Annotated in this window: 49 protein-coding genes, 2 pseudogenes and 1 CRISPR repeat array (1 of these 52 cut by a window edge); of the genes and pseudogenes, 22 read left to right on the top strand and 29 right to left on the bottom strand. The window is 68.4% G+C overall.

All coding sequences use genetic code 11. The features are described 5' to 3' along the window. Nucleotides 1–50: 50 nt before the first annotated feature. Nucleotides 51–1,075: a CRISPR direct-repeat array (repeat unit 36 nt; unit sequence AGTGTAATCGATCCCAGCCCGCGAGCAACCCGCAAC). 987 nt (nt 1,076–2,062) lie between these two features. Further along, nucleotides 2,063–3,835 (bottom strand): sulfate permease, encoded by a 1,773-nt coding sequence (gene sulP, locus FBT69_12215; protein ID MDL1905557.1) that lies wholly within the window; start codon nt 3,833–3,835, stop codon nt 2,063–2,065. A 213-nt stretch (nt 3,836–4,048) separates the two neighbouring features. Between sulP and carB the strand changes: the two genes are divergently transcribed. Continuing rightward, a complete protein-coding gene (gene carB / locus FBT69_12220) occupies nt 4,049–7,612 on the top strand; it encodes a carbamoyl-phosphate synthase large subunit (protein ID MDL1905558.1) in 3,564 nt (1,187 codons plus the stop codon). Nucleotides 7,613–7,627: 15 nt separating this feature from the next. On the opposite strand, the gene FBT69_12225 is transcribed toward carB, so the two are convergent. Together FBT69_12225 and FBT69_12230 are read right to left on the bottom strand one after the other, a co-directional pair. Then, the gene (locus tag FBT69_12225; protein MDL1905559.1) at nt 7,628–8,635 is read right to left on the bottom strand and encodes a prepilin-type N-terminal cleavage/methylation domain-containing protein; all 1,008 of its coding nucleotides are present in this window, start codon (nt 8,633–8,635) and stop codon (nt 7,628–7,630) included. A 65-nt stretch (nt 8,636–8,700) separates the two neighbouring features. Next, complete coding sequence (locus FBT69_12230) at nt 8,701–9,792, bottom strand: hypothetical protein (protein MDL1905560.1); 1,092 nt, start codon at nt 9,790–9,792, stop codon at nt 8,701–8,703. Nucleotides 9,793–9,842: 50 nt separating this feature from the next. Here FBT69_12230 and gndA point away from each other — a divergent pair, with 50 nt between their 5' ends. Both gndA and FBT69_12240 read left to right on the top strand, forming a co-directional pair. Continuing rightward, a complete protein-coding gene (gene gndA, locus FBT69_12235) occupies nt 9,843–11,399 on the top strand; it encodes an NADP-dependent phosphogluconate dehydrogenase (GenBank protein ID MDL1905561.1) in 1,557 nt (518 codons plus the stop codon). Then, nucleotides 11,396–12,061, top strand: a complete 666-nt coding sequence (locus FBT69_12240; protein ID MDL1905562.1) for a GNAT family N-acetyltransferase — start codon at nt 11,396–11,398, stop codon at nt 12,059–12,061. The genes gndA and FBT69_12240 overlap by 4 nt, the downstream gene beginning before the upstream one ends. A 31-nt stretch (nt 12,062–12,092) precedes the next feature. Here FBT69_12240 and FBT69_12245 read toward each other — a convergent pair whose 3' ends face one another. After that, nucleotides 12,093–14,129: a TolC family protein gene (locus tag FBT69_12245; GenBank protein ID MDL1905563.1), complete on the bottom strand. Its 2,037-nt coding sequence runs from the start codon at nt 14,127–14,129 to the stop codon at nt 12,093–12,095. Between FBT69_12245 and FBT69_12250 the strand changes: the two genes are divergently transcribed. The 3 genes from FBT69_12250 (at nt 14,123) to FBT69_12260 (ending at nt 18,768) form a co-directional block, all read left to right on the top strand. Next, nucleotides 14,123–16,873, top strand: a complete 2,751-nt coding sequence (locus FBT69_12250) for a hypothetical protein (protein ID MDL1905564.1) — start codon at nt 14,123–14,125, stop codon at nt 16,871–16,873. The genes FBT69_12245 and FBT69_12250 overlap by 7 nt on opposite strands. A 19-nt stretch (nt 16,874–16,892) precedes the next feature. Continuing rightward, nucleotides 16,893–17,438, top strand: coding sequence for a bifunctional (p)ppGpp synthetase/guanosine-3',5'-bis(diphosphate) 3'-pyrophosphohydrolase (locus tag FBT69_12255; protein MDL1905565.1), 546 nt, complete (start codon nt 16,893–16,895; stop codon nt 17,436–17,438). Between the two features lie 181 nt (nt 17,439–17,619). Then, on the top strand, nt 17,620–18,768 hold the full coding sequence (locus FBT69_12260; GenBank protein MDL1905566.1) for a 23S rRNA (adenine(2503)-C(2))-methyltransferase RlmN: 1,149 nt from the start codon (nt 17,620–17,622) through the stop codon (nt 18,766–18,768). Here FBT69_12260 and FBT69_12265 read toward each other — a convergent pair. Further along, entirely contained in the window at nt 18,752–19,570 is an 819-nt protein-coding gene (locus tag FBT69_12265) for a prepilin-type N-terminal cleavage/methylation domain-containing protein (protein MDL1905567.1), read from the bottom strand. The genes FBT69_12260 and FBT69_12265 overlap by 17 nt on opposite strands. A gap of 153 nt (nt 19,571–19,723) precedes the next feature. Here FBT69_12265 and FBT69_12270 point away from each other — a divergent pair, with 153 nt between their 5' ends. The 3 genes and pseudogenes from FBT69_12270 (at nt 19,724) to FBT69_12280 (ending at nt 23,964) form a co-directional block, all read left to right on the top strand. Then, nucleotides 19,724–22,426, top strand: coding sequence for an alpha/beta fold hydrolase (locus FBT69_12270; protein ID MDL1905568.1), 2,703 nt, complete (start codon nt 19,724–19,726; stop codon nt 22,424–22,426). Between the two features lie 180 nt (nt 22,427–22,606). Continuing rightward, a pseudogene (locus FBT69_12275) lies at nt 22,607–22,774 on the top strand (prepilin-type N-terminal cleavage/methylation domain-containing protein). A 959-nt stretch (nt 22,775–23,733) separates the two neighbouring features. Further along, nucleotides 23,734–23,964, top strand: a complete 231-nt coding sequence (locus FBT69_12280; GenBank protein MDL1905569.1) for a hypothetical protein — start codon at nt 23,734–23,736, stop codon at nt 23,962–23,964. Between the two features lie 161 nt (nt 23,965–24,125). Here FBT69_12280 and ric read toward each other — a convergent pair whose 3' ends face one another. After that, nucleotides 24,126–24,896, bottom strand: a complete 771-nt coding sequence (gene ric / locus FBT69_12285; GenBank protein MDL1905570.1) for an iron-sulfur cluster repair di-iron protein — start codon at nt 24,894–24,896, stop codon at nt 24,126–24,128. A 150-nt stretch (nt 24,897–25,046) separates the two neighbouring features. Between ric and FBT69_12290 the strand changes: the two genes are divergently transcribed. After that, nucleotides 25,047–25,358 (top strand): hypothetical protein, encoded by a 312-nt coding sequence (locus tag FBT69_12290; GenBank protein ID MDL1905571.1) that lies wholly within the window; start codon nt 25,047–25,049, stop codon nt 25,356–25,358. A 10-nt stretch (nt 25,359–25,368) separates the two neighbouring features. Here the strand turns inward: FBT69_12290 and FBT69_12295 are convergent, their stop codons facing one another. Continuing rightward, nucleotides 25,369–26,493, bottom strand: coding sequence for a hypothetical protein (locus FBT69_12295; protein ID MDL1905572.1), 1,125 nt, complete (start codon nt 26,491–26,493; stop codon nt 25,369–25,371). 94 nt (nt 26,494–26,587) lie between these two features. Here FBT69_12295 and FBT69_12300 point away from each other — a divergent pair, with 94 nt between their 5' ends. Then, nucleotides 26,588–27,310: a hypothetical protein gene (locus FBT69_12300; protein MDL1905573.1), complete on the top strand. Its 723-nt coding sequence runs from the start codon at nt 26,588–26,590 to the stop codon at nt 27,308–27,310. 27 nt (nt 27,311–27,337) lie between these two features. Here the strand turns inward: FBT69_12300 and FBT69_12305 are convergent, their stop codons facing one another. The 3 genes from FBT69_12305 to FBT69_12315 are packed head-to-tail and all read right to left on the bottom strand — an operon-like array spanning nt 27,338 to nt 29,074. Then, nucleotides 27,338–28,000 (bottom strand): CoA transferase subunit B, encoded by a 663-nt coding sequence (locus tag FBT69_12305; GenBank protein ID MDL1905574.1) that lies wholly within the window; start codon nt 27,998–28,000, stop codon nt 27,338–27,340. Between the two features lie 9 nt (nt 28,001–28,009). Continuing rightward, nucleotides 28,010–28,756 (bottom strand): haloacid dehalogenase type II, encoded by a 747-nt coding sequence (locus tag FBT69_12310; protein ID MDL1905575.1) that lies wholly within the window; start codon nt 28,754–28,756, stop codon nt 28,010–28,012. Between the two features lie 15 nt (nt 28,757–28,771). Then, nucleotides 28,772–29,074 carry a hypothetical protein gene (locus tag FBT69_12315; GenBank protein MDL1905576.1) on the bottom strand — a complete coding sequence of 101 codons (303 nt, stop codon included), beginning with the start codon at nt 29,072–29,074 and terminating at the stop codon, nt 28,772–28,774. Nucleotides 29,075–29,161: 87 nt separating this feature from the next. Here FBT69_12315 and FBT69_12320 point away from each other — a divergent pair, with 87 nt between their 5' ends. From FBT69_12320 to FBT69_12335, 4 genes are all read left to right on the top strand, one after another. Beyond that, on the top strand, nt 29,162–29,929 hold the full coding sequence (locus FBT69_12320) for a prepilin-type N-terminal cleavage/methylation domain-containing protein (protein ID MDL1905577.1): 768 nt from the start codon (nt 29,162–29,164) through the stop codon (nt 29,927–29,929). Nucleotides 29,930–29,954: 25 nt separating this feature from the next. Beyond that, nucleotides 29,955–30,404, top strand: a complete 450-nt coding sequence (locus tag FBT69_12325; GenBank protein ID MDL1905578.1) for a hypothetical protein — start codon at nt 29,955–29,957, stop codon at nt 30,402–30,404. Nucleotides 30,405–30,718: 314 nt separating this feature from the next. Further along, a complete protein-coding gene (locus tag FBT69_12330; protein MDL1905579.1) occupies nt 30,719–31,345 on the top strand; it encodes a hypothetical protein in 627 nt (208 codons plus the stop codon). A 12-nt stretch (nt 31,346–31,357) separates the two neighbouring features. Beyond that, nucleotides 31,358–31,846, top strand: a complete 489-nt coding sequence (locus FBT69_12335) for a hypothetical protein (GenBank protein MDL1905580.1) — start codon at nt 31,358–31,360, stop codon at nt 31,844–31,846. Nucleotides 31,847–31,877: 31 nt separating this feature from the next. Here FBT69_12335 and FBT69_12340 read toward each other — a convergent pair whose 3' ends face one another. The 6 genes from FBT69_12340 to FBT69_12365 form a co-directional block, all read right to left on the bottom strand. Beyond that, nucleotides 31,878–32,579: a site-2 protease family protein gene (locus FBT69_12340; protein ID MDL1905581.1), complete on the bottom strand. Its 702-nt coding sequence runs from the start codon at nt 32,577–32,579 to the stop codon at nt 31,878–31,880. 42 nt (nt 32,580–32,621) lie between these two features. After that, complete coding sequence (gene rplT / locus FBT69_12345; protein MDL1905582.1) at nt 32,622–32,996, bottom strand: 50S ribosomal protein L20; 375 nt, start codon at nt 32,994–32,996, stop codon at nt 32,622–32,624. Nucleotides 32,997–33,095: 99 nt separating this feature from the next. Beyond that, complete coding sequence (gene rpmI / locus FBT69_12350) at nt 33,096–33,392, bottom strand: 50S ribosomal protein L35 (protein MDL1905583.1); 297 nt, start codon at nt 33,390–33,392, stop codon at nt 33,096–33,098. Nucleotides 33,393–33,528: 136 nt separating this feature from the next. Further along, nucleotides 33,529–34,716, bottom strand: coding sequence for a hypothetical protein (locus tag FBT69_12355; GenBank protein MDL1905584.1), 1,188 nt, complete (start codon nt 34,714–34,716; stop codon nt 33,529–33,531). Continuing rightward, nucleotides 34,716–35,324 carry an RNA polymerase sigma factor gene (locus tag FBT69_12360; protein ID MDL1905585.1) on the bottom strand — a complete coding sequence of 203 codons (609 nt, stop codon included), beginning with the start codon at nt 35,322–35,324 and terminating at the stop codon, nt 34,716–34,718. Before FBT69_12360 ends, FBT69_12355 begins: the two co-directional genes overlap by 1 nt. A 141-nt stretch (nt 35,325–35,465) precedes the next feature. Continuing rightward, complete coding sequence (locus FBT69_12365; protein MDL1905586.1) at nt 35,466–35,774, bottom strand: DUF4286 family protein; 309 nt, start codon at nt 35,772–35,774, stop codon at nt 35,466–35,468. Between FBT69_12365 and FBT69_12370 the strand changes: the two genes are divergently transcribed. From FBT69_12370 to FBT69_12380, 3 genes and pseudogenes are all read left to right on the top strand, one after another. Continuing rightward, complete coding sequence (locus FBT69_12370; GenBank protein ID MDL1905587.1) at nt 35,764–36,480, top strand: sigma-70 family RNA polymerase sigma factor; 717 nt, start codon at nt 35,764–35,766, stop codon at nt 36,478–36,480. The genes FBT69_12365 and FBT69_12370 overlap by 11 nt on opposite strands. Then, nucleotides 36,477–36,896 (top strand): hypothetical protein, encoded by a 420-nt coding sequence (locus tag FBT69_12375; GenBank protein ID MDL1905588.1) that lies wholly within the window; start codon nt 36,477–36,479, stop codon nt 36,894–36,896. Before FBT69_12370 ends, FBT69_12375 begins: the two co-directional genes overlap by 4 nt. A gap of 166 nt (nt 36,897–37,062) precedes the next feature. Next, nucleotides 37,063–37,368: pseudogene (locus FBT69_12380) on the top strand (hypothetical protein). Between the two features lie 354 nt (nt 37,369–37,722). On the opposite strand, the gene metG reads toward FBT69_12380, so the two are convergent. Genes metG through FBT69_12425 form a run of 9 tightly spaced genes read right to left on the bottom strand, consistent with a single transcriptional unit; the run spans nt 37,723 to nt 48,396 of the window. Further along, nucleotides 37,723–38,211: a methionine--tRNA ligase subunit beta gene (gene metG / locus FBT69_12385; GenBank protein ID MDL1905589.1), complete on the bottom strand. Its 489-nt coding sequence runs from the start codon at nt 38,209–38,211 to the stop codon at nt 37,723–37,725. Beyond that, a complete protein-coding gene (locus FBT69_12390; protein ID MDL1905590.1) occupies nt 38,187–39,077 on the bottom strand; it encodes a hypothetical protein in 891 nt (296 codons plus the stop codon). The genes metG and FBT69_12390 overlap by 25 nt, the downstream gene beginning before the upstream one ends. Continuing rightward, the gene (locus tag FBT69_12395; protein ID MDL1905591.1) at nt 39,074–41,950 is read right to left on the bottom strand and encodes a hypothetical protein; all 2,877 of its coding nucleotides are present in this window, start codon (nt 41,948–41,950) and stop codon (nt 39,074–39,076) included. Before FBT69_12395 ends, FBT69_12390 begins: the two co-directional genes overlap by 4 nt. Further along, complete coding sequence (locus tag FBT69_12400; GenBank protein MDL1905592.1) at nt 41,947–44,649, bottom strand: hypothetical protein; 2,703 nt, start codon at nt 44,647–44,649, stop codon at nt 41,947–41,949. The genes FBT69_12395 and FBT69_12400 overlap by 4 nt, the downstream gene beginning before the upstream one ends. Then, nucleotides 44,633–45,049: a biopolymer transporter ExbD gene (locus FBT69_12405; GenBank protein ID MDL1905593.1), complete on the bottom strand. Its 417-nt coding sequence runs from the start codon at nt 45,047–45,049 to the stop codon at nt 44,633–44,635. Before FBT69_12405 ends, FBT69_12400 begins: the two co-directional genes overlap by 17 nt. After that, nucleotides 45,046–45,480, bottom strand: coding sequence for a hypothetical protein (locus FBT69_12410; GenBank protein MDL1905594.1), 435 nt, complete (start codon nt 45,478–45,480; stop codon nt 45,046–45,048). The genes FBT69_12405 and FBT69_12410 overlap by 4 nt, the downstream gene beginning before the upstream one ends. Then, nucleotides 45,477–46,247, bottom strand: coding sequence for a MotA/TolQ/ExbB proton channel family protein (locus tag FBT69_12415; GenBank protein ID MDL1905595.1), 771 nt, complete (start codon nt 46,245–46,247; stop codon nt 45,477–45,479). Before FBT69_12415 ends, FBT69_12410 begins: the two co-directional genes overlap by 4 nt. Next, nucleotides 46,244–47,392 carry a hypothetical protein gene (locus tag FBT69_12420; GenBank protein MDL1905596.1) on the bottom strand — a complete coding sequence of 383 codons (1,149 nt, stop codon included), beginning with the start codon at nt 47,390–47,392 and terminating at the stop codon, nt 46,244–46,246. Before FBT69_12420 ends, FBT69_12415 begins: the two co-directional genes overlap by 4 nt. Further along, nucleotides 47,389–48,396, bottom strand: coding sequence for a hypothetical protein (locus FBT69_12425; protein MDL1905597.1), 1,008 nt, complete (start codon nt 48,394–48,396; stop codon nt 47,389–47,391). The genes FBT69_12420 and FBT69_12425 overlap by 4 nt, the downstream gene beginning before the upstream one ends. 203 nt (nt 48,397–48,599) lie before the next feature. On the opposite strand from FBT69_12425, the gene FBT69_12430 reads away from it, so the two are divergent. After that, on the top strand, nt 48,600–49,364 hold the full coding sequence (locus FBT69_12430; protein MDL1905598.1) for a UMP kinase: 765 nt from the start codon (nt 48,600–48,602) through the stop codon (nt 49,362–49,364). Nucleotides 49,365–49,400: 36 nt separating this feature from the next. Continuing rightward, the gene (locus FBT69_12435; GenBank protein ID MDL1905599.1) at nt 49,401–49,970 is read left to right on the top strand and encodes a ribosome recycling factor; all 570 of its coding nucleotides are present in this window, start codon (nt 49,401–49,403) and stop codon (nt 49,968–49,970) included. A gap of 15 nt (nt 49,971–49,985) precedes the next feature. Here the strand turns inward: FBT69_12435 and FBT69_12440 are convergent, their stop codons facing one another. The 3 genes from FBT69_12440 to FBT69_12450 all read right to left on the bottom strand — a co-directional run bounded on the left by FBT69_12440 (nt 49,986) and on the right by FBT69_12450 (nt 53,243). Next, on the bottom strand, nt 49,986–51,761 hold the full coding sequence (locus FBT69_12440) for a hypothetical protein (GenBank protein ID MDL1905600.1): 1,776 nt from the start codon (nt 51,759–51,761) through the stop codon (nt 49,986–49,988). Between the two features lie 85 nt (nt 51,762–51,846). Beyond that, nucleotides 51,847–52,254, bottom strand: a complete 408-nt coding sequence (locus tag FBT69_12445; protein ID MDL1905601.1) for a metallopeptidase family protein — start codon at nt 52,252–52,254, stop codon at nt 51,847–51,849. Next, the gene (locus FBT69_12450) at nt 52,251–53,243 is read right to left on the bottom strand and encodes a hypothetical protein (GenBank protein ID MDL1905602.1); all 993 of its coding nucleotides are present in this window, start codon (nt 53,241–53,243) and stop codon (nt 52,251–52,253) included. The genes FBT69_12445 and FBT69_12450 overlap by 4 nt, the downstream gene beginning before the upstream one ends. 164 nt (nt 53,244–53,407) lie before the next feature. Here FBT69_12450 and FBT69_12455 point away from each other — a divergent pair, with 164 nt between their 5' ends. Both FBT69_12455 and FBT69_12460 read left to right on the top strand, forming a co-directional pair. Then, the gene (locus FBT69_12455; GenBank protein ID MDL1905603.1) at nt 53,408–54,334 is read left to right on the top strand and encodes an AAA family ATPase; all 927 of its coding nucleotides are present in this window, start codon (nt 53,408–53,410) and stop codon (nt 54,332–54,334) included. Between the two features lie 15 nt (nt 54,335–54,349). After that, the gene (locus tag FBT69_12460) at nt 54,350–54,568 is read left to right on the top strand and encodes a CDGSH iron-sulfur domain-containing protein (protein MDL1905604.1); all 219 of its coding nucleotides are present in this window, start codon (nt 54,350–54,352) and stop codon (nt 54,566–54,568) included. Between the two features lie 7 nt (nt 54,569–54,575). Here FBT69_12460 and FBT69_12465 read toward each other — a convergent pair whose 3' ends face one another. Next, nucleotides 54,576–57,154, bottom strand: the 3' portion of a protein-coding gene (locus tag FBT69_12465; GenBank protein ID MDL1905605.1) for an FAD-binding protein. The gene runs 442 nt beyond the window's last position; only the last 2,579 of its 3,021 coding nucleotides appear in the window; the start codon falls outside the window, past its right edge; its stop codon occupies nt 54,576–54,578.

Genomic DNA, 57,154 nt, shown 5'->3' on the forward strand with positions numbered 1-57,154 from the left:
GCCCGCGAGCAACCCGCAACTTGGACCTGCCGTTCCCAACGGGGCCAGGGAGTGTAATCGATCCCAGCCCGCGAGCAACCCGCAACTCGCCGTCGGGAACGCTGCACGGGGGGTCCAGTGTAATCGATCCCAGCCCGCGAGCAACCCGCAACTCGGCGCCACGGTCATGCGGGACTCCCCCAAGTGTAATCGATCCCAGCCCGCGAGCAACCCGCAACCGGAGGCCGGCACAACCTCGTAGGCGAACGAGTGTAATCGATCCCAGCCCGCGAGCAACCCGCAACTACCTCCATCGGTCGCTTCCGACGTTCAGCAGTGTAATCGATCCCAGCCCGCGAGCAACCCGCAACTTCACCGCGCTTCGTCCGCGAGGCGGTCGAAGTGTAATCGATCCCAGCCCGCGAGCAACCCGCAACTGCATCCGCTCCACTCGTGTTCGCCCTCAAAGTGTAATCGATCCCAGCCCGCGAGCAACCCGCAACTTGACGGCGCGGATGAACTGATCGCGCCTGAGTGTAATCGATCCCAGCCCGCGAGCAACCCGCAACTGACATGCAGTGCACGCGCGATCTGGAGGAGTGTAATCGATCCCAGCCCGCGAGCAACCCGCAACTGACCAGTGAGCTCCATCTGTCGTCGCAGCAGTGTAATCGATCCCAGCCCGCGAGCAACCCGCAACTCAGGCGCTCTTCTAGCCTAGCGAGTTTGAAGTGTAATCGATCCCAGCCCGCGAGCAACCCGCAACAGCGAGGAATGCGGCGAGCACCACCATCGCAGTGTAATCGATCCCAGCCCGCGAGCAACCCGCAACATGATGGTGTCGTCCATGTTTGGCGGCAGAAGTGTAATCGATCCCAGCCCGCGAGCAACCCGCAACGATCGCAACCCGAGGCCGCAGTGGTGGCGCAGTGTAATCGATCCCAGCCCGCGAGCAACCCGCAACAGAAGCCGCCGGCCTGGTTGCGATAAAACAAGTGTAATCGATCCCAGCCCGCGAGCAACCCGCAACTGCCGACGCTGCTTCAGATGCGGGTGCTCAAGTGTAATCGATCCCAGCCCGCGAGCAACCCGCAACGCGTGTCAACGGCGTGACGTCCATCATCGAGCAGGCGCGAGCCGGCCAATCGGGAACTCGCGCTGGTGACGATGTGGAAGAGAAAGGGCGGCCCCCGGGGACGAACCGGTGCCCCGCCCGAAGGCGGTCCCCAGTTCTTACGTCCGGAACGACCCCCGGGTGGCCGGGAGATTCTTTCGCCCGCACCCGGCTCCTTCAAGCCGGTCAGCCGCATGACGCGCCGCGAGGCGGAACCCTTCCGCACGATGCGGGGAGGTCTCGTGGTCGCACTTCGCCGACACGCCCGCCCCGCCGCGGAAGGGGGGTCACGCTGACGGCGGGCGGCGCGCGCTTCGTGCTCGAACGTGCGCTTCGTGCCCTGTTTGCGTCCGCGCGTTCCTTGCGCTCCGGGTCCGATCATCCTGCCCGCACCTCCACACCCTTCGGCAACCCGGTCGTCCCGTGCCCTCCGGCCGCCCCGGCCACGTCCGACGCGGTTCTCAGGGGCAAAAAGCCCCATTTCGGGCTTTGGAAGGCGTCGCGGCAACTCCTGACCTTCGAACATGAACTCCTGATCTTCGAACCTGAACTCCTCAGGTTCGAACCTGAGCTCCTGATCTTCGAACCTGAACTCCTCAGGTTCGAACCTGAGCTCCTGATCTTCGAACCTGAACTCCTCAGGTTCGAACCTGAACTCCTGATCTTCGAACATGAACTCCTCGGAAGGCGTGCCGAACTCCTCATCACGGCCCCCGGACGCCTCGGATGGCGCCCCGGGAACCCCGCCTTCGCCCGGTAACTCCGCGCCGCGCGACGCGCAACTCCCGCCGAGCGTCCGGGAACAGGCGGGGGATGCAGAGGGCAAAGAGCGGGTGGCAACGCGCAAAGGGCAGAGCGCGAAGAGGGAGGGCGTCCGGTCCTCCGGACCCTCTTCCGTTCCCCTCCGCGCCCTCCGCGTTCAGTTCCACCAGCGTTCGTCGCGCCCTCTGCGTTCAACCCGTCTCACGCTCAGGCGGGCGGCGCGGCCTCCGCGCCCGTCAGTTCCCGCGCCCGACCGAGCGCGCCGTCGATGTGGCTGAACATGTTCTCCAGCCCGAACACCCGGTCCAGCCCCGCACGCACGATCGCGTTCAGCGGCTGCGCGTGCACGCCCGAGAGCACCAGCGTCGTCCCCTGCCGGCGGCACTTGTGGTGGAACTCCTCCAGCGCGTGCAGGCCCGTCGCGTCGATCGCGGGAACCTTGCGCATCCGGAGGATGAAGACCCTCGGCGGCCGCTCCAGCCCCTGCAGCGTGTCCTTCAGACGGTCCGCCACGCCGAAGAAGAACGGGCCGTTGATCTCGTAGACCTCCACCCCGGGCGGCACGACCCGCTTGTCGATCGAGTCGGGGTCGTCAACGGGCTTGTCGCCGTTGGCGTCGGAAAGCTCGCGCGTGATCGCCGCCACGTTCGAGACGTCCGCCATCCGCTTCATGAAGAGCATCGCCGCCAGCACCATCCCCACGCCGACCGCGATCGTCAGGTCCGTGAAGACCGTCAGCCCGAACGTCGTCAGCAGCACCACCACGTCGCTGCGCGGGGCCGTGAGCAGCGAACGGAAGCGGTCGATCTCGCTCATGTTCCACGCCACCACCAGCAGCACCGCCGAGAGCGTCGGCAGCGGCACCAGCTTCGCCAGCGGCGCGGCCGCCAGCATCACCCCCAGCAGCGTCAGCGCGTGCACCATCCCCGCCAGCGGCGTCCGGCCCCCGGACTTGATGTTCGTGACCGTGCGCGCGATCGCCCCCGTCGCCGGAAGCCCCCAGAAGCACGCCGACGCGACGTTCGCCGCGCCCGTCGCCACCAGCTCGCAGTCGGACTTGTGCCGGTAGCCCGTCATCCCGTCCGCCACCACCGCCGAGAGCAGGCTCTCGATCCCCGCGAGGATCGCGATCGTCGTCGCGGCGGGGATCAGCTCGCGGATCAGCTCCGGGCTGAACGCCGGCAGGTGCGGCCGCGGCAGCGTGCCCGGGATGCCCCCGAACCGCGAGCCGACCGTCTGCACCGCGCCGCCCGACGAGGCGTCGAGCTTCAGCAGCCAGACCGCCAGCGAGGCCAGCACGACGGCCACGATCGGGCCGGGGATGCGCGGGAGCCAGCGGCGGAACGCGAGGATCACCGCGAGCGACGCCACGCCGACGATCAGCGTCGGCCAGTTCAGCGTGTCGAGACTGGCGGCGAGCGTCTGCACCTTGGGCACGAAGTCGGCCGGGAGCGAAACGGGCAGGCCATCGATGTCGTGCGGCGTCAGACCCAGGAAGTCCTTCACCTGCGAGGTGGCGATGATGACCGCGATCCCCGCCGTGAAGCCGGTGACCACGGGATACGGGATGAACTTGATCATCGCCCCGAAGCGCGCGAAGCCCATGACCGCCGTGATGACCCCCGCCATGAGCGTCGCGGTGGCGAGGCCCGCGTAGCCGTGCTGGTCGGCGATGCCGTAGACGATCACGATGAACGCGCCCGTCGGCCCGCCGATCTGCACGCGGCTGCCGCCGAGCGCGGAGATCAGGAACCCGGCGACGACGGCGGTAAAGAGGCCCATCGCGGGCGGCGTGAGCCACGGATGAATCGCGGCCAGTTCCGCCGCGACGTGCTCGGGGATCGACGCGATCCCGAACGCCATCGCCAGCGGCAGCGCGACGATGCCGACGGTCAGCCCGGCCGCGAGATCGCCCGCGAGCAGGCGCGCCGTATAGCCCTCGCGGAGACAGACGATCGACTTGGGAAGGAACCGCGGCACGCGATGCCCCGGCCGACGGAGGACGATCCCCACGCCGGCGGACGAGCCGAACTGTACCCGGCAGGCTCGGTTCGGCAAGCCCGCCGCCGCTTTGCCAGCGGGCGACGGATCGCTTACGCTTCCTCGCAGAGGCAGCCCGAACCCCAGCGCGAAGCGCGAACGGAGCAGCCCGGCGGCCGGGCCGGGGTCGCGGCGCAGCCACGGCGGAGAGCGATGCCCAAACGCACGGACATCCACACGATCCTGGTCATCGGGTCCGGGCCGATCGTCATCGGGCAGGGGTGCGAGTTCGACTACTCGGGGGCGCAGGCCTGCAAGGCCCTGCGCGACGAGGGCTACCGCATCGTCCTCGTCAACTCGAACCCCGCGACCATCATGACCGACCCGGCCTTCAGCGACCGGACCTACGTCGAGCCGGTCACGCCCGAGACCGTCCGCAAGATCGTCGAGAAGGAACGGAGCCTGGGCACGCCGATCGACGCGATCCTGCCCACGCTCGGCGGCCAGACCGCGCTCAACTGCGCCTGCGCCCTCTGGGACGGCGGCACGCTGGGAGAGTTCGGCATCGAGATGATCGGGGCGAGCCGAGAGGTCATCCACCGCGCCGAGGACCGCGAGGCGTTCAAGCGAGTCTGCGAGTCGATCGGCCTGGCGACGCCGCCGTCGCGGGCGGTGAACTCGCTGGACGAGGCCCTGGCCGCGCTGGACCGGCTCGGCCTGCCCGCCATCGTGCGCCCCGCGTTCACGCTCGGCGGGTGGGGAGGCGGCATCGCCTACAACCGCGAGGAGTTCGAGACGCTGGTGCGGCGCGGGCTGTCGGCCAGCATGATCGGGCAGGTCCAGGTGGACCGCTCGCTGATCGGCTGGAAGGAGTACGAGCTCGAGGTCGTGCGCGACCGGCGCGACAACTGCATCATCGTCTGCTCGATCGAGAACATCGACCCCATGGGCGTGCACACGGGCGACTCGATCACCGTGGCCCCCGCCCTCACGCTCACCGACAAGGAATACCAGGCGATGCGCGACGCCGCCATCGCCGTGATGCGGGCGGTCGGCGTCGAGACGGGCGGCTCCAACGTCCAGTTCGCCGTCAACCCCAAGCCCGAGGACGGCCGGTTCCACATGGTCGTCGTCGAGATGAACCCGCGCGTCAGCCGCTCCTCCGCCCTCGCCAGCAAGGCGACCGGCTTCCCCATCGCCAAGATCGCGGCCAAGCTCGCCGTCGGCTACACCCTCGACGAACTCCGCAACGACGTGACGGGCACGACCAGCGCGTGCTTCGAGCCGGCCATCGACTACGTCGTCACCAAGATCCCGCGATGGACCTTCGAGAAGTTCCCCGAAGCGGACGAGACGCTGACGACGCAGATGAAGTCCGTCGGCGAGGTCATGGCCATCGGTCGGACCTTCAAGGAGAGTTTCCAGAAGGCGATCCGCTCGCTCGACGTCAAGCGCTTCGGCTTCGGGCTGGACCGCAACGACAAGTGGCTGACCGCGATGCGGGCGGTCGAGGAGCAGCAGCTCGTGCTGGACTTCTCGCCGGGCGCCAAGCCGGGCACCGGCTCCGCCAGCGCGACAGGCCTGCGCACCGCCGACGGCCAGCCCATCGAGTGGCCCATCCCGATCGACAAGCTGGTGCGCAAGCTGACCGTCCCCTGCCAGGGACGGCCGTACTTCATCCGCTACGCCCTCAAGATGGGCTGGAGCGTGAACCGCGTCGCCGAGTTGACGAAGATCGATCCGTTCTTCATCGACCAGATGGCGCAGCTCGTCGAGTTCGAGGACGAGCTGTGCTCGTTCGCCGCGCTCGAGGACGTGCCGCGCGAAACGCTGCTCGAAGCGAAGCGGCTCGGGTACTCCGACGCGCAACTGGCGAACCTCTACCTCCGCCGCATCAGCAGCGAGACGATCCTGAAAGTTCGGGCACGCCGGCAGGAACTCGGCGTCCGGCCCGCCTTCCGCCTCGTGGACACCTGCGCCGCCGAGTTCGAGGCCGTCACGCCGTACTACTACAGCACCTACGAGGAAGGGGTTGACGACGGGGTGATGGATCACGGGACCGAGGCATCGGGGCCGGGAGCGACGGACGCCGACGAGGTGCGGGTCTCGACGAAACCGAAGGTCGTCATCCTCGGCGGCGGGCCGAACCGCATCGGCCAGGGCATCGAGTTCGATTACTGCTGCGTGCACGCCGCCTTCGCCGCACGCGACCTCGGCTTCGAGTCGGTGATGATCAACTGCAACCCGGAGACCGTCTCCACCGATTACGACACGAGCGACCTGCTCTTCTTCGAGCCGCTCACGCTGGAGGACGTGCTCAACGTCGTGGAGCGGCTGAACACCGGGGGCGGCGTGCGGGGCGTCGTCGTCCAGTTCGGCGGGCAGACGCCCCTGAACCTCGCCCACGGCCTCGTCACCGCCGGCGTGCCCATCCTCGGCACGAGCCTCGACTCGATCGACCTCGCCGAGGACCGCGACCGCTTCGACAAACTCCTCGGATCGCTGCACCTCCAGCGGCCGGCGTCCGGCGTCGCACGGTCGCTCGAGCAGGCCGTGGAGATCGCAGGGCGGATCGGCTACCCCGTTCTGGTGCGCCCGAGTTACGTCCTCGGCGGGCGCGGCATGGAAATCTGCCCCGACGAGAAAGCCCTGCGGCACTACGTCACCAACGCCCTCGACCTCAGCGGGCTTGACGACGCGCCGATCCTGATCGACAAGTTCCTCGACGGCGCGGTCGAGGTTGACGTGGACGTCGTCGCCGATTTCGCCCCCGCGGGCGCGCAGGGCGACCAGCAGGCCGGTCGCCAGGCGATTGTCTGCGGCGTCATGGAGCACATCGAGCACGCGGGTGTCCACTCGGGCGATTCGTCCTGCACCGTCCCCCCGTGGTCGCTGCCCAGGCGGCTCACGGAGCGCATCCGCCAGATCAGCCGCGACCTCGCCCGCTCGCTCCGGGTCTGCGGCCTGATGAACGTGCAGGTGGCCGTGAAGGACGACGAAGTCTTCATTCTTGAGGTCAACCCTCGCGCCAGCCGCACCGTGCCCTACGTCGGCAAGGCGAAGCACGCCCCGTGGACGTCCATCGCGGCCAAGGCGATGATGGGCGTCCCCCTCGCCGAGCAGGGCGCGCGCGAACTGCCGGACACGGGGACGTTCGCCGTCAAGGCCCCCGTCTTCCCGTTCCAGAAGTTCCCCGGCGTGGACTTCGTGCTCGGACCCGAGATGCGATCGACGGGCGAGGTGATGGGCATCGACATCTCGATGCCCGTGGCGTATCTCAAGGCCCTTCACGCGGCCGGGGTCAACCTGCCTCGCGAGGGGGGGGTGTTCATTTCGGTCCGCGAGGAGGACCGCACGCGAATCGTGGACGTGGCGCGCTCGCTGCTGGCGATGGGCTTCAAGGTGTTCACGACGCCCGGCACCGGCGAGGCCTTGCGGCGCCACGGCATGAAGCCGACCGTACTCCAGAAGATCGCCGCGGGCGCGAGGCCGAACGTGCTCGACCTGATGGCGGACGGCCAGATCCGCCTGGTGATCAACACGCCGACGCGCACGGGCTGGGGAACGGACGAGGGCAAGATTCGCGCCAACGCCGTTCGGCTGAGCCTTCCCATGATCACGACAGCAACCGCCGCGGCTGCTGCGGTCCGGGCGATCGAGGCAAGGCGAGCCGGCGAGTGGGACGTGGCCGCGCTGCAGGACTATGCCGCTGCCGCGTCCGACCGTCTTCCTCCCCTCCCGATCGTCACGGCGAACGTCGCGCCCGCGACGACGTGACCCGCTCTGACTCGCTCAGTTCTTCTGGCCGGTGTTCACTTCCTCGCCGCCGTAGTCGACGCCCCCGATGCCTCCCCGCGTCCAGCGATAGTGCCCGATGACCCAGTCGCCCAGCGGACCGTTCCCCTTGGCGGGCGGCTCGAAGCCGAGAATCTTGGGGTTGTAGTAGTACGTCGTCGGGTGCTTGGACTTCGGCGCCATGGGGTTGCCGCCCCGGTTGGTGTCGGCGGTCGCCAGCGCCCGCACGGAAGAGTCGAAGAACAGGAGGTTCGCCTTCGCGTCGGGGTAGGCGTGGTAGAGGTCACGCTTGCCGTTGTGGCGATCGTGGAACTCGATCACGTGCACCTTCGCGGCCGGGAACGCAACTTCATGCAGGTACCGGCGGCCGAGTTCCGCGTTTCCGACGTAGAACAGGTTGTGGTCCATGCCGTACTGGCTCACGGTCTCCTTGCCCTTCGCGTTGGAGTCCCACGACCACGACGCGGGCACCCACTGGTACGACGAGCTGTACGGCCACATTTTACGGAACGCTTCGGAGCCGGGCGGGAATGAGGACTCGTTGAACGGATCGTTCTGCCAGGCGATCAACCCCTTATCCTCGGGGCAGGCCGCGATGCGTTCGGGCATCTGCGACGACATGTAGTCCATGATGACAAGGTGCGTGAAGCGCCGGTGCGGGAGACGGTCGGTCAGTTTCGGGATGTCCTCCCGGTGCGCCCGCCGCCGGAGGATGTCCACAGCCTGGTTCATCGCGGCCTGCACGTCGTTGCCGGCGGTGCGCAGGTCGGCCCATTCGCTCGGGCATTCCGTCCGCGTCCACGAGTATGTGCCGATGCGGTTCTGGAAGTCCACGCTGTATGTCGCGCACCCTACGCCGAACTGCTTCATGTTCGAGCCGCACAGGGCCCCGCGCGCCGCCCTCCGTGCCTGACCCAGCGCGGGGAGCAGGATGCCGATCAGCAGCGCGATGATCGCGATCACCACGAGCAGCTCGATGAGCGTAAAGCCGGTTCGCCTGTTCATTGCGGCTCCCTTCTTTTCAGGCACGGTCATTGTGGCAGGTCTTCCCCCGGATCGCAAGCCCCGGGTCACCATTCGTCGGGTGTATCGCCTGCCGCAGCGTCAAGAATGGCCCTGTAGCCCCCGAGGAAGGCCTCACCGGCTGCGCCCCTGAGCAGCAACGCGACGACCACCGCCGAACCCGCTGCTGTGCCCGGATTCAGCATTCCGAGCATCCAAAGACCCGACCCGAACGCCACCATCGTGAGCGAGGCGCCGCGCCCCTGCGATTCCATGTACCGGCGCGCGGATCCCAAGCCCGATCCGGCTCGCCCCAGCGTGAGCCATCCCAAGCCGGCTCCCATCGCCGCCAGGTCGTCGCTCACGAGCAGCACAGCGAGAACAAACGCAACCGGTTGCCACCCCGACGTGAGCGAGGCCGGGTCGAGCAGTGAAGCCAGCCGGGCCGCGCATCCTGCCATCAGCGCCAGGAGCAGGCCTCGGAGAATCCCCCGACCGCGTGCGGAAAGCGGAGCCAGGCGCGACGCGATCGTGCCCGCTGTATACGCCCCCGCCAGCACGAGCAGCACCCAGACCCGATCCGGCGGGGCGAGCGCGGCGATCAGCCCGAACGGAAGGAGAAGCGAGCATCCGAGAAAGAGCCGCGCATCGGTCGAGCGGCCGATCGGTCGGATGCGGCGCAGCGTTACGTGGGTGAACGCGCTCCCCGATCCAAAGGCCGCGCCGAACGCGAGTCCGGTCAACCGGTCGAGGTCGAAGAGCCAGCCCAGAAGAATCGCAACGGGCAGCGCGGTCATGGCGAGCGAAAGGAATGCCGCGCCAAGGGCGGTCAGCAGATCGTGTGGGCCGGCTTGCTGCCCCGCGGAGGATGGACGGCGGCCCGCCCAGCCCGCGGCGAAGATCGCAATCGATAGAATCGCCACAATGCCCGGAGTCGCCGGTTCTGCTTGACTGAAGACGCGCCCCCACAGATCCGGCGCGAGACGACCCGCGATCCCCGGCCCGAGCAGAACACCGGCGATCGAGCCGGTCGCGATCGAACGCAGGGCGCCACTCCGCCCCGCGCCTGCGAGCCGAAGAAGCAACGCAAGAAAGGCCGGGACGCCGATAAGCAGCCCGAGTCGAGCCGCGAACATCAGCAGGGCATGGCCGTCCTGCATAGCGTCGCACTGTAGCGGTTGGCGGGGGCGGCCCCGCCGGGAAGGGTGGCATGGCCGCGGGTGAGCGCAGAAGTTCTGACAACGCGGACATCGGCGTGGTCGGTCTGGCCGTGATGGGGCGGAACCTCGCCCTGAACATGGCCGACCACGGATTCCGCGTCGCCCTGCACAACCGCTCCCCTGAGCCGGTCCGGCAACTCCTGGCGGACTCACCCCCAGGCTCGTTCGGCCGGGGGTGGCGCGGACGCGGGCCGGGTTGCTTCCTTCCCGCGTTCGACATGACCGAGTTCGTCGCATCCCTCCGCAAGCCCCGCGTCGTGCTGCTGATGGTCAAGGCGGGTTCCGCGACCGATGCCGTGATCGAACAGATCGCCCCGTTGCTCGAAAACGGCGACGTGCTGGTCGACGGCGGGAACGCGCACTGGGACGACACGGCGCGACGCGGAACAGCGCTGAGAGACCGCGGCATCCGCTTCGTCGGCTCCGGCGTGTCGGGGGGGGAGGTCGGTGCGCGATTCGGCCCGAGCCTCATGGCCGGTTGCGACACCGACGCCTGGCACGCCCTCGAACCGATCTGGACCGCGATCGCGGCGAAGGTGGACGCACGCACCGGCAGGCCGATCGAGGGGGGTTCACCGGGCAGGCCGGCCGACGCCCCGAACGCCGAGGCCTGCGCGGCCAGGGTCGGCCCCGGCGCGTCAGGGCACTTCGTCAAGATGGTCCACAACGGCATCGAGTACGCCGACATGCAGTTGATCGCCGAGGCGTACGACCTTCTCCGTCGTGCGGCTGGACTCGAACCGCGCGAGATCGCGGCGGTCTTCGCAGAGTGGAACCGGGGCGTGCTGGACTCCTATCTCGTCGAGATCACGGCGGAGGTTCTCGCGCACAAGGATCGTTCCACGGGTCGCCCCTTCGTTGACGTTGTGCTCGACGCCGCCGGCCAGAAGGGCACCGGCCAGTGGACGAGCCAAGCCGCCCTGGACCTCGGCGTGCACGCGCCGACGATCGCCGAAGCCGTCTTCGCCCGCACCATCAGCGCGGATACAGAAGCTCGGCGTGCTGCACGGGAGCGACTGCGCGGGCCGTCCGCTCCGAGGCAGCCCGATCGGAGCGGGTTCATCGACGCGGTGGGCGATGCGCTCTACTGCTCGAAACTGTGCGCCTACGCGCAGGGCTTCACGGTTCTCGCGGCGGCGTCCGCGCGGTGGGACTGGGGCCTGGACTTCGCAACCATCGCACGCATCTGGCGGGGCGGGTGCATCATCCGCGCCCGACTGCTGCACGAGCTGGCGGCCGCGTTCGCCGAGGAACCGCGGCTGTCGAACGTCCTGCTCGCACGCCCATTCGCCGCAGCAACGGCGGAACGGCAGTCGGCGTGGCGCGAGGTCGTGGCGGCGGCCGCGATCTCGGGCGTGCCGACCCCGGCGTTCTCGAGCGCGCTCGCATGGTACGACTCGCTCCGAGCCGACCGCCTTCCCGCCGCGCTCGTCCAGGCGCAGCGCGACTTCTTCGGCGCACACGGCTACGAACGCATCGACCGCCCGCGCGGCGAATCGTACCACCTTGACTGGCCGCACCCCGACAGGCCGGAGGTGCGGACATGAGACGGCGGCGCAGCGCGCAGCGGACGATCTCGGCACGCGACGCCATCGCGGACCTCGCGCCGTTGCGGCCGGTCATCGTCGAAAGCCGATCGCTCCTCCGAACATCGCGGCTCACGCTGCGCCCGCTGCGCGAGAGTGACCGCGACGAATATCTGCGCGTCATCCGGGCGAGCCGGGACCATCTCGACCGCTTCAGCCCCCTGCACCGACCCGGTGAATCGGACGACGACCTCTTCCTCCGGCAACTCGAGCTGACCGAGGCCGGCGACCGCACCGGCACCGGCTGGCGACGTGTCGGCGTGCTCGACGACGGCCGCATCGCCGGCGTGTTCAATCTCAACGCCATCCGCCGCGGGCTTTGCCTCGAAGCGGACGCCAACTGGTGGATCGCCGCGGACTGCATCCGCCGCGGCCTGGCGGTCGAGGGGGTGCGCGCCATGCTGGACTACGCCTTCCTCGACCTGCCGAAGGGACTCGGCCTGCACCGCGTCTTCGCGGGCATCCAGCCCGAGAATGAGGCGAGCCTTCGCATGGCGGCGCGGCTCGGCTTCGTGCGCGTCGAGGGAGGGGTGTCGAGTTACCTCCACGCAGGGGGACGGTGGGAGCGCCACGACGTCTATGTCGCTGACGCGCTGGGGCAGGTGCGCGAGTCCTCTGAATAGGAACGTCGCCCTTTCGTGCCCATACGTCTGGTTACGGCGTCTCGGGCTGCTCCGCCGGCGCTTCGATCTCGTCCGGCGGCACGATGACCGGCAGTTTCTCGTCGTCCTCGCCCAGAAGCCGGGCGTAGTCGAGCGGGATGTGCTCGACGCGGACGTCCATACCAGGCAGCGGCTCAAGCGAGCCGTCCAGTCGGACGCGGAGCTGCCCGGACGCGAGCAGGTAGTTCAGCACGGCGATGCGCAGGTCCGTCAACGCCTGGTCGCGGTCGTTCTGCGAGTTGAGCAGGTCGGTCAAGGCGTCGAGTTGCGTGCGCGTATCCACGAGGTCGGCCCTGATGCGCTGCTCCTCGAGCCGGCGCTCGTTGATCTGCACCTGCCGCTCCGCGAGTTCGAGTCGGAAGCGGGCAAGATCGATCTCGCGGACGCGGCGGCGAACGTCCACGACAACGTCGTCGCTGAACCGCTCGTACGCGCGCTGCTGCCGGTCGCGATTCAGGAGGGCCTGCCTCAGCTGGAGCCGCTCGATCTGGCGGTCGAGCGGCAGCGAGAGCGTCATGCTCGCCTCGTAGCGGGTCTCGTCAGGGTCGAACGCGACGCCTCCCTCCCGCGCGTCGGGATCGGTGGGAATGCCCACCTGCGCGCCGACTCCCAGGTCCGGCAGAAGGTTGTTGCGGGCCACGTCCACGTTCCGTTGCGAGTCGAGCAGCCTGTCGCGCCGGTTCTGGAGATCGAGCCGATACGCCAGCGCGGCCCGTGTCGCCTCATCCAGGTCAACAACCGGCGCGGTCAGGCCGAAACTGACGCCCGAGAGGCGAACGGAGGTCTCGACCGGGATGCCGAGACGCACCTTGTAGCGGTCCAGTTGCAGCGTGAACTGCTCTCGCAGGCTCGCCAGCGTCGAGACCGCCTGCAGCACGCGGTTGGTCGCGTTGTTCAGGTCGAACTGGCTGATCCGCCCGGCCTCGAACTTCGCACGCTGCTGCTCCTCGAACAGACGAAGGCTCTGCAACTGCGAGACCTGGTTGTTGATGCGAGCCGCGGCCTGAAGCAGGCGGAAGTAGTCGTCCGCGATGCTCACGAAGTAACTCCGGCGAAAGTGTTCGAAGTCACGGGCCGCGTAGACAAGATCACGCTCCGACTGGATCAGGCTCTCCTGCGCAACCGTACCCGCCCCCCTGAGCAGCGGCATGTTCGCGTCGAAGACCAGTTCCGAAGACTGCCGATACTGGCCCGAGACGCTCGACCGCAGGTCCTCGGTCGCACGCCACACCCAGCGGGCCTCCGCCTGCCCCCCGTAGGGCAGCCTCTGGTTAGCCCGCAGCGTGTTCACCACGCGGAGCGCGTTGTCGAAGCGCCCCTCGTCGCCCTCGCCCGAGAGCGAAACGCTCGAATCGTTGAACAGGCGCGGGCCCCACCGGTGCCGTTCGATCAGCAGCCGGATCGCCGCGACCAGGTAGTCCTCCTCCGCGTCGCGGTACTCACGGCCTTCGAGCTGCGCCACCTCGAACGCACGGTCAAGCGTCAGCGGGATGTACTCGCCCGCTCCACCCCCCGCGGCCTGCTCGTGAAACCGCCGCAGGCGCTCGTTCACCCTACGCAGTTCCTCGTCGGCCGATTCCGCCTGCTCGCCCGGAACGTACGACAGCGCACCGGTCGCCGGGTGCCCGGACCCCCGGCGATGAAGCCGCCATCGCCCGCGAGCGATCCTGAACGACCTTGGCGAGTTGACGATCGATCTTCGCCATCCCCCCCCCACAGCCGGCGGCAAGAAGCAGGAGGGACATGCAGCCGAGACCCGCCCACACATGGGAGCGGCGGCAGACGATCGGGCTATGGAAGGTGCCGTGCTTAGACATCGCGGCCGCTCAGATCGGACGGGGGGGGCGAAGGTGTGAAAAAGAGCACTGTGTCCTCCTGACAATAGCCAAACATTGTGGCCGATCGTTCGGCACGCACCTATTCTGATCCTCTCCCGCACGGACTCGTGGGGCGGCCGCGGCAGCCAACCGGAACCGGGGCCAGAGCGTAGCCCCCGGCCGCCGCCCCTTCGACGGAGAGCCAATGCCATCGGTCACCTTTGACGGCAGGAGCCTCCTGCTCGACGGACGACGACTCTGGATCGTCGGCGGCTCCATCCACTACGCCCGCCTCCCAAGGGAAGTCTGGGCTGATCGCATCCGCGCCGCACGTTTCGCGGGACTCAACACGGTCGAAGCCCCGGTCGTCTGGGCCAGGCACGAGCCGCGTCCGGGCCAGTTCGATTTCGCGGGCGAGAACGACCTCCGATCCTTCGTGAAGATGGTCGGCGAAGCGGGGATGCACTGCATCCTCCGGCCGGGTCCGTATGTCGGGTCCGGCTTCGACCTCGGCGGGCTTCCCCCGTGGCTCACTTCCCTTCCGGGACTGCGCCTTCGCACCCAGAACGGTCCGTTCCTCGAGGCGTGCTCTCGCTTCATCACCGCGCTCGCCAAGCAGGTCGCGGACCTGCAGGTCACCAGCAGCGGGCGCGGCGGCCCCCTGCTGATGATCCAGAACGAGCACGCGTGGACCTGCGGGCATGATGACCTCGCGCACGCCTACCTCGGCGAGTTGCTCAGGTATTACCGGGAAGCCGGCTTCAGCGTTCCCGTCATCAACGCCAACAACCTCTGGCAGTCCGTCGAGGGCGAGATCGAGTGCTGGTCCGGAAGCGACGAGATGCTCTCCGCGGTACGGCAACTCGGCATCGTCCGGCCTCGCAACCCACGAATCGTGATCGACCTGCGGATCGGACACGCCGCTTCCTGGGGTCAGCCCGCGCCAGACCCGCTCACGACTCCAGCCATCATGCGTTCGGCGGCACAAGTGTTGGCCGCGGGAGGGCAGTTCGTCGTCAACCCCTTCGCCGGCGGGACGAACTTCGGGTTCTCGGGAGGCAGGCTGCACACGGCTCACGAGGCCTTCGTCACAGCGTCCCACGATCAGGGCGCGCCACTCTCCGAAACCGGTGATCTGACCGAGTCAGGGCGTGCCCTGCGCAGACTCTGCACGTTCGCGTCCCAGTTCTCACGCATCTTGGCGAACCTCGACCCTGATCAGCGGCCCGTCCTGATGGACCCGGCCGCCATTCCCGGACATGGCATGGGGATGAGTCTGGCCCATGTCCAAGGAACGCACGGCGGCGTCGCGTTCGTATTTGACGACCCGCCCGCACGTTCACGGGCACTTCGGTATGCGCACATCGTGCTGCCGGACGGTTCACCCGTCGCGGTCCCGCTCTCCGCCCAGGGCGTGGCGTGGTGCCTGCTCGGCACGCGAATCGGGGCACGTTCGGAGATCGACTACTGCGCGCTCAATGCCCTCGCGACGTTCGGCCGGGTGCTGGTCTGCTTCGGCCCGGAAGGGTCGCGCGGCGTCGTCTCGGTCAACGGCTCTCCTCTGGAAGTGGAAGCACCACGGGGCAAGTCCGTCGATCCCTTGGTGGTCGAGCATGAAGGCGTCGTGCTGGTCGTGCTGAGCGAGGAGCAGGTGGATCGAACGCTCGTGCTGGATGACGCCATCATCTTCGGTGCGGCGAGAGCCGACGCCGCGGGTCAGCCCGTGCCGGCCGCAGGCGCGCGCCACATGACGCGCATCGACGGCGAAGGCCGCGCGGAACGGATCAAGATCGCCTCCGCCCCGGCAATGGCACGCAACTCCGCGCCGTCCTTCGGCGTTTGGGAGGCCGCCCCCGCCGACGACTTCGCCGCCGGCACCAGCCAGCGATACGCCGTCATCGCTGGGCCTGACGACCTGACTCGCCTCGGCGCGCCCTACGGCTACGGCTGGTACCGTCTCACCTTCCGTTCGTCGAAGGCAAAGCGTGTGAAGATGACCTTCCCTCACGCCGCTGATCGCCTCCACCTCTTCCTCGACGGCGAATCGCAGGGGATCATCGGCACCGGACCGGGCGCGGACCTCGACCCCGTTCTCCAGCTCCGCAAGGCCGAGCACACGCTCGTCGCGCTCGCCGACAACCTCGGCAGGCTTTCCGGCGGCGTGCACCTCGGCGAGCCGAAGGGCCTCTACGGGCACGTCTGGGAGACGACCAACTTCCGATCGGGCCGCATGAAACTCAGCGAGGAATCGCCGATCGAGCTGATGTCGTTCCGCACTCCCCTGTGGGAAGTGCGCCAGGGCGACGTCACCCACCCGATGCGCGCGACGTGGACGCTCCCCCACCGCCGAAAGACGCCGATCATCGTGACCATCGGCTCCTTCGTCGGGCGCGGCCTCGTCCTGCTCAACAACAAGCCCATTCATTACCTCGACCGCCCCGGCCCCGATCGCCTCGTCCTCGACTCCGAGATGCTCAGCCGCGGCAACAACACGCTCCAGATCGCCCTCGCGGCGGACTCCGTCGGCCCCGAAGGCGCAGAGGCGATGCTGAACTCGCTCGCCCCGTCGGTGCAGATCGTCGAAGGCACCAGGTGCATCTCGGAGAAAGCAGAATGGGCGTTCGCCGCGTGGGAACCACCGCCCTCGCACGCTTACTCCGATCAGCACAAGGCCGGCGGCCGGCGCGGACCCGTCTGGTGGCGCACCTCGTTCAAGGCGACGGACGACCGACCGCTCCTCCTCGACCTCACCGGCATGACAAAGGGGCAAATCTTCCTCAACGGACGCAATGTCTCGCGGTACTGGGTCGCCACGGCGACGGGCAAGGGCGTTCCGCCGCAGACGCGCTACCTCCTCCCCGGCCCCTGGCTCAAGCCCGGTGCGGAGAACGTGCTGCTCCTCTTCGACGAGCACGGCGGCAACCCCTCGCGCACGAGCCTGATCCACGCCGGGTAGCCTTTCTCGGAGCACGCCGATGCCGATCGATCCCACGCGCTGGCAACAGGCAGCCTCGTTCGCCGCACGTGCCCACCGCCACGCCCTGCGCAAGGACGGACGAACGCCCTACTACGCGCACCCCACGAGAGTCGCCCTCATCGTCGCTGTCGTCTTCGGGTGCGAAAACCAGGTCGCGCTGTGCGCTGCACTGCTGCACGACACGATCGAGGACACGGACACGGACTACGACGACCTGCTCGAGGCCTTCGGGCCGGAAGTCGCCGACGCCGTTGCTGCGCTCACCAAGAGCATGATCCTCCGCGAGGACTTGCGCGAGCCGGAGTACGACGCACGCCTCGCTGCCGGCCCTTGGCAGGCTCGGCTGGTGAAACTCGCTGACCAGTACGACAATCTGTGCGAGCTCGACAACCGCCCGGACGCCCCGCCCGGGAGTGCCAAGCGCGCCCAGGCCATCGAGCGCGCCCGAAGGGCGATCACGCTCGCGCAGGCCGACGCCGCCCGAGAGTGCGTCGCCCGTGGCATCGAGGCGCTCAGCGCTCTCATGGCAAAACTCAGGCCGTGACACGCGATCCCGGCCGCCCGCACGAGTGCGAACTCACCACCCATGCCTCAGTGCCCCGTGACTTGGCGTCCTTTCTGCTGTTCAAGCCACGCTGCCCTGCGGCAGCCTCCGCACTCTTCGACGCAGAGCCGATCCCGTTCGACGCTCTCTTCGAACCCCCATCGCCGCCATACACTCCCCTGTGCCCGACGTGACACCCAGCCCGCTCGCCCTCCCCTCGGTCGCTTTCGCCGACGCCTGCGCTCGGGCCGGGCTTTCCTCTCGCGTTCGTGCCCTCGACGACTACCGCGCGTTCCACCGTGCCGGCGTGATCGCTGACTGGATGAACGACGCCGCGCTCGCCGGCCCGATCGTGCGTGAACAGCGCGAGGCGGTTGCAGAAGGCACGACGATCAAGTTCCTTCAGCGGCTGGAGCGAGGCACGGTCGCCGATCGCTTCCCCGAACACGTTGCCCTGCACGTCGAGAGTGTCGTCATCCCGATGATCGGTCGCGGCGGGGCGCGGACACACACGCTCTGCGTCTCCAGCCAGGTCGGGTGCGCCATGGGCTGCACGTTCTGCGAGACGGCCCAGATGGGCCTCGTTCGCTCGCTCACGCCCAGCGAAATCGTCGGCCAGTGGTGGGCGGCGCGGCACGTTCTCGGGGCGCCGATCCGCAACGTCGTGTTCATGGGCATGGGCGAGCCGCTCGACAATCTCGACGCGGTGCTCGACGCCGTCGCCATCCTGACCGATCACGACGGCCCGGGTATCGCCACGTCGCGCATCACCATCTCCACGGTCGGGCGGATCGACGGCCTGCGACGACTTGCGACGGTGATGGACCGACCTGGGTGGCGGCGGCTCGGCCTGGCCGTCAGCATCAATGCCCCGAACGACGCCACACGCTCCGCCATCATGCCCGTCAACCGCGCAATGCCTTTGGCGGACCTGCGGGAGGCCATCCTTGCCGTGCCCGGCCTCGGACGCGCCCGCAAGATCTGCTTCGAATACGTCATCATCCCAGGCGTGAATGACGAGCCTCACCACGCCGACGAACTCGCGGAGTACCTCCGCCCCTTCACGGCCTGCGGGTCAAGCGACGGCCTGACCCGGGGCATGGTGAACGTCATTCCCTACAACCCGCGACGCAACTCCCCCTGGCCCGCTCCGATAGAGGAGAGCATCGAGCGGTTCGTGGGCCGGCTCGTCGCACGCGGCCTCTTCGTGCGCCGGCGACGCACCAAGGGTCGCACCCTCATGGGCGCGTGCGGCCAACTTGGCACCGACGAGATCAGACGCAGGCGGTTCGTGGGGCCGGGCGCGGGGGGCGTCATCGCGGGTTGTTGATCCAGCCGTAGGGCCGGTTCCACTGCGTCCCGTAGATGCGGTACCAGTGGTCAGGCCCGCGAGTGGACGCGAAGACGTCGTTGGCCTCGAAGTCGCGATTCCCCTGGTAGCGAGGTTCGTCGCCGTCGTTGGGACCGACGAAGAGTTCGGTCGAGCCGTCAACAAACCACATGTATCCACCCTTGAAGTGGCGGATCGTGACCTGGTCCTGATTCCCCCACAGGCCGTCGCGGATGGCGTCGTTGTACCACCATGTGCTCTCTTCCACGAACACGAACACCGACCGGAAGTACGTCAGTTGCGGCAGAAGCGCGGGCGGCAGCTTCGCGGGCGAGTTGTAGTTCGGCGGGATGTACGCGCTGCGAACCTCGGACCCCAGCCGATACCCGCTCGTGAACGTCTGCATGGAGTAGTCGAAGTCGAGCTCCGACGTGCCCCCGTACCAGTTCGAGTTCTTCTTGTAAGTATCCCGGTTGTTGCGGCCCTTGCGCTTGTTCGTCGGACACGCCAGGATTTCTTCCGCCTTGTTCACGTACTCGTACAGGTGTCCAGGCGCATCGTTCAGGCCGTCGCCGTTGGAGTCCGTTCGCGCCCAGTCCCACGAGAACCAGATCTCGTCCTTGTTGTCCTGGGCGTACATCGTGCTCGCCTTGCCGATCTGGTCCACATTCGACATGCACAGCGTGGACTGCGCCACCGCCCGCGCCTTGCCCAGCGCCGGCAGCAGAATCCCGATCAGCAGCGCGATGATCGCGATCACCACCAGCAACTCGATGAGCGTGAACGCCCTGGTCCGCACCATGCCCGTCGCCCCTTTCGCGACCACCCACGGGGAGAACTCCCCCTGACAGCATACAAGACCCGTCCACCGAATCCAAACGATCCTCACAAGAACCGGTCGGGGTTCACGCTCGTGGCGTAGACTCCCGGGCCGAGGCTCCGAGAACGGCCTCAGATGCCACCCCGCGCCACCAAGCCGCCATCCCGTCTCCGGAGAACCGCACGGGTTACCGTCGCGGTCTACCTCGCGCTTCTCACGGCCTCGCACGCCGTCCAGAGCCTCGTCGGCTCGTGGTACGTGCCTCCCCCCGCAGAGGTCGGCGCACGCATCGTCGAGATCCATGCCACGGACGAGGACGGCCCGGTCCCCGACCGCACCACGTCCATTGCCTACCTCGAGTGGGGCAGCGACCTTGCCGCACCGCATGCCCCCGTCGTCCTCCTCCATGGTTCACCCGGCCAGGCCCTCGACTTCGTCCGACTCGGCCCACTCCTCGCCCGCGACCGCCGCGTCATCGCCATCGACCTGCCAGGTTTCGGAAACTCGACCGCGCTCGCTCCGTCGTACTCCAACCGTGCCCACGCCCATGCCGTTCTCGAGGTCCTCGCCGCGCTCGACATCGAGCGCGCCCACCTGGTCGGTTGGTCGAACGGCGGCGGCGTCGCTCTCCACGCCGCGGACATCGCCCCAGACCGCATCGCCTCGATCGCTCTCGTCGCCGCAACCGGCGTGCAGGAGACCGAGGGCACCGGCAGCTACTTCTTCGAGCGTGTCAAGTATGCCGCCGGGTTCGTCGCCGTGGTCATCGTGCCGGAACTCGTCCCGCACTTCGGCGCCCTTGCCGAGCGCGGCATGCGTCACGCCTTCATCCGCTCGTTCTGGGACACCGACCAGCGCCTCGTCGAGCCGGTCATGGAGCGGTTGACCGTGCCCGCGCTCGTCCTCCACGGGCACGACGACTTTCTCGTGCCCGCGTGGGGCGCGGTCGAGCATCACGAGCGCATGCCCACGAGCCGCCTCGTGCTCATTGACGCCTCGCACTTCCTCCCCTTCCTCCAGGCGGAAGAGACGGCCACGCACCTGCTCTCGTTCCTCGCCCGCCACGACATTCCCGGTGTGCCCCCTCTAACGTACGCCGCCGATCTCGCCCCGGACCCGCGAGTCGGCGTGGTCGGGAAAGCCGCTGAGCTTCTCGACGCGATCCGCGTGTTGCCGTGGTGGGCGGTCGGCGGCACGTTCGTTCTGCTCGCCCGCCTGCGACCGGAACACGCCGCCGTGCTCGCGGGCCTGCTGGTGGCCACGCTCCGGCTGGACTTCGGCCTGGCCGCCTTCGCACTCGCTGCGGGACTCTCGCTCCGTGCCCTCTCGAATGCACTTCCCGCGCTGCGCTGCGGCTTCCTCGACCCCGCCGATATGGACTGGGCACGCCGGTTCGCCGGCGCGACGGCCGCACGTCGCGACGACCCGCTCCCTCAGCGCACGCTCTGGCACACCTTCACCGCCGTCCTGGTTTCCTGCTTCCAGCCCTGGCAGCGAGACGAAGCATCGCACGCCCTCGGTTCGCTCCGTGCCCTCGGCCCGGCCGCGATGCTCGGCCTCGGCGCCGGCTCGCTTCTCTGGGCGACTCTGGTTCTCGTCGCCGCGACTGTCGCTGCCCAGGCCGTGCTCGAACCCCTCGAAGACTCGCTCGGTCTCGCGGGCGTAGCGCTCGCGTGTGTGGGCACGGTCCTCACCGTCCGCGCCGCGACCCACGCCGTGACATGGTCGGGCCGGGGGCGACTCCTCGCAGCCCTCGACCGCCTGCCGCGCCACGAGTACTGGCCCCCCTTTGTCTTCTACCTTCCACTCCTGCCATGGATCGCCTGGCTCTCCATCCGCCATCGCGGCCTGATGATCTGGACCTGCTGCAACCCCGCCATCCCCTACGGCGGCGGAATCGTCGGCGAGAGCAAGACCGAGATTCTCCGTGCGCTCTCCGCCGCCGGACCAGCCGTCATGCCCTCCGCCCTCATCGAACCCGCCTCCGTCAGCGAGCGACTCCACGCCCTGCGGCGCACGATGCTCCATCCACACGACGTCGGACCCTACCCCGTCGTCCTCAAGCCCGACACCGGGCAACGCGGCTACGGCGTCCGCCTGATCCGCTCCGATGACGATGCTCGACGCTACTTCGAAGCCATGCCCCGGGCCGTCGTCGTGCAGGCCTACCACCCTGGCCCGCACGAGTGCGGCATCACCTGGGTCCGCGACCCGCACGCCCCACCCGGCCGCATCGGCCGTATCTATGCCGTCACGCGCAAGGAGTTCCCCTTTGTCGTGGGCGACGGCCGGCGCACGATCGAAGAACTCCTCTATCGCGACCGTCGCTACCGCCGGCAGGCTGCTGTCTTCCTCGCCCGCTTTGCAGGCTCACGCGCCTGGGTACCATCGGACGGCGAGCGAGTCCGGCTCGCCCAGTCCGGCAACCACGCTCAGGGCACCCTCTTCCGCGACGGCGCGGACCTCATCACCCCCGCACTCGAAGCCCGCATCGACTCGATCATCGCAGCCTATGCCTCTGCGGTCGGCACGCCGACAGACCCCGGCATCGACTATGCACGCCTCGACGCCCGGTACGAGTCCGACGACCTGCTCCGCGAGGGGCACGGCATCGGCATCGTCGAACTCAACGGCACCACCGGCGAGCCGACCAACCTCTACGACCCGGGCCGGGCCGTCGTCTGGGCGTATTCGGTGCTGTTCGGGCAGTGGTCGCACCTGTACCGCCTCGGGGCATTGCGGCGGACGCAGGGTGTCAGACCGATCGGGCCTCGATCGCTCCTGGCAGCGTGGCGTGGATTCGCCCGGGGCAGACCCCCCTTCGGTGTGGCGGACTAGCCGGCAAGGCCCGGTTGTGTTCCCACTGGCTTGCTGAACCCGATCTGAGTATGATGCGAACAAGGGGTACGGAGGGCCGGTTCTGGCCTTCCGGCAAAGTGGACGATCCGATCACGAAGGCCGCACAGCCGCAGCCGGTCGCCCGAAGCTCCGGACAGGCAGAACCAGAGGAGACGCCCCATGGCACACAGAGCACGCCGCGGATTCACGCTGATCGAACTGCTGGTGGTGATCGCGATCATCGCCCTTCTGATTGGACTCCTGCTACCCGCCCTCGGAGAGGCACGCCGCGCTGCACGAAACGTCATCAGCCAGTCGAACCTGAGCCAGCTGGTCAAGATCGGCCTGCTCTACACAGGCGAACACCGAAACTCATTACTCAACCCCTTCTGCGCTCCCGGCGAACGTGGACCGCTGGCGACGATCAACGACGGCAACAATGCATGGAACGGCGTCATGAAGCCTGTCTCCGAATACCTCTTCAAGTTCAACGACACCACTGGTGGAGGCATGTGGAACAGCGAGATGTACGCATTCCACTGGTATTCGCTTACCGCCAGCTGGCTCAGCGAGGGGGACTACGCCTCGGACGTCCAGTTCTCGCCATCCGACCCCAAACCAAAGCAACGATTCCTCGATGAGATTCTCGGCGGCGGAAGTCATGAACAGTGGATATGGGACACCTCGTACTGCTACTCGCCGACAATGTGGTTCTCCGCTGCTCGATACAAGAACCGTCCTCGCCCGAGTGCATCGGGCACCGCAGCAGCCGCGATGGTCCGCAGAAACACGATTGATGACGTGACCTTCCCCGAACTCAAAGTCATGATGTGGGAGCGATTCGACACCTCGCAGAAACGTCGCAACCAGATCGCCTACTCCACGCCAGACGCTTCGAGCGGCACCCCCGCCGGAAGCATGAGCTTCTTCCCCAACTGGAACAACCCGGGAGCAGACCCCAACATCGGTCTTGTTGACGGCAGCGTCATCAAGTACGATCTCGACCAGGTCTATCTCGCTCTGCGAGACCAAAACCAGCCGCGAACCAAGGACTCCCTCACTCCGACAGACGTCTGGAACCCGCTCGCCGGCATCCTCAACAAGTACGCCATGGCCAAAGACAATCTGGAAAACGGTTCATCCACCGATCCCGGCGTCTACCCCGCCTTCTTCTGGGCCACCAAGGACGGCGTCCAGGGTCGCGACATCATCCGCTGACTCGAATCGGAACTCACTCGCATCGCACGGGCGCGTCGGCGGAACCGACGCGCCCTTTCTTCTCGCCTCGAACTCGACGGGGTACACGCATGGACGAGAAACGCAAGAAAATGATTCTCGGTGTGGCCGCGGGCGTCATCGGCCTGCTGGCGATCATTCTCATCGCGAGATCGATCCTCGGCGGCGGCACTGCCCCCGAGAGCGCGGAGTATGAACGTATCAAGCGAGAGGGGGGTAACACACCCCCACCGACGCCGACTCCGGCAGCCGACGATGGCACCGAAGCCGGTTCAGGCAGGCGACCCACTCAGCCGGAGTGAAACCACATCGGCGCGGCCGCGCCGAGTTTCATGCCACCGAGTTCGGCTTTGCGAGCTCGTCGCCGCGGGCGCGAACGGCGGCGTGTGGAGCACCGACTTCGACTCAGAGCAGCCGAAGTCGGTGGTATGGCACTACGCGCGCGGTTTCGCCAGCAGCCTCGTTATCGCTGCAATCCCCCACACGATGCGCACGCGGTGGGCGTCGGATCGTGCGGAGAAGATGATGGCGCCACGCCTTCGTCTCGGCGGATGCGTTCACGGACACGCGGGAAGAGGATGTTGTTCTCCTTGTGAACGTGCCGGTGCATGTCGGATTCCAGCGCACGCAGCCCTTCGAGCAGCGCCCGGTACGTGCCGCACGCGTCCATCGGCACGGCGAACCCGCCGGTCAACTCTCGCATCCGTTCGAGGGCACGGCCGGCGTCGTCGTGCTCCTGCTCCATCACGGCGATCGGCGCGCCAATGCCCCTGATGGTCTGCCCTGACTCGACCGCGCGGATCGCGGGAAAGAGAATCTGCTCCTCCTTGTGCATGTGTGCGGTCAGTTCAGCAGCGAAGCCACGAAACACCTTCGCGACTTCGTGCATCTCCGGTCGGCGTTCGCCGTGGGCCTTGACGACGCGATCGAGCCGCGCCGCGAGGGCGGGCAACTCGCGCCGAACGAACTGGTGGTGAGTGGCCTCGATGTGGTCGCACAGGTCGCCGAGGCTCGCGGTGCGCCAGTCCCGCTCATCGCCGGTCTGCACCGACGCGGTGGCTTCCAGACCCGACACCACCTCCCGCAGGTCGAGGCACTTGTGTTCGACGGCCTCCGCAAGCGTCTTGCGGCCTCCGCAGCAGTAGTCGATGCCAAAGCCCTCGAGAGTCGTGGCAACGGCCGGGTATCGGGCGACGATCTCGCCCACCGTCATGGTCGGGGTGATGGCGGTCATGGGGCCTCCTTGCTGAAAGAGCGATATCGTATAATCGGATAAACAACTCGTCAATACGCGGGTTCGCGGTTTCTGCCAAAATCATCGCGTATTCGCGTTTAGTTCGGTGTTGATCGTGCGGAATCGTTGAAGCGCGCCGATGATGCCCTCATGCCGAAGGGGCGTACGAGGCGGACACCGTGGCTGGCGATCGGCGTGCTGCTGCTGGTTGCCGCGGTGGGAGTGGGTGCGGTCGAAACCACGCGGAACCTGAACCGGCTGGAACGAACGGTCGGCGGCACGGTGGTGTACGTGGGGTACACGAAGTTTGTGCGGGCCGTGGAGCGGTCACCGTGGACGCTCACGCTCGCGCTCGCGGGCGGAGTGGCGGTTGCGGTCGGGCTTGCAGGTCGCGCCTGCGGTGTGGGCGGGCGCCCGCGCCGGCATCGCCGCGCACGGCCCACACGCTCGCGCCGACGATGAGCAGAGCCTGTCACGCCTCCCCCATCGGATCGAGGCTCCAGAACCTCGCCCAGTTGCCCCAGGCGAAGCCGTGAATCGCCTCGTCGGTCCAGCCTCGGGAAACGAGGGCGTCGGCGATGCGGTGCAGGTCCGCAGGCGAGTCGATGCCCAGCGGCAGGTCGTTGGCTGTCAGTCCGCCGTCCATGTCCGACCCGAGCGCGACGCCGCGTGTGTGCCCCATGACCGCACAAACGTGCTCGACGTGGGCGATCAGGTCGTTGATCGTCGGGCGGTCCTCGGGGTTCGAGCGGTCGATGCCCACCTTGATGAAGTTGCGGACCAGGTTGACGCCGACGATCCCGCCTCGACGGCCGATCTCGCGGACCGTCTCGTCGGCCAGATGCCGCTGCCAGTCCTTGTTCTCATGCCCACCGAGCAGGGCACGGCAGTTGGAGTGCGAGGCGATGACCGGGCGATCGGTGTGCGCCAAGAGTTCGTCGGTAGCCCGCTGTGAGAGGTGCGTGAGGTCGTGGACGACGCCGAGTGTGTCCATCGCGCGGGCGAGTTCGCGGCCGAGGTCGGTCAGGCCTCCGTCCGTGCCGTTGCCGCCGGCGTACCGCGAACCGCGCCACCACGCCATGCCGATGGCGATGACGCCGCGCTCGGCCCACCACAGAAGTTCGTCCGGCGTGGTGATGGGGTCGGCGCATTCCATGAGGATGCCGAGGAAGAGCCGCGAATCGCGAGGCTTGAATCCCGGGTCTTGAGACGGGTGACTCGCGGATACGGGTTTGGATGTTGCGGATTGCGTGGTCGTGGATGCGCGGGGTGGAAGGAACGAGGCGACGCCGGCATCGCGCCAGGCGTGGTAGACGGCCAGTTGGCGGAGGCCCGCGCGGTGCGCCGCGGCCGCGTCGCCGACGGGGTAGGAGTACGAGCCGGCCTGCTCGCCGCCTGTCGGCGCATCGACGATCGCCTCGGTGAAGATCGTCCCGAGGCACGCCCGAACGCGGCCTTCGTGCAGCGAGGGAAGCGTGACCGCCGCCGGAGCCAGCGGACCACCGCAGGATTCGAGGGGCGCGTGCAAGTCTCGCCCCAGTTCCACCAAGTAGGCAAGGTCGAGGTGGCCGTCGAACCAGATAGGGGCGTCGGGCATGACGGCTGGACGGTAGGACACACCGCAAGCGAGGGAGCACACCACGCACGGAACGGATACCGTTCCCGAAACGCGGCTTCAGGGAGGGCATGACATGCCGAGCATTTCAAGGGTTCACCGGCGCGGGGTGATCAAGGTGGGGTGCGCGGCCCTGCTGGTGATCGTTGTGCTGGCGATGGCGGCCGGGTTCTGGTTCGCGCTCAGCTGGCGTGGCTGGGCAGCGGAAGGCTCTCGCAAGGCGTTTGCCGCGCTGATCGAGAAGACAGGCCTGCCCGACGAGCAGAAGCAGGGCATGATCGCGCACATCGACTCGCTGACCGCAGAGTTCGAGGCGGGCACCGTTTCAGCCCGCGACCTGGTCTCGGTCGTCGAGGAGGTCTCAAGAAGCCCGATCATCCCGGCAGCGATTGTGGCGGCCATGTACGAAGGCTACGTCCAGCCCTCGACGCTTTCGGAAGAGGAAAAGCAGGAGGCCCGGATCACGCTTCGGCGCTTCGCCCGCGGCGTCTATGAGAAGTCCATCCCTGAGAGCGCAATCGGGCCGACGATCGAACCCATCAGCGCGCCGCGCGATCAATCGAACGTCTCGATCGGCACGGGACGCGCAGACTATCACCTCAAGGAACCCAAGAAGGTCACCCCCGACGAGCTCCGTGCCTTCATCGCCAACGCCCGAGCGAAGGCGGACGAAGCGGGCGTGTCCGGGGACGTCACGGAAGTCGATTTCGCCGCCGAACTCGGCAAGGCGATCGACACCGCGCTGGGACGGAGCCGACCTCCGCTCGAGAGCGACCACGAACCGGCCGGTGAGGACTGAACGCCGCTACACCCGGACTGTTGCAGCTCAGACCGCGATCGATACGGGATCGCCACCGGCGACGATCTCAGCCGCGGTCTTGGCGATCACCTCGTCCTTCGTGACTCCCTTGGCGAGTTCCGTCAGGACGAACCGGCGCCGGTCGTAGTCCATCCGCAGGACACACAGGTCGGAAATGACCATGTCCACGCAGCGGCGACCCGTCAAGGGGAGCGTGCACGCGGGCAGGATCTTGCTCTCACCCTTCTTGTTGCAGTGCTCCATCATCACGATGACGCGGCGGACGCCTGCGACCAGGTCCATCGCGCCGCCCATGCCTTTGACCATCTTGCCGGGGATCATCCAGTTGGCGATGTCGCCCTCCTGGCTGACCTCCATGGCGCCCAGGATGCACATGTCCACGTGCCCTCCGCGGATCATGGCGAACGAATCCGACGAGGAGAACGAGCTCGCCCCGGTGCGGGCCGTGATGGTCTGTTTGCCGGCGTTGATGAGGTCCGCATCCACCTCGGCCTCGGTCGGGAACGGGCCGATCCCGAGCAGGCCGTTCTCGGATTGGAGCCATACGTCCACCCCCGGCGGTATGTGGTTCGCCACGAGCGTCGGCATGCCGATGCCAAGGTTCACGATGTAGCCGTCCCGCAGTTCACGGGCGGCGCGGGCGGCGATCTGGTCGCGAGTCAGGGGCATGGGGGAAGTCTACAGCAGAATCGTGGGTAGTGGACCTGGGGGAGAACGCGGCGCGAGACTTCCGCCGTGCAGGATGGACACGAGGGTGGCGAGGTCTGGGACTTCGATATCGGCCTGCGCGTGGCTCGGCATCGTCGCGCCGTGCCGGCCTGCCTGGCGGTTCACCCAGACAGTCACAAAGCCCAGGGAGCGGGCCGGCGCGATGTCATGGTATCGGCTCTGGGCGACGTGCAGCACACGCTCGCATGGCAGGCCGAGGACTTCGAGTCCGCGACGGAAGTGGGCATGTCCCGGCTTGTACGACCGCACGTCCTCCGCGGTGATGAGGGCATCGAGTTCGACGCCCAGTTTCGGGGCGGACAGGGCGAACAGGTCGCGGTCGATGTTCGACAGCACGGCCAGCCGGTAGCGTCGTTTGAGGTCGCGCAGCGCCTGGAGCGTGTCCGCGAAGGCAGGCCAGTCGCGGATGGACTCCGCGAGCAAGCCGTCTTCGCCGGTAGCAAGCGTGATGCCGATTCGATCGGCGATCCGTCGGCACACCTCCGCGAGCACTTCGCGATATCGACGGTACCGGCCCCGCTGCGCCTCGGACTCCAACTCGGCGTACAGGCTGAGCAGGGCGTCGTCGCCGGGAGAGCGGACGCCGTGCCGGTTGAGCAGGGCGTTCAGTGCGGCGAGCAGTCCGCGCTCCCAATCGACGAGCGTGCCGTAGCAGTCGAACGTAAGTGCGTCGAATCGGCTCGGGTCGAGCGTCACGGGCGTCGGCTCCGGTCAGGCGGGAGGGCGCGAGTTCCAGCGGTCGATGCGCGACACGGATCGGCCGTGCCGCGCCCGGATTCGTGCCGTGATGAGCATGAACGAGCCGGCCAGGAGGAGCGGGGCGCCGGCGACCCCGATCAGGACACCCCGAAACATGGCGGGGACGACCGCCTCCTCGCGCCCCTCGGGTTGGCCGAGAGGGTCGGTCGTCATGTCTGCGTACAGCGAGCCGAGTTCTCGGAGGGCAGTCCCGATCCCGACGAGGACAATCCCTCCCCCCACAAGGATCAGCAGCCAAGCGAGTGTTTTCTTCACGAGCGATGCTAGTGGACCTGGCAAGACGGGCAAACCCGATCCGGAGTGGAGGGGGGCTTGCGTCCGAGGGGGGACGTCGGGTAGAGTGTGTCGGACGGTTACGGAGGGGCGTGCTTCCCTGGTTTGGACGATGGGAGCCGCGGTTTGAGGACGAAGAGTGGCGGAACATGCTCGCCTGTGGCCGTTCGCGCCTCGCGGTCGCGCGGGTTTTCGCTTGTCGAGTTGATGGTGGTGATCGGGATCGCGGCGATCCTCGCGGGGCTGATGATGCCCGCGCTGGCGGGGTCGATCTCGCAGAGCCGTCTGACGCGCGATATGGCGCTGCTCCGCTCGCACGCCGCGACGGTGGCGATGTACTGCACGGACTACGACGGGGTGTTTCCGCTGGCCAACACCGACCCCTGGTTCGCGGCCCAGTCGTGGGGTGAGGCCGTTCTCAAGGCCGGTCACTTCGAGTCGGAGAGCGAGATCGACCCGGACGTGCATCGGCGCGGCAAGTACCCGTCGATCGCGCTCTCGATGTGCATGGTCTACGACGCAGCGCTGATGCGCCCCGGGCACACAGTCCCGGTCGAGCAGCAGAGAACTTCGCCCGTGCGGGCGGAGCAGGTGCTGTTCCCGTCGTCCAAGGGGCTGCTGTTCAAGGTGCACAACGGCAGCCCGATCCCCGAAGAGGGAGGCACGCAGTTCTGTTGCATGGACCTGTGGGTGTTCCCCGCGGCTTTCGCGGATGGGTCCGCGAGCGCGGGAACGTACCTGGATTTTCACAACGGGCTTCCTCCGTACGTGGAGAACGAGATCGGGATGCCCGTGTACTCGACGTGGTTTGGAGTGAGAGGGATGGACCGTTGGTGACACCTGTGTCAGAGAGGAGATCGAGATGAGAGGGTCACATCGAGCGATAGGAATAGCAAGCCTGCTGTTGGCGGGGGTCGGAATGATGGCGCAGATGGCGCCGGTCTGCTGCCGGTACACCTACGACTGGCCCCTGGATGGACAGGGACCGAACGGCGCGTGTACCGGCGACTTTGCCACCGTGTGCGAGGCGGGGTCCGGCAACGCACCATCGAGCGATCCGGTGGCAAAGGTCCGCCGGCCGGGTTCCCGCTACGCGCTGTGCTGCACGTACACGCTCGGCGGCAGCGGCGTGTTCATCATCGCGCCCTGCGACGAGCCGCCTCACCCTGATGCCGAGATGATCGGGCAGCTTGCGGACGGCAACTGCTGCTGGGCGTACGATCCGGGCGGGATGAACGTTGATTGCTGGCCACTGCAACTCACGGTCATGAGGTGCGAAAACTCGTGCAAAGACAACCAGGCTCCTCAGTGATGAGTAGAGAATCTTGGCTGAACGTGGCTGCGGGAGCCCTCGCCGCCGCTCTGGTGAACTCCGCGTGCGGCCAGGAGGAACCCGGCAAGGTTTCTCCTTTGTTACTCCGCGAGTTCGCGGCGGTTGTCGAGCAAGCCCTGCCGAATCGCGGAAGCGTGATCGCTGTGTACGAGCCAACCTCCCAAACAGTCTACGGCCGGACTACGGTCGGCTTTGACGCCCAATCTCGCGCGTGGTTCTTTGCGTCCTGGAAATCCGTAATCGGACGGGATCCGAGTGGCAAGTCGTATAGAAGTCAGGGGGAATCGCCACAGTTGGTCGATTGGGCTTCAGGGGAGAGCCTCGGCGGACTCGGTATCGCCGACTACATTCCGATCGGGTACCTCGACTTTCTGCGAGCAAACCCTCAGGCCATCACCTCGCTTGAGCGGACGTCCAGCGGCGCCTGGCTGGTGTGGTACTCGCAGCCCGGGCTCGAGAGCCTCGCGCCGAGCGGCGTCGAGATCGACCCGACAGGCACGCCTGTACGACGCTGGCGAGAAGACCCGAAGGATCGGCGCGAATCCGAGTTCCTGTACTCGCCCGAGAGTCCGCCGGGGTTCCCGCTGGCGATGTCGTGGGGGTCGGAGACGCAGAGTGTGCCCCGCCCCGTCCTCACGCACGTCGAGTTCCACGCCAACGGGAATCCAGCATTGTTCGAGCGGTCCGCCGTTGAGAGCACAGCGATCGACAACCGCGTGATCGTTGAGACGAAACGACAGGCAATCGCGGCCGGCTTCACCCGCAACGAGGACGGGACGTGGAACCCGCCCGATCAGACCAAGGTCAAGCCCTACTCGGGCGACGACCTGCGCGCGTACCGCTGGCCGCTGGTGCTGGCGGGAGTGACGCTCGTGGTTCTCGCGGGTTTCGAGATCGTCCGTCGCCGCAAGGGCGTGTGAGGGGCCGACGCCGTGACCGATTTTTCTCGCGTGCGCAAGACGGTGGCCGCTCTGCTGGTGGCAGCCGGGGCGGTCATCTTTCTCGTCTCGGGCTTCCGGCACTTCGCCGAACTGCGGCATTTCTCCGACCTGCTGCTCAAGCACGACCTGATCCCCGAGTCGCTGGCCGGAGCGGCGGCGTGGGGCGTGTCGGGCGCGGAGATCGTCGTCGGAGTCGTCGCGGCATGGTGCCTCGTGACCGATCGCGGCAGGCGGATCGCTCTCGGTGCGCTCGCCGTCGCGGTGCTCATGGGGGCCATGTCGCTCTACGCTACCTCGCTCGTGTTCTGGCCGCCCCCCGTGCCCGTGCCCTGCGGGTGCGGGATCGGGGCAGCCCTGCCAGTCGAAGACTGGACGCCGATCGCCATGCGCAACGGCCTGCTGACGGCGGTGATGGCCGCGGCGGCCTTCGTGGCCAACCTCCGGCCTCGCGACCCGATCGCCAAGCCCCGCTCGGCGTGACCCCTCAGGCCGATCATTCAACGCATCGCCGTCAGTTCATCTCGAAATACCGCGGCGCGATCAGGCGCAGCACGCCTTCGCTCAGAAAGTCCGTGGCACCCCAGCCGATGGCCCAGAGCACACCACCGCCGTAGAAGAAAACCATCGCGAAGAGAATCAGCCCGACGACAGTTGCATTGTCGCGTGAGATAAGCCGCTCGTAGGGGGCATACACGCTTGCGAGCATCCGCGATCCGTCGAGCGGCGGAATGGGCAGCAGGTTGAGCACGACAAGCGCCGCGTTCAACGCGCAGCCGAGCGAAAGAAACGACTGTACATTGCCGTACAGCGTGATCGATCTGATCGAGACGTGGTCGCTCGCCCACCCGCCCGCGAGAGCGATCCATAGCCCGAGCGCGAGGCCGCACACCAGCGACAGGCCGACGTTCATCGCCGGTCCCGCGGCGGAGACGATCAGGTCGTCGTATCGCCCGCGGAAGCGGCTCGGGTTCACGGGCATCGCGCCCCAGGCGATCCCGAACAGGAAGAACGCGATCAGGCCCGGCGTCCCGATGTGGACGGTCGGGTTCCACGTCATGTGTCCGAGTTCGATGGGTGTGCGATCGCCGCAACGGATCGCCGCCCACCCGTGCCCAAGTTCGTGCAGCGTGATCGAGAAGATGAGCCAGAAAACCCACGAGACAAGGTAGACGGGGCTGTGCTGCCAAGCGTCGGCGAGCCACCATCCGTCCATGCCACATCCTTCCCGAGCGAGGGCCGGCCCGCCGTCTTCGGTTCAGGCGTTGGCCGGCTGCGCCCGCGTGGCCTTCTCGGCGGTCTGGACGAGTCCGTCGAAGGCCTTCGGTTCGTCGATCGCGAGTTGGCTGAGCATCTTGCGGTTGAGCGTGATGCCCGCGAGACGCAGGCCGTTCATGAACCGGCTGTAGCGCGTACCTCGCATCCGGCAGGCCGCGGTGATGCGCGTGATCCAGAGCGAGCGCAGGTCGCGCTTGCGGGCGCGTCGGTCGCGGTAGGCGTACACGCCCGCACGACGGACAGCGTCGCGCGCCAGGTAGAAGTGGTTCTTGCGCGTGCCGTAGTACCCCCGCGCCTGGCGGAAGATGCGCTTGCGTGCGCGGTTGCGGGCTGCGCCCTTGGTTGCGCGTGGCATCGGTCGTCTCCTTCGCGTCCGACGGGGCAGCCGACGGCGGCTGGCTTCGGCCCGGCGGGCATCGTCTCCGGGGCGTTCATCGCCCCGCGGTTCGCTTCATCATTCCCTCGAGGCGGCTGCGGCCTCGGCCTGCGCGGCCGCTCGCTGCTCGGGCGAGGGAGAACGCCGGATCGCGCTGCGGGGCTGGTTGCGCCCGCGCAGTCGGCGGAAGAGCAGTTTCTCAAGCCGCTTGGCGTCGGGTCCGGCCATGTAGCGGTCCTTGCGGAGCTGGCGGAGCCGCTTGCCGCTCTTGCCCGACGAGAGGTGCTTGTGGTAGGCGGAGCGGTGGCGGGCTTTGCCCGTCTTCGAAATCCTGATCCGCTTCAGCAGGCCCTTGTGGCTCTTGTTCTTCGGCATGGGACCGCGCTCCAACCCTTGCCCGGCTCTCCGGGGGCGGGAAGGCTAGGCCGAGCGCTCTGGAACAGCAAGTTTCGCGGCGGGCCGAGCGCAGCAGGCCCCGAGTATGAGAGACGAGGCACCACCGGCCCCGTCATCAGGGTCCGACGAACGCATCATCAGGACCGTCCGGCAGTTCCCGGCCGGTCAGTCGGCCGCCGGACAACTGGTGCAGCACCCGTTCCAGCGACCTCGGGAACCAGATGTTGTCGCCGTTGGGAAGGACTGGGCTGGCGTGCCATTCGACCCCCCCATCGTTGAACAGGAGGTGCTGGCCCCTCCCGCCGTGGTTCGGCGTCGAGGCCACCGGGTTCGGTCGCTCACCCCTGACAGCCCGCTGCACGACCGGAGAGCGATCCGCCATCACAAGGACGCGGGTCGAATCGCCCCAGCGCGGCGCCTGCGGCACGGAGATGACGCGGTAGGAGTACGACACCTCGTCGAGGGTCCGCCAGTCGCGGTCTTCCGGACTGGCAGGCACGGTTGCTGCGTTCGGATTGCCGGGGCAGGCCAGGCTTGCGAGCGAGATGTACTTTTCGCGGGCGAGTGTGTAGAGATTGGCGGAGTTGGAGCGGTCGGGGCCTTTGCCGACGTTCCACCACGTGCCCCCGCCGTAGGAGGCCGTGACCATGGGCAGGGCGTTCTGATTCAGGCTGGCGTAGCCGCTCATGGCGTTGGCAGCGCCGTGAAGGTTGGCAGCGCAGGCGATGCGCCGGGCCTGATCGCGAACAGAGGAGAGAATGGGCCAGACGACCGAAGCACCGATCAGCAGCACTGCGGCGACAGAAACCAGGTCGGCGAAACGGACCCGCCGCCCCGCTGCCCTTTCAAAGACGAGGCTTTCGGAGTCACGATCAATCGACGCCTGCACGAGCGCAAGTGTGCGATCGACGAGGGAGTCGCGGTCGCCTGGGTCGCACTCGCACACGGCCCCCGCAAGCGCACCGTGGCGTTCGGCCCGCGCTCGCAGTGCCTCGGGCACGCTTGCGGCGTGGCCGCCGGACTCCAGCCAGGCGTCGAGAGCAGCCGCGTCTTCGGCGCACAGGCTCGGTTCGAGGCCGAGTGCACCGGCGAACGCCAGATCGACGAGCCTGCCGGATCGTCCGATCGGCGCATTGTTCAACAAGCCGAGGAGCGAGGCGATTCGTTGGGCGCGCGCCCGGTGCGGTTCGGTGACAGAACCCGGGTCAAATCCCGCTGCGACCAGCGCGTCGAGCGCAGCGGCATCGGCCGCGCTCAATGCCGGTGCGTGTTCGCCCATGGCCGATGGGGTTCGTGTGTCCATCACCGATCGTCCCCGTTCTGCGAGGCCTTCCACTTCCGGGCGAACGCCGCGACCGCCGCGTGCAGGCGGGACTTCACCGTCCCGAGCGGGATGCCGAGATCCTCGGCGATCTGGGCGTAGCTGAGCCGCTGGAAGTAGGCCAAGAGCAGAATCTCCCGCAGCGGCAGGGGCAGTTCGTCCAACGCACGCTGCACCAGCCTGTCGCGTTCGCTCGCGTCTGCGGCGGCGTCCGGAGCGGGCACGTCGATCTCCATCAGATCGACGAACTGAACCCCCCCGTGCTCGTCGCCGCCCCCCGCCCTTCCGACGGGGGCCGACAGTTCCATCTCCTGCCGGCGTCCCTTCCTACGCAGGTGGTCACGGGCCTTGTTCGCCGCGATCGTGAATAACCAGGGACGGAAACGACGCTCGACGTCGAAGGAGTCGGCGGAGAGGTGAATCTGGAGAAAGGTCTCCTGGAAAACGTCGTCCGCCGCGGCCCGATCGCCGGTCAGGCGGACCAGAAAACGCAGCAGGTCGTCGTGGTGGCGTTCGATCAGGGTCCGAAAGGCGTCCGACTCGCCCGAGCGATACGCCTCCAGCAGTTGCTCATCGCTCCTCGGGTCCAATCCGGATTCGCTCCCGGTGGTTCACCCTCTTCCCCTGCCCACCCGGCCGTCTCCGAACCGCGAGGCCGCATCGGATGACCACGGGGAGTCTACGACAGGATGGCTGTGCCTGATCGCCCGCCCCAGACCCCACAGCACCCCCTACACGGCCTCCCCCACCGTCCGAACGAATCGGACCCCGGTTTCCGGGCCGAACCGCTTGGCTCCGTCAGCCCGCAGCGCGGGGGCGTGGTAAGCGAGATAATCATCGAAGGCCTCCCGCGTCGGGAAGACATACCGGGTCTCGACCCGAATCGGATCGGGTGGGTCCGTGACCCGAACAATCATCGCGCTGTGTGCCCCGGCCGCGACAACGGCGTCGATATGCCCGTCCCTGAGCCAATCGACGTAGCGTTCGGCGGTCGGCCGGTCCGGGAGTGTCGCGGTAACGGTGTACACAATGGCGGACATCCCCCCAGCCTACCCCTCCAGTCGGCCAGCCGCCGGGAACCGGGCAATCCTCACCGGACTGGGGCGTTCTGCGGACGGCATGCCTCCCGCCATGGAGCGAACGGACCCGGCGCCGGGTATCGCCCCTGACGACGGGCGGCTGGCCGAGGTTCTGGACGCGGCATCGCGCGGCGATGCGGACGCCTGGCGCGAGATCGTGGACCTGTACGCCAGGCGGGTCTTCGCCCTGGTCCACAGCCGGTGTCGGCGTCCCGACCTGGCCGAGGAGGTCACGCAGTCCGTGTTTGTTACAGTCGCCAGCAAACTCTCACGGGGGGGGTACACGGAGCGGGGCCGCTTCGAATCGTGGCTCTTCCGAGTGGCCGTGAACCGGGCGCGAGACGAGATGCGCCGGATCGCACGTCAGGCGACGCCGGCCGATCCGGCGACGGTCGCGGCGGCCGTGGATCGAGCCGCGGAGAACCGGGGCCGCACGAGCGAGGAGACCTCGCTCACCGCGCTGCGGGAGGCGATGTCGAGCCTGTCCGACGCCGACCGGGAAGTGGTCGAGCTGCGGCACCACGGCGGGCTGAGTTTCCGCCAGATCGCGGACCTGCTGGGCGAACCGATGGGCACGCTCCTGGCCCGCCACCACCGCGCGCTGCGCAAACTGCGGTCGATGATCGAAGATGCCGAACGTACAGGTGATGCGGAGACGACGCGATGAACGCACAGCTCAACGACGAGTTCGACCGGATCAACACAGCGCTCGACCGGCTCGCCGCGTCGGATCGCGAGGCCGCTCCCACCTCGCTCGAATCGAACGTGTACCGCGCTTCGCACGCCTTCCTGCGCTCAGGCGGCACATCGCGCCCGCGGATCGGGTGGGGGCTGGGACTTCGGCTCGCCGCGGCGGCAGTGCTGCTGGCGGGGACGATCGGCATCATCTCGACGCTGAACCGGGGCGGACCTTCCCCGGCGCCGACGGCGAACGTGACGGCTGCGGCGCTCGAGACGTGGCTCGCCTTGGATGACCTCTTCGACGACGGCTTCGGCACACGCCTCGGCGTCGTTTCGACGGACGCCGACCGGCTCTCGCAACCGGACACGGACGACTGGGACGACCTGGAGGATTCGCTGTGACTCGATACCACGCCATGGCGATGATTGCCGCGATAGCGGGGCTTTCGCTCCCCTCGGCCGCACAGCCCGAGCGCCCGCCGCGCGAAGACCGCCCCGCGCTGCGCCAGCCTGACCGCGAGGGAATGCGCGAGCGCATCCAGCGGCGACTGGACGAGACCCGGCAGTTGGAGCAGCGACTGATCGCCGCGCTCGACGCGCTGGACCGTGGCGAGGTGCCGCCGCCGATCGCCGAGCCGGGCGTGCCGATGCGGGGGGAGTGGCCGCGTGGACGCCCGTTCGAGCAGGAGCCGCTGGCGGGCGACATCCCCCCCCCGGCAACCGACGAAGAGGTCATGGCGTTTCTCGATTCGGCCGTGCCGCCGATCGCACGGCGGCTGCGCGAGGTGCACGATTCCGAGCCTTGGCTCGTCGAGCGGACGGTGCGCCGCCTGGCCGGTCGCGTGGCGGAGATCCGCGTGGCCCGCGAGCACGACCCAGCGTTGGCGGACCTCATGGTCGCGGAGACCCGGAGCGGCCTGCTCGTGGCCGATGCGCTGCGTGACGTTCACCGGGCCGTGCTGGGCGGGGGCGACGAGGCCGCGCTCCGGGCCGCGTCCGCGTCGTTGCGGGGCGCGCTCGAGGCCCAGTTCGATGCCCGCATCAAGCGGCGCGAGCACGAGATTGTTTCCTTGAGCCGGCGCATCGAAGAACTGCGAGCGGAGCTCACCCGGCAGCACGCCGAGCGCGAAGCGTTCATCGACCGCGCCGTCGAGCAGGCTGTCGAGCGTGCGAAGCGCTCGCCTGAGCGGCCGAACGAGCCTCGCGGCGGGCGCCGCTGAACCAAACGTCAGGAAACGACCGAACCGGGCGCAACCTCCGCCGACGGCGACAGCACCACGACACGGCGTGAATCACCCTCGCCCGGCTCGCTGGCCGCCAGCAGCATCCCGCGCGATTCCTCGCCGCGGATGGTCCGGGGCGCGAGGTTCGCGACGATCACGATGCACCGGCCGACAAGTTCCTCCGGCTTGTAGTGCTCGCGAACTCCGGCGCAGATCTGCCGCGTCGTCCCGGAGCCGTCATCGACCCGGAGTTTGAGGAGGCGATCCGCGTTCGGGTGCGGCTCGGCCTCGATGACGCGCGCGACGCGCAAGTCAAGACGCGCGAAATCTTCGAAGGTGATGGTCGGCTTCGCCGGCGAGGCCTGCGTCAAGCCGGTTGAAGGCGCGGTCGAGTCGGACATCGGGTATCTCCGTTTGCGATCGGGGATCGTGCAACCCAGGCTGAAACGAGTGTAGCCCGGGGAAAGCGCTACTCCGCGTCCGGCTTCACCCATCCCCCGCCGCGCCACAGGCACCGCTCGGGATCGACGCCGAGCGAAGCCGCGAAGGTCTCGGGATCGAGGTCACGCAACGGCGCACCGCCATCCACGGCCAACTGCGCGGCCCACGAGCGGTGAACTCCCTCCAAGAGGCGGGATTCAAGCCGCAACTGGTCGATGAACTCCGCGGCGGACATCTGCGGGCCCGGGTCGCCGCGGCAGGTCGCGCACAACCGGTAACTCGGCGGGTCCGTTCCCGGTACGAAGACAGCCCGCTCGTTGCGGCACTCCGGGCATGGCCATGCCGCGGCATAGCGCTCCGTGTTCCAGAGCACGCTGCCCGCACCGCCGAGGCCGACAAGCCGTCCGTAGCGTTCGAGGGCCTCACGCACGCCGGACTTTCGCAGGAGTTCCCGTGCGCGGATGCCCTGCCCGGCGCGGGCCTCGCCCATCGCCTCCGCGGCCGCGAGCGCGATCTCCGAGCGCAGCACCTCGTCGCGCCCGCGCATCCACTCCGGCATGGCGTAACGCCGGTCGAGCCTGCTCGCCATCGCCGCAAGCCACCGCTGCTCGGAATCCACACGCGCGATCGCCGCCAAGCCCATGCACGCGCTGGCTCCGACTCCGGCCGACCAGTTGCGGCGACGGTCGTGCTCGAAGGCGAGGGCGTAGAGCGTGCGAGCCAGTTCGACCTGCGCCGGGTCGTCCGCTTCGTAAGCAACCTCCTCCGCGAGCAGCAGATAGCCGCGCGGGTCGGAGGGCGACAGCGCGGCGAGGCGCTCTTCGAGCCGCGGGATCGGCAGCGTGGCGAGAGGCAACGCCTGCTCCGGCTGCGCCAGGGCGACCGTGACGGCCAGCGTTGCTGCGAGGAGGATGCTCACGGCCGTTCCTCTCCGAAGCGGATCGCCCACAGGCGGCCGATCGCCAGTTCGGTCGCGGCGATCTGGTGCAGGATGTGCGTGGAGGCACGGCGCGAGTTCCCCAGCTCGGCGAGCACGCCCGCGGCCTCGGCGGCTCGCTCGGGTCTCTCCACCGCGATCACCGCAGAGAGCAGTTCCGCGATCGCCAGCTGCTCGACGGCGAATCGCTGCACAGGCCCGCCGGCAACGGCCAGCCTCGCCGTGCGGCGACGCTCGATCTCCTCCGCCCGCACGACGCCCGATCGCCCTGCCGAGAGTTCAGCGGCGAGTCGTTGCCACTGCGCGCGCACGCGGGCAGCGCTCTCGTCGGCCGAAGTGGGCGTGCCGTCGGACGATGATGACGCGAGCGCGGACGGTACCATGCCCGCGTACGTTTCGGCGAGCAGCGGGGCAAGGCGATCGACCCGCCCGACCTCCCCCTCGGCCGCGAGCAGCTCCATCAACCGCTCGACCAGCATACGCCGCGTCTTGAGCTTCCATTCCGGATCGCGGATGGAAACGACTGTCGTGCCTGTCATCTCCGCGACCAGTTCTGCGTTCTGGATCGTGCGCGGCATGGTCGGCGCCTGCTCGAGCAGACCCTTGACGGCCGATGCGTTCAGCCGCAGCGTGAGCAGGGCGTCGCGCGCAGCCAGGCGGACCTGTGCCGGCGAGCCGCGCACCGCCTCCTGCGCCACCACCTCGCCGCTGATCGGGTCCAGGAGTGAGCCCCCGGCAAGTTCACGGAGGAGGGCAACCCGAGCGTCAGCGTCGCGCTGGGCTGAGATGTAACGGACAGCCCATGCGCCGTCGTACCTCCCCGGCGAGACGACCGCCTGATCGCCGACGCTGCCGCGCGCCGTTTCCATCGCGTCCTTGACGGGAGCGTCAAGCCGGTCGATGAGGACAGCGGCAGCGTCCAGGCCGCCGGCCCACCGCAGCGCGGCGGCCGCGTTCAATCGGGCCGCGACCACCGCGCGGGCGAGGTGCTCGAACGGCGCGCGATCACGCTCCGCATCGCGCACGATGCGGCGCAGTTCGCGGAGCCAGGCGTCCGCGAGATCGTCGCGCTGAGCAGCGGTCGGCAACCCCCAAGCGGTCTCGTACCTGCGCAGCAGTTCCCGGCGCTGGGCATCGATCGAACGCGCCGGCAGCGACATCAGCGGATCGACGCCCTCGGCATTCGACCGCGTCGCGAGCGCGGTCGTGATGACGTGCAGGTCGGCGTTCGAGACGCGCGGGTTGCCGAACGCCTGCGCAAGCCACGCGCGAGAACGATCGCCGCGCCGCCAGGTGAGCGCGAGCGTCAGTTCGACCATCGCGTCGGCGATCGCGGCGTCTTCGTCCGGTTCCGGCCCCGCGAGAACCAACGCATCCAGACCTGCGAGCAGCAACTCGGTCCGTCGCGCGGGCTGCTCGGCCGCGGCGGCCTCGACGGCCCGCGTCCAGCGCTTCCATCGCTCCAGTTCCGCTTCTCGCCCCGGACGCTCGCCCAGCACGAACCGCCGCGGCATCAACCCCAGCGCGGCGACCGCACCAGCCTCGAACGTGCGCCCGGATGCCGGTGCAGCGCCCCCGATCGACTGAATGAGCGAGTCTTCGATGACGCGCAATGCGGTCGCGCCCAGCGCGCCCTCGCCGCGCAGTCGCACCAGCACGCCGGCCGACCACACCGCAGGCCACACACCATCGGCGGTCGGCGCGGACCCGTCACGCATGACCAACGACCCCGACGCGATCGCTTCTGCCGCCGCGGACGCGACGGGGGGCGTGCCCGACGCGGCGTGCATGAACTCCACGACCGAGTTGGTCGCCGCTCGCTGCCGATCGGGCGTGAGCAGGCACCAGTTGGCAGCGACGTCCTGCACCGACGAGCGAAAGACCGCCAGCGCCTCCGTGAGGTCGAGCGTCAGCCCGTCGGCGGCGACCTCCAGTCCGCGCAAAGCGGCGTTCAGCTCCGTCGCCGACGGAACGCCGGCGGTGCGTGGCGCGGCCTCCTTTGCGCCGCCGGGTCTGAGTGGGAACGGCTCGACCCGTGCCGGTTCTGCTGCCGTTCGCGTCGAGGGGGGGGGTGCTGGTGCAGGCTCGGCCGGGGTTCGGGGCGCGGTCAGGATGATGGCTGCGATCGAGCCGATCACCGCGAGCGCAACAAAGCCCCCGACGACCACGAACGCGCCGCGGCGCAGAATGCGCTTCGCGGGATCGTCCTCTTCGGGTCGGACCATCTCGGGTGGGCGTGGATCGGCAGGGCGTGGCGGCTCATCGGCGAGCGGCCTGGGCAGGCCGGAAAACCGCACGGGAACCCGAGCGGTCTCGCCGGGATCCGATGGCAGGGACGCGGGACGCGGCGCGCTTCGAGCATCCGATGAACTGCGGCTGCTGAGGCGTCGCAACGCTCCGATCAGTTCGTCCGGCGATGCCTCGCGGGCACGTGCCAGCAACATGAGCCGGCGCAACGATCGCCGGTTCCAGCCGCCGTAGCGGGCGAGCGTGAGCAGCGCGTCGTGCTCCAACAGAACACCGCGCCCGGCTTCCGAGGCAGGCGCGGCGAGGGCGGCCTGCTGCGCCGCAGCCTCACCCCCCCAGCGCCGTGCCAGATGGACACGAACGGCAGGGTCGAGCAACTGCGCCGCGGCAGCGTGCAGCGCCAGCCGCACCTCGTCCGCCTCCGGCGTCTCGCTCTGGCGGTGCGCGGCCAGCGCCGCAAGACGCCTTTCGAGCGCAGCGATGACGACCGCATCGTCCGCTGCGCCCGGTCGCAACCCGAGCAGCGCGAACGGCCCCCCCCTGGCCGCGTCCTCGCCGAGAAAGCGGGCGATCAGCGAAACGCCGGAAGCATGGGGCACCGCGCTCACGGCGTCCCCCCCCCGTTCGGCACGGTGGGTGGCGTCGCCTGCATCGCGGCGTCGAGTTCGCGCAGCCTTGCTCCCCACGGCTCCGGGCCGAACTGCGGAAAGAGCGCCTTGTGCTGATCGAGCACGAGGCGGGCACGCGGCGCATCCACGGCCGCGAGCAACCGGAGCGATTCGTATCGCGCCTCGAACCACTCGTCGCTACCCTGCGCAAGGCCCGCCAGGAGCGTGCGCCAGCCTTCGAGAGCCGCCTCCGCATCGCCCGCTTCCTCGCTCAGGCGTGAGTAGCGACGCAGGGAGCGCGCGGTGTGCCTGCCGAGATCGATCAGCCTCGCGTCCAACCGCAGCGCCGCGCCGCGCGCCGCCTCGTCTCGCTCGAGCCGCCACAACGCATCCGCGGCATCCGCGATCGCCTCCATCAACGACGCGACCTGCTGGTTCGAGATCGACGACTCCAGCGGCTCGAACCCAGCCAGGATGCGTGAGCCGGTGCGCACGACCTCCCTCGCGGCGAAGGCGTCGTCGGGATTGGACCGTCGCTGTTCGAGGGCGACGCGGTACACGAGCCGGTCCGCGGCCTCGGCGAAGCGACCGCCGATCTCCTGGAGTCGCCGCGAGGCGGCATCGATCTTCGGACGATCACGATGGACGAGCGCGATCTGGAGTTTGCGGTACTCGATCTCCTCCTCGAGCGCGTCGAGATTGAGTCCCAGGTACGCGCGAACCTCTTCGAGCGCCGCCAACGCACGCTCGGCGCGTCGAACGTCGGGCGCCGCCGCCGACATCAGCACGTCGAGCATCTGCCGGACGCGGAGCACGACGAAGTCCGCTGCCTCTCCCGCCTCGACCGGCGTGCCGTTCATCACCGTCCAGCGGTCTCGCTCGATCAACTCTTCCGCGACCGACGCGAACCTGGCAGCCATCGCGCCGCGGTCGGCGGGGCGTGCGATCCGGCACTGCGTGTACAGCAGCCGGGCAGCGTGCCTGCGTGCGACGTCGTACAGGGCTGACTCGCGCGGCACCGCGAGCAGCACCTCGATCGCTTCGACGTCGTCGAGCAACCCCCCCTCGACGCGCCTCAGCAGCAGCCGCGCCGCACGCTCGGTCTTCGGAAACGACTGCAGGAAGACGCCCGCGAGCCGGTCGCGCCGCGGCACGAGCGAGAGACGTCCGCCCTCCACGGCTCGATCAAGCGCGACGATCGCGTACCACAACGCCTCTTGGCGCTCGTCCTCGCCCGGGGCGAGCGACACCGCAACCTCGTAGGCATCCGCGGCCGCCTCCGGCTCACCGGCGTAGTAGAGCGACAGTCCACGGAGCAATGCCGCCCGCGCTCGCTCCTTCGGGAACTTGCCCGCGTCCGCCGCCTCGACGCCGAGCAGCATCGCCCGCGCGGCCTCGCGGTAGCGGTTCGCCACCGCCTCGTCGGCCGTCGGCGCCTCGCCGTCCTCGCCTGTCTTGCCGTGGCTTTCGCGCGCCCGCTCGTATGCCCTCAGCCCTCGCACGAACTGCACGATGAACCCCTCGTTGCCGATCGGCGCGGTCCCATAGCGGCCCACGAGGTCGATCACGTGCCCGACCTCGCCGCGAGCGACCAGGTCGCCGAGGGCGGTCTGGGCCAGCGTTTCAAGGAGCCGATCCCGCCCGGCGACGCCGCGCGCCTTCGGGTCGTCGAGCGCCTCGAGCACAACGACTGCCAGCAGGCGCGCGTCCGCGGTTTCGAGGTGAGTATCCTTTCCGTCCGCCGCTCGTCGGGCGCGAGAAATCATCAGGTCGAGGTCAGCCCAACGGCGGGCCGCGCCGAGAACGGCGATGCGCCGGGTGAAGAGTTGTCGCCGGACGGACTCGGGCACCTCGGGCGACTCGACCAGCACGTCGAGCCAGCGCACGGCCTCGACGTCGTTGCCCCGCACGGAAGCGGCCAACGCTACACCCATCGCGGCACGGGCCACATGCTCGAACCGAAGCAGCGGACCGGGGAGCCGCTCGACGGTCGGCTCGCGGTTGCCCGGCGCGTTGAGCAGCCAACCGAAGTCCCGCTTCGCCTGCTCGGCGAGGCGGGCATCCCCGCTGACGAGCGCGAGGTAGTACCTCGACCAGCCGGTGTAGTACATGGCGAGCGAGCGCAGCCGGCGTGCCTCTGCGAGCTGCTCCTTGAGCGACTGCGGGTCGGGATCGCTGCCGCGCTGCTCGCGCCGTTCGAACGACTCGACCCGCCGGTGAACGTTCGATCCGACGTCCTCGAAGATGGGGAGCACGGACCGCAGGACGCGCTCTGCTTCGCTCCGTTCCTCGGGGCCGGCGATGCGAAGCCGGTGCAGCTCCGCCAGTTCCTCGCCTTTCAGGTACGACGCCTTGGCCAGGTTGATGCGGAGTTCAAACGACTCGGATTCCGGCACTTTTCGGAGCAGCTCGCGGCTGAGCGTCTCCGCCCGTGCGCGCTGCTCCGGCGTCGCGGCATCCGTGAGAAGCCGCACGTAGAGCGACCCGAGCCTCTCTGCGATGGCGACTCGCTCGTCGCCGAGCGCCGCGTCGAGCCGTTCCTGTAACCTCACCGCGAGCAGGTCGGTCAGCCCTCGCTCGGCGAGGTAGCGCTCGACCGCGTCTTCCGAAGCCGGATCGGTCTGCGCGGCGGCATCGCCCGCGAAGATCGCGATAAACGCCAGCAGGATCGCGGTGATGGTTTCAGTTCGCCGGTACATACGTCCGTTTCGTGAATCCCGCGTCAACACCGGCCTGCAACGCCACCGCCGCCGCGTCCCAGGGGACGTCTCCCGACACGCGGATGAAGACGCCCCCGTCCTTGGGAAGTTCTCGCAGCACGGCGACGAGCTGGCCTCGTTCCGTCAGCACGTGCTGCCCGATGCGGAAGACCGGGACCGCCCCGGCCATCTCGACGCGGACGATCTGCGGCTGGAGGTCCGCGGCCGCGCCGCCGCGGCGCTCGGCGGCCAGCGCGCTGCCGACCTGCGACTCTCGCTTGGTGAACGTCGTCGTCACCATGAAGAAAATGAGGAGCAGGAAGACGACGTCAATCATGGTTGTCATCGGGAGGCGGCCGATTTCCTCGCCTTCACGCTCGGTCCGTCGAGTGAGCCTCATGGCCGGCCCCCCGGCACGTCCGCGGTGCCCACCTGCCAGCGGCGCACGCCCAGCGCTGCCAGCCTGTCCACGAGGTCGTTCACAGTCGCGGCGCGGGCCGCGCGGTCGGCGCGAATCAGGAGTTCGAGGGAAGCCGCGTCGCCTCCGCGCTTGCCGATCTCGGCCTGCACGATGCGCACCGCGCCGTCGAGCAACACCGGCTCGTTCGCGATGAGGACGGTTCCATCCTGTCGGACGTCAACGACGACCAGGCCGGAGCCGACGGCCGCGTCCTTCTCACCCGGCTGCTCCGGCAGGTCGATCGGCGAGCGGATGAGTTGCGAAAACTGGGACGTGAAGAGGAAGAAGATGATGAGCTGCAGCACGACGTCGATCATGGGCGTCAGATCGAAGCCTCGCTGCTTGCGGCCTGTTCTCGGCGACAGATTCATGCCGTGCCGACCCCCGTACGCGGTCGCGGCGCCGGTTTCGCACCGGCTTGCGAGCCGCCCGGCGAGCCGGGAGCGGATGCCCCGGCGCTCTCCAGGTGTGATGCCAGGTCGTCGATGATCCGGGCGATCTCCTGGGCCATCGCGTCGATCCGGTTGCGCAGCCACGCGTACGCGGCGGTGCACGGGATCGCCACGATCAGCCCCATGACCGTCGTAATGAGAGCGACCGAAATGTCGCCCGCCAGTTCGTCCGGTCTGGCCACGCCTTCGCTGGTGCTCAGCGTGTCGAACGCGCCGACCATGCCGACCACGGTGCCCAGCAGCCCGAGCATCGGCGCGACCGTCGCGATCAGGCCGATCGACTCGGTCGAACGCTGGAGTTTCGAGACTTCCTGCTGGCCGGCCTCTTCCAGCGCGGAACGCAGTTCGAGGAATCCGAACGCGGAGCGACGGCACCGGAGCAGGGCGGACCCGAAGACGCGGGTCAGGAACGACGCGTTCTCCTCGGCCGTGCAGTAGGCGATCGTGCCTTCTGTGTCGTTCGCTCGCAGCATCTCGTGCAGCCGCGCGACGTGAACAGCGGGAGCGAGGTGCTTCATCCGCAGGCGAACGACCTGCGCGATGATGAGCACCACCGCAACGAACGAAAGCGCGATGATGAGGAACCCGACCTGCCGCCCCTGCGAGATGTAGTCCATCAGCGACTTGTCCGTCGCCGCGTTCTGGGCCAGCGTAAGAACACCGGGCACGATCGTCGTGAGGATCATCGTCTTGCGGTCTCCGTTGAATGCGGAAGCGAATCGGCAGCTGCCTGCTCGGGTGTTGCCTCGCCGTGTCGCCGGATCGCGTCCCACTCGCACGCGGGATGGCCGGCGAATCTCGTGAGCAGTTCCGCGCGGAGCCGCGCTGCACCGCCAGGGTCGCCCAGCGATTCGAGGGCAACGGATGCGTCGGCGAGGGCGATTCCCGCGAGGTAGGGCAGTTCTCTCTCGAACGAGGCGGGAACGGTGAGCAGCTCGACAACGCCGAGCCGGCGCGCCCCGTCGTCGGCCTCCATCAGCAACGAGCGGCCTCGGGCGAGCCGCGCCCACGCCTGCTGCCACGGAGGCGCACCCGCGTCCAGCGACGGCGCGAGCGCCGAGCGTGCGGCTTCGCGGGCCGCACCGTCCGTCGCCGTCGTCGCACTGACAATCCGCGCCACGAACTCAACACCAGGCTCGCGCGACGTGACGATGGGCAACGTGGATTCGACGCCCGATGTTGCGCGTGCGGCGTGGAGGTAGAGCGCGGCGTAAGCCTCCGCGCGGGTCGAGTACGGCGTGCGAGCAGTCAGAGCACCTCCCGTCGCCAGCACGCGCACCGCGGGACCCGGCACCCACACCGGCGGCAGGTCCGGGACAAGGCCCGTCTCGCCGTCGAGGACGCCGTCGATGTTCGCGTCGTCACGCACGGCAGGAACACCGCTCGCCTCACGCGCGCGGAGGAACGACACCCACGGAACAATCGCGAGCGATTGTGCGTTGCGCGCGAGGCGGCACCGGAGCAGGCCGAAGGCGATGCGCTCGCCCGTCGGCCCCCGGTTGTCGTGCATCGATTCGAAGAGTTCCTCGAAGAGCGGCTCAGCAGCGGGGACGTCGCCGTGTTCGAGGCGTGCCCTGGCCCTCCACGCCCGATTCGCCATCGGCATGTACGCCTCAGCGACCGCGGCGTGCTCGCCGCGCACGACGAGCACCTTGTCCCATGGCACGACGACCGGCGCGGCGCCACCATCCCGCACCGCGACGCCGTCCGACGAAACCGCAACGATCACGCCGGGCGGCGGCATCTCTCGACCGCGCAGCGTCAATGCAGGCTCGTCCGCCCACGGCGAGACGACGACCGCGATCGTCGCGAGCACGCCGATGGGAATCACGGCCCGCCTCCCGGCACGAAGGTGTACGTCCCGCCGGACTCGCGCGCGATCCGCCGCATGAGCGCCTCCGCCTCGCGGGACATGAAGCAGATGGAGTGGATCGGCACCCGGTGCTCGGCATTCAGGCGTTCGATCTCGCCCGCAACCTGATCGGGAAACTCGCCGTCCGTCATGAAGAAGATGGCGTCCGGCCTCGGACGGAGTTGAAAGGCGAGGTGGAACGCGGGCGCGGGGTTCGTGCCGCCGCCGGACTGGATGGCCATCACCTCGCGCCGTGACGATCGTTTGTTTCGCTCGTTGGCCTGGAGCCAGCGGACTTCGCCGCCGAGCGGGATCGCCCCGGTCGAGAACGTGATGGGCAGGTAGTGCGTGTTCTCCATCAGCCCGTCGATCGACTTGGTAAGTTCGTCCCGGAGCCGCTCGATCCTGCCGCCGAAACTCATCGACCCGGAGGTGTCCACGATGTAGACGAAGCGCGAACCGGTCGCTTCCGCGCCGAAGAAACCAGCTCCGCCCGCACCGCCGCCGCCCTCGCCCATGCCCGGTCCGCTGCCGAGGTCGCCCGCTCCGGTGAGCGAGCCGGTCTCGGCGAGTTCGTGCATCGCGCCGCTGAGGTCGATGTCCGGGGGCGCGTCGAGGAGATCAACAGTCGCCGTATCGGGCAGCGTGACCTCCGGGACGACGGGCGATTCGAGCGAGAGGGCTTCGTCGGTCAACTGCGCCAACTCGACGTCCGTCATCACGGCGAAGTCGACAACCGATGCACCTCCCGCCGCTCCGCCCCGCGAGTTGTGCTCGACTCGCAGGTGCATGGCGATGAGCCAGGCCGTCAGGTGGATCAGCAGCGAGACGACAACGCCGACGACCGTCGCCCGCTTTGCGAATCGGATGAGCCGGACCTCGAAGGGGACCTCCGGCGTCTCCCCCCCCGGCGCGGTCGGCCACATCAACCCACCCGGGGCCGGATCGCGCCCAGCCTCCTGCTGGCTTTCGCTGCGGCTCATGCACACCCTCATCGGCGACGCGGCGGCGCTCCGTGTGAGTCTACCTGCGCTCTCGCCCGGCGTTGCCGCTGCCTTCGGGCACGCCGCGAGCCTGTTCGCACGCCTCGGACAACGGGTTCGATCCCCTCTATCGCTTGACGCCCGCCCCCCCGCGCCGTTCAATGCGGCCGCCGGAACCCCTTTCCTCCCATGGAGCCGCCCACATGCCCGACACCGCCTCGACCCAGGCCAGGCAGGCGGCTGCCGGAAAGGCACAGAAGCCCCGTCGCGTCCTGCTCAAACTCAGCGGCGAGGCCTTCTGCAAGCCGGGGGGCTTCGGCATTGACCCGGACGAACTCGAACTGATCGCCCGAGAGGTCGCCGACGCGACCCGGAGCGGTGTCCAGGTCGCCGTGGTCGTCGGCGGCGGGAATATCGTTCGCGGGGCACAACTCGCCGCCGCCGGGCACATCGAGCAGGCCACAGCCGACTACATGGGCATGCTCGGCACCGTCATCAACGGTCTGGCCCTGAAGGAGAAACTCCTGACGCTCGGCGTGGACTCCCGGGTGCTCTCCGCCCTCGAAGTCCGTTCGGTTGCCGAGCCGTTCATCCGGGGGCGCGCCCTGCGGCACCTGGAGAAAGGGAGGGTCGTCGTGCTCGTCGCGGGCACAGGCAATCCATTCTTCACGACGGATACCTGCGCTGCCCTTCGCGCCCGCGAACTGGAGTGCGGCGTGCTCCTCAAGGCGACCAAGGTGGACGGCGTCTATACGGCCGACCCTCGCAAAGACCCGACCGCCAAGCGATATGAACGTCTCACTTTCACTCAGGCCATCGAGCAGCGGCTCGGCATCATGGACCTGACCGCCTTGGCCATGTGCCAGCAACACGGCATCCCCGTCGTCGTGTTCGACTTCAAGCAGCCCGGCAACATCCGGCGCGTCGTCGCCGGCGAGCCGATCGGCACCCGCGTGGACCGCGCCTAAGCCGACGAACCGACGGCCCGATCACGGAGCGAACCCATGACCGACCCAGACACCATCCTCCTCGAAACCGAAGACGCGATGCTCAAGGCCGTGGACTACCTGAAGAAAGAACTCCGAGGCATCCGCACCGGGCGGGCAACGACCGCGCTCGTCGATTACCTGAAGGTGGACTATTACGGTTCCTCGACCGACCTCAAGGCACTCGCCGCCATCAGCATCCCGGAGCCGACGCAGATCCTCATCAAGCCGTTCGATCCCGGCTCGCTCAGCGAGATCAAGAAGGCGATCGAGTCGTCTGGTCTGGGCATGAACCCGATCGTCGAGGCGAAGCAGATCCGCCTGAACGTCCCCGCACTGACGACCGAGCGGCGGCAGCAACTGGCAGGGCAGGCGCGGAAGATGGGCGAAGAGCAGAAGGTCGCCCTTCGGAATGCCCGCCGCGACGCCAACAAGCACGCCGACGGGCTGGCAAAGCAGGAAGGCAAGCACTACCCCGAAGACGAAATCGAGACCCTGAAGACCGAGATCCAGGAGATGCTCAAGAAGTACGAAGGGCTGATCGACGCCGCCGTCGAGGAGAAGACCCGCGAGATCATGGAGGTCTGACGCTTCGTCTTCGGCTCAGCGAACCACGATCGCCTTGGGCAGGGTGAGCAGTACAGGCTCGCGGCGGAGTTGCACGAGGGCCGCGGCGCCGCGCCTGACCTGCGACCAGGTCTGATCCCCGAGCAGTTCGCCGGCCGCGTCGGTGAATCCTGCCGGGAGCGACAGACCCGGCGCTGCCAGCGCCGAGCCGAACATCTCTTCGAGCAACTCCGCGATGCTCTTGGGACCGGGGAACTCGAGCACGTCGTACTCGTCAAGACCGAGTTCGGCGGCGATCGCTTCGATGCACGAGTCCAGGCCCCCGATCTCGTCCGCCATGCCGAGCGCGATCGCCCGCTCGGCCGTGAACAGACGACCCTCGGCGGTCTTCGAGAGATCGATGCCGGGTCGCCCCGCGACGACGCGGCGGGCGAACAGGTCGTAGGTCTGCTTCATCTTCGCCCGGACCTGCTCGACCTGCGTCGGTGACCACGGCTCGGTGGATGAGAACATGTCGCCCGCCGGGCCGCGCGTCCGGGTCGTCACCCGCACCTTGAGTCTGTCGTAGAGCGGCCCCATCGAGATCTTGCCCCCGACGACGCCGATCGAGCCGACGATGCTCGACGGGTTCATGTAGATGCGGTCGCCGCCGACGGCGATGTAGTAGCCGCCCGAGGCCGCCATCGACCCCACGCTCACCCAGACCGGCTTCTCGGCAGCGACACGCCGTAGCCCTTGCCAGATGACCTCGCTCGCGGTCGCCGACCCGCCGGGCGAGTCGATGCGCACCACGACGCCGAGGATCAGGTCGTCGTGGAGGATGTCGTCAAGAGCGTTTCGGATGGTGCGGCTGCCGACGCTCGACTCGCCGAGGAACCCGCCCCGGGACGAATCGCCGTCCACGATCGCGCCGTCGATATAGACGACCGCGATGCTGGGCATTTTGGCCGAGTGGTCGGGCTGCTGCGTGAAGATGCGGAAGACCGCGAAGGGGTCCGACATGCTCGGCGGCTGCACGGACGCTCCGAGTTCGTCGGCCCACTCGACTTCCGCGCCGAGCGATGACGCCAGCCGGTCCTCGATCTCGTCGAGATCAACTTCTCCGTCGAGCAGTCGATGGCGAACGGCCTCCTCCGCCGTCCCCCACCACAGGTCTCGCATCGCCGCGTCGAGTTCCGCGTCGCTCAACCCGCGGTTCGCCTTCAGCGTCGCCCGCATCTCGGCGTACAGCCCGTCGAGCAGTTGGGTGACGTTCTGGTCCCACGCCTCGCTCGGGCCGCTTCGCGTGAACATCTCGTTCGCGCCCTTGTAATCGCCGACCTGCACAAGATCGGCCTTCATCCCGATCCACGTCAGCGTGTCTGCAAGGAATATCTCCTCCATGTGCATCCCGGGGAACGACACCGAACCCGCCCGCTGGATCAGGCTCTCGTCCGCGTACGACGCGAGCAGCAGGTCGGTCGGCCCGTAGTTCTCGGCGTACACGATCACCCGCTTGCCGGCCTCCCGAACCGCCAGCATCGCATCACCCAACTCCTGCACGTGGGTAAACCCCAGCGCGGAGTCCTTGAGGCGGACGAAGACCGCGTCCACGTCGTCGCGCCACGCGGCCTCGTGCAGCATCCCGACATAGTCCCGGAGCGTGGTCTCCCCCATGCCCAGCCACGCCAGCGGGCCGGCAGCCTCCACCGGCGCGCCCTCGACTTCGAGGACGACGACACCCGCCGGACCGCCGTCGTGCGCTCTCGTGCCAGGGACGAAGACTGCAAGGACGAAACAGGCCGCCAACCAACAGACGACAGCGTGACGCATGGAACTTTCTCCAGGAGCACTCCGCTCGCTCCGCCAGAGTGTACCGCCTGAACCGCACCAGGAACCGCCCCGCGAGCCTTTTCGCTCAGTCGTACCCGAGGTCCGCCAGGTCGTCCTCGTCCAGCCCGAAGTGGTGCCCGATCTCGTGCAGGAGCGTGATGCGGATTTCCTCACGCACGGCCTCGTCGCCGCTCTCCCACCCCCCGGCGAGGTTCACGATGCCCACGCGGAAGAGGTGGATGTCGTCCGGCAGGTCGCCGGAGCGATCGACCGACCGATCGGGCAACGAGACCCCCGTGTGCAGGCCGCAGAGTTCCTCGGCGGCATCGGCGTGCTCCTCGGGCGGGATGCCGAGTTCGTCGAGCAGGGCGGGGGACGGCCGGTCAACAACGATCACCGGCAGTTCCTCCAAGACCGCGCGCACACGCCTCGGCAGGCTCTCGATCACCTCCTCAAGCAACCGATCGAACCGTGCACGCTCGGCCTCCGTCATCGCCCTCCCTCCGGCGATTCAGGCTCATCCCCGCCGAAGACGTCTCCGAGCGCGAGCGGACGACGCAGCAGCACAGGCATCAGCCGCCACGAGTCGATCACAAGCCCCGTCAGAGCGATCGTGAGCAGCATCGAACCCACCGCGACGAGGAAGAGGCTGGAAATGGCTGTCAAGTCTCCGATCGGGCCTCGCAGCACCGCCGCGAGCAACCCCATCGTGTCGCCCAGAGCAATGACCGCGACGGAAGCAAGCACGGCGTACATGGTCTGACGATCCACGCGACCCGTCCGCAGCACCAGCGACCGCGCCACCAGCAGCCGCAGGTTCGGTCGCAGGCACAGCACCATCACCGCCATCACCCCCGACATCGCCAGGCGCAGGCACAACCTGTCGAACACCAGTTCCTCGACGATGCCGCTCTGCGCGAAGTACGGAGGTGGTGCGACGGCGTCCAGCACGCCCACGATCTGCCAGTGCAGCCAGGCAAGGGGCACGTACGCCCCCGCGGCGATCATCGCCAGAACCACGTTCCGCGCGGGGATGCCAGCGTGGGGACGCACGACCGCAAGCGAACCCAGCCCGGAGACCAGCATCGCCAGGACACCGGCCTCAGGACACCACCCCACGTTCCACGCCGCGCCTCGCATCAGCTCGGCGACGTGGGCGATCTGAATCATCCATGTGAAGAGCGCAGCCGCAAGGGCCCCGAGGGACCAGCACATGACGCCAGCCGCGACGAGTTGCGGGCGGGGGATGGGCTGGATCTCGGTCGCCCTGGGATCGATTCTGGCGAGGATCGTCGCCCTCACGGGCACGCTGCACTCAGGGCAGTTCGCCCTCACGGACAGCCCGCGCAGGTTGTACCCGCAGGAAGCGCAGGGCAGGTCGCCGGTCAGGTCGAGCGCGAGCGAACCGGTGGGGCGTTCGGCGCGGGGTGTTCCGCCCTGCCGTGCGCTGCTTCCCCCCCCCTGTCGGGCCGTTTCACTCATGGCGCTCCGATGCACTCACTCGACCCCGCGGCTGCCCCCCGGCGAGCGGCGTTGAGCATACGCGACCGCGGATCGCCCCGCGCGAACCCCCCAGACCCCCATATACTCACGCCCCCACGCAACCCCCCATCTTCGCGGACGAACCGGACCAGCGAGCAGACCCCATGCCCGACGCCATCCAGCGACTCCGCGACAACGTGCAACGGGTCTTCCTCGGCAACAGCCCAGCCGTCGATCGGATCATCTGCTGTCTTCTGTCCCGCGGGCACCTGCTGATTGAGGACGTTCCCGGCGTCGGCAAGACCGTCCTCGCCAACGCCATCGCTCGCAGCATCCACTGCTCCTTCAGTCGCATCCAGCTCACCCCCGACATGCTGCCGGGCGACGTGCTCGGGGTCTCCATCTTTGACCGCGAGACCGGCGAGTTCACCTTCAAGCGGGGCCCCATCTTCGCCAATATCGTCCTCGCCGACGAGATCAACCGCACCACGCCCCGCACCCAGACCGCCCTGCTCGAAGCCATGAGCGAGGCGAGCGTCTCCATCGACGGCGTCGTTCACCGTCTCGACCAGCCCTTCATGGTGCTCGCCACCCAGAACCCCTACGAGTTCGAGGGCACCTATCCCCTCCCCGAGAACCAGCTCGACCGGTTCCTCATGCGCGTCCGGCTCGGATACCCCGCCCCCGAGGACGAACGGCGCATCCTCGAACTCCGCCCGGCGACAACCGTGCTCGAATCGCTCAAGCCGGCGATCGACAAGGACGAGCTGCTGCACCTCCAGTCCGAGGTTGATCGCGTGCGCGTCGATCCGGCCCTGCTCGATTATGTCGTCGAGTTCGCCAACGCCACCCGCCGCCACGACCGCATCCAGATCGGCCTCTCGCCGCGCGGCTCGCTCGCGCTCACGCAGGCCGCTCGCGCGACCGCCCTCTTCCGCGGACGCGACTACGCCGTGCCGGAGGACATCCTCGACAACGTGACGGCCGTGTGCGCACACCGGATCATCACGCGGACGTACCTCGGCGCCGCCCCCGAAGCCGCAGAGGACGTCCTGACCGGCATCCTCGAAACCCTCCAGAGTCCCGCCTGAGCGGAGGAGTTCGCCGTGGCTCGCATGGTCCGATTTGAACGCGACGGCCCGTACAAGATCGAGCCGGGCCTGATTCCGACGGACAAACCGCTGTGGATCTGCGGGTGCGGACTGACGAAGAACCCGCCCTTCTGCGACGGCTCTCACAAGCCCTGCCGCAACGAGCAGCCGGGCACGCTCTACGTCTACGACAAGGATCGGGCCTCGGTCGTCGAGCAGCGCGACGACACTTGACGCCCGATCAGTCGAGCATGGACGCCAGCCACTCGACCGGGTGCAGCGCCCGCACGCCGACGCCGTCCTTGAGCTGGTGCCGGCACGAGGTGCCCGTGGCGACGACGGTCGCGCCCGGATCGCCGCGGACGGCCGGGAACAACGCCAGGTCCCCGATCCGCATCGAGAGATCGTACCGGCCGGTCGTGTAGCCGAACGAGCCGGCCATGCCGCAGCACCCGGCGTCGAGCGTCGTCAGACCATCACCGACGATTCGCCGCAGCAGCGCACCCGAACTTTCCTGGCCCCAGAGCGACTTCTGGTGGCAGTGCGCATGGAAGAGCATGCGTGCGCCCCCAGGCCGCGCCGCGAGGGCGGCTTCGACCTCGGACCGGTTCGGGTGGTTCCCCCACCGCTGCTCGAGGAACTCCTCCACGAGCACGGCGTGCGCCGCGATGCGCCGTCGGACCTCGATCGGCGTCGTGGTCCGCAGGCTGAGCCAGTCGTCCCTGATCGCGGACAGACACGAAGGCTCCAGAACGAGGATCGACTCGGCGCGGTCGTCCTCGAGCCACGGAAGCAGCCGATTGATCGTCCGGTCGATCGTCGTTCTGGCGTCTTCGAGCAGCCCCGTGGAGATCATCGCCCTGCCGCAACACCCCGCATCGGCGAGCGCGACGCGGTATCCGAAGGCGGAGAGCACGCGAACGGCCGCCTCGCCCAGCCCGCGCTCGCCGTAGAGCGTGAAGCAATCGCCGAACACCACGACCGTTTGCGCACCTCCCCGGAGATCATCGGGTCGCCTGATAACGCGACCACGCACGCGCCGATGCAGCGGCGCCGCGAACTCCGGCAGCGTGCGCCGGCGGTCGATGCCGAGGAGACGCTCCGCCATGCGGCGCGCGACCCCGGTGCGATTCACAGCATTCGCCAGCCGGGGTGTCAACGACGCCACGCGCGAGAGTTCTCGCACTCGCCCGAAGACCCTCGCGACGAACGGTGCGCCGCCACGCGCCCGATAGCCCTGGGCCAGGTACTCCGCCTTCAGTTTCGCGACGTCAACGTTGCTCGGACATTCCGCCTTGCACGCCTTGCACGAGAGGCACAGGTCGAGCGTGGCGAGCGTTTCGGCGTCGTTCCATGCGGGCGAACCGACCTCGCCGCCGGGGAACTGGCCGGTGATGGCGAGGCGCAGGGCGTTGCCGCGACCGCGCGTCGAGTGCCGCTCGTCCAGCGTGCCCATGTACGACGGGCACATGGTCCCGCCGCGTTTCTTTCGGCAGACGCCCGCGCCGTTGCACTGCTCGACAGCGCCGCCGAACCCGTGCTGCCCTGCGTAGTCGAAGTACGTGTCCACGATCGGCGCGCGCACGTCCGCGCAGATCGGGCGCACTCTCAGTTTTTCCGTGATCGACTCGACCCCCGGCCCGCCGCGACCGAGCGCGTCGCCTGCGCCAAGCGGCGCCACGATGTTGCCGGGGTTGAGCAGGTTCTGCGGGTCGAAGAGCGTCTTGACCTCGCGGAACGCGCGCACGAGTTCCGGGCCGTAGAACCGCTCGATGAGCGGCGATCGAACCCGCCCGTCGCCGTGCTCGCCCGACATCACGCCGCCGAGATCGCGGGCGAGGTCGGCGACCTCGACGGCGATCGACCGCAGGAGCGCGAGGTCGCTCTCGTCGTGCAGGTCGATCATCGGTCGCACGTGCAGCACGCCCACGGAGGCGTGCGCCCAGTACGCCGCCTTCGTCCCGTGCCGCGTCACGATCTCCCGGAATCGGCGCACGAACTCTGCCAGCCGCTCGACGGGGACGGCGTTGTCCTCGACGAAGGTCACCGGCTTGCGATCTCCCGGCACGCCGTGCAGCAGCGGCTCGCCCGCCTTGCGGAGCGCCCACGCCCGCAGCATCGCCGAAGGTTCGACATGCAGCATTGCCGGCACACCGGGCAACAGCCCACGCAGCGCGGCGAAACCCGCGTCGATCTCGCCGCGGTCACGCTCGGCGGAGAACTCGACGTACAGCACCGCCGCCGGCGTCACGCCGTTCACCATCGGCAGCACGTCCAGCAGCCGCGAGCAGCCGGGATTCGCCCTCGCCAGCGAAAGCACCATGTCGTCGAGCAGTTCGACTGCCGTCGGCCTCAGCGCGAGGATCGGCGCGACCTTCTCGACCGCCTCGTCGAGCGACGCGAACCCAACCACCGCCAGCCCGCGCGCGACCGGCAAAGGCGAGAGCAGCAACTCCGCGCCGAGCGTCACCGCGAGCGTCCCTTCGCTGCCGCACAGCATCGGCGCAAGATTCACGTCCAGCGGGGGCACGCCCGCGTCCAGCTGCCGGAGCACTTCGTCCAGACCGTACCCCGCGTTGCGCCGGACCGTCTTCGGATATCTCTCGCGGATCAACCCGGCCTGTGCTCGGACGATCTCGACCACCCCCCCGGTCAGATCGGCCACGCGCGGCTGCACGCGGGCCGCGCCCGGACCGAACCGCACCTGTGTTCCGTCGGCCAGACACGCCTCGATCGAGAGAAGGTTCTCGCTCGTCCGTCCGTAGCGGATCGACCGTGCCCCTGCCGCGTTGTTGCCGATGCACCCCCCGACGTTCGCGT

The organism is Synechococcales cyanobacterium CNB, from assembly GCA_030263455.1.
Classification (GTDB): Bacteria; Planctomycetota; Phycisphaerae; order Phycisphaerales; family UBA1924; genus CAADGN01.

Bases quoted from the DNA above. Each gene is read 5' to 3' on its own strand.
- FBT69_12305 (MDL1905574.1), bottom strand. From the start codon at position 28,000: ATGCCCCTGACTCGCGACCAGATCGCCGCCCGCGCCGCCCGTGAACTG.
- FBT69_12280 (MDL1905569.1), top strand. From the start codon at position 23,734: ATGGACGAGAAACGCAAGAAAATGATTCTCGGTGTGGCCGCGGGCGTC.
- FBT69_12365 (MDL1905586.1), bottom strand. From the start codon at position 35,774: ATGTCCGCCATTGTGTACACCGTTACCGCGACACTCCCGGACCGGCCG.
- FBT69_12435 (MDL1905599.1), top strand. From the start codon at position 49,401: ATGACCGACCCAGACACCATCCTCCTCGAAACCGAAGACGCGATGCTC.
- FBT69_12290 (MDL1905571.1), top strand. From the start codon at position 25,047: ATGCCGAAGGGGCGTACGAGGCGGACACCGTGGCTGGCGATCGGCGTG.
- FBT69_12370 (MDL1905587.1), top strand. From the start codon at position 35,764: ATGGCGGACATCCCCCCAGCCTACCCCTCCAGTCGGCCAGCCGCCGGG.
- FBT69_12355 (MDL1905584.1), bottom strand. From the start codon at position 34,716: ATGGACACACGAACCCCATCGGCCATGGGCGAACACGCACCGGCATTG.
- FBT69_12400 (MDL1905592.1), bottom strand. From the start codon at position 44,649: ATGTACCGGCGAACTGAAACCATCACCGCGATCCTGCTGGCGTTTATC.
- FBT69_12340 (MDL1905581.1), bottom strand. From the start codon at position 32,579: ATGGACGGATGGTGGCTCGCCGACGCTTGGCAGCACAGCCCCGTCTAC.
- FBT69_12450 (MDL1905602.1), bottom strand. From the start codon at position 53,243: ATGAGTGAAACGGCCCGACAGGGGGGGGGAAGCAGCGCACGGCAGGGC.
- rpmI (MDL1905583.1), bottom strand. From the start codon at position 33,392: ATGCCGAAGAACAAGAGCCACAAGGGCCTGCTGAAGCGGATCAGGATT.
- FBT69_12430 (MDL1905598.1), top strand. From the start codon at position 48,600: ATGCCCGACACCGCCTCGACCCAGGCCAGGCAGGCGGCTGCCGGAAAG.
- FBT69_12265 (MDL1905567.1), bottom strand. From the start codon at position 19,570: ATGGTGCGGACCAGGGCGTTCACGCTCATCGAGTTGCTGGTGGTGATC.
- FBT69_12455 (MDL1905603.1), top strand. From the start codon at position 53,408: ATGCCCGACGCCATCCAGCGACTCCGCGACAACGTGCAACGGGTCTTC.
- ric (MDL1905570.1), bottom strand. From the start codon at position 24,896: ATGACCGCCATCACCCCGACCATGACGGTGGGCGAGATCGTCGCCCGA.
- rplT (MDL1905582.1), bottom strand. From the start codon at position 32,996: ATGCCACGCGCAACCAAGGGCGCAGCCCGCAACCGCGCACGCAAGCGC.
- FBT69_12245 (MDL1905563.1), bottom strand. From the start codon at position 14,129: ATGGCATTGGCTCTCCGTCGAAGGGGCGGCGGCCGGGGGCTACGCTCT.
- FBT69_12405 (MDL1905593.1), bottom strand. From the start codon at position 45,049: ATGAGGCTCACTCGACGGACCGAGCGTGAAGGCGAGGAAATCGGCCGC.
- FBT69_12255 (MDL1905565.1), top strand. From the start codon at position 16,893: ATGCCGATCGATCCCACGCGCTGGCAACAGGCAGCCTCGTTCGCCGCA.
- FBT69_12295 (MDL1905572.1), bottom strand. From the start codon at position 26,493: ATGCCCGACGCCCCTATCTGGTTCGACGGCCACCTCGACCTTGCCTAC.
- FBT69_12225 (MDL1905559.1), bottom strand. From the start codon at position 8,635: ATGAACAGGCGAACCGGCTTTACGCTCATCGAGCTGCTCGTGGTGATC.
- FBT69_12325 (MDL1905578.1), top strand. From the start codon at position 29,955: ATGAGAGGGTCACATCGAGCGATAGGAATAGCAAGCCTGCTGTTGGCG.
- FBT69_12230 (MDL1905560.1), bottom strand. From the start codon at position 9,792: ATGCAGGACGGCCATGCCCTGCTGATGTTCGCGGCTCGACTCGGGCTG.
- metG (MDL1905589.1), bottom strand. From the start codon at position 38,211: ATGGGTGAAGCCGGACGCGGAGTAGCGCTTTCCCCGGGCTACACTCGT.
- gndA (MDL1905561.1), top strand. From the start codon at position 9,843: ATGGCCGCGGGTGAGCGCAGAAGTTCTGACAACGCGGACATCGGCGTG.
- FBT69_12415 (MDL1905595.1), bottom strand. From the start codon at position 46,247: ATGATCCTCACGACGATCGTGCCCGGTGTTCTTACGCTGGCCCAGAAC.
- FBT69_12375 (MDL1905588.1), top strand. From the start codon at position 36,477: ATGAACGCACAGCTCAACGACGAGTTCGACCGGATCAACACAGCGCTC.
- carB (MDL1905558.1), top strand. From the start codon at position 4,049: ATGCCCAAACGCACGGACATCCACACGATCCTGGTCATCGGGTCCGGG.
- FBT69_12425 (MDL1905597.1), bottom strand. From the start codon at position 48,396: ATGAGCCGCAGCGAAAGCCAGCAGGAGGCTGGGCGCGATCCGGCCCCG.
- FBT69_12440 (MDL1905600.1), bottom strand. From the start codon at position 51,761: ATGCGTCACGCTGTCGTCTGTTGGTTGGCGGCCTGTTTCGTCCTTGCA.
- FBT69_12300 (MDL1905573.1), top strand. From the start codon at position 26,588: ATGCCGAGCATTTCAAGGGTTCACCGGCGCGGGGTGATCAAGGTGGGG.
- FBT69_12410 (MDL1905594.1), bottom strand. From the start codon at position 45,480: ATGAATCTGTCGCCGAGAACAGGCCGCAAGCAGCGAGGCTTCGATCTG.
- FBT69_12445 (MDL1905601.1), bottom strand. From the start codon at position 52,254: ATGACGGAGGCCGAGCGTGCACGGTTCGATCGGTTGCTTGAGGAGGTG.
- FBT69_12250 (MDL1905564.1), top strand. From the start codon at position 14,123: ATGCCATCGGTCACCTTTGACGGCAGGAGCCTCCTGCTCGACGGACGA.
- FBT69_12270 (MDL1905568.1), top strand. From the start codon at position 19,724: ATGCCACCCCGCGCCACCAAGCCGCCATCCCGTCTCCGGAGAACCGCA.
- FBT69_12240 (MDL1905562.1), top strand. From the start codon at position 11,396: ATGAGACGGCGGCGCAGCGCGCAGCGGACGATCTCGGCACGCGACGCC.